The sequence below is a fragment of the Streptomyces sp. NPDC003300 genome, from assembly GCF_040610915.1.
Lineage (GTDB): Bacteria > Actinomycetota > Actinomycetes > Streptomycetales > Streptomycetaceae > Actinacidiphila.
The window spans coordinates 1-53,964 of sequence record NZ_JBEXNE010000040.1 but is presented as its reverse complement, the minus strand read 5'-3'; the positions used below and the strand labels follow the sequence as shown (position 1 = coordinate 53,964).

Sequence of the window (53,964 nt, the reverse complement as noted above, 5' to 3'; positions counted from 1 at the left end):
CTGACCCTGGCCATGCCGCCGAACAGCCCGGCCTCGATGCCGAGTACGGGATCGCCCAGCAGCGGCTCGGTGTGCCGGACGCTGATTGCGGCGGCGCGGCGCCCGGCCCGGGGGCTGCGAGGGCTGCGGCCGGTGCTCGATCTCCGGCAGGTCGCGGCTGACCGGGTGCTCCGCGGTCAGCATGAAGGACTTCTCGTAGTGCAGGACCTCGATCGGCTCGCCCTCCGCGAGGGTGTACGTGGCCTTGCTCCTGGTGACCTCGACGTGCAGCCGGCGCCCGCGGAAGGCCAGCCGGAAGGCGATCCGGCTGAGCGCGTCGGGCAGCCGGGGCGCGAAGCGGATCGGGTCGCCGTCGAAGAGCCGCATCCCGCCGAGCCCCGACACCAGCGCCGTCCACGTACCGGCGAGCGCCGCGATGTGCAGGCCGTCACGCGAGTTGTTCTCCAGGTCGCCGAGGTCGATCAGCGCCGACTCGCCGAGGTAGTCGTAGGCCAGTTGGAGATGGCCGACCTCGGCGGCGATGATCGACTGGCAGTACGCCGACAGCGAGGAGTCGCGGACGGTCAGCGGCTCGTAGTACGCGAAGTTCCGTACCTTCTGGGCGTGTTCGAAGGCGTCGCCGCGCAGGAACATCGCCAGCACCAGGTCGGCCTGCTTGACCACCTGCTTGCGGTACAGGTCGAAGTAGGCGTAGTTGAGCAGCAGCGGATAGTGCGCCGGATCGGTCTCGGCGAAGTTCCACACCTGGTGGCGGGTGAAGCCCTTGGACTGCTCGTGGACCCCCAGCTCCTCGTTGTACGGCAGGGACATCGCCGCCGCGGCGTCCCGCCAGGCCGCGGTCTCCTCGTCGGTGACGCCCAACTCGGCGGCCCGCCGCGGATGGCGCTCGGCGGCGTCCGCCGCCGCGACGAGATTCGCCTGCGCCATCAGGTTGGTGTACGCGTTGTCGTCGCTGATCGCGCTGTACTCGTCGGGCCCGGTCACGCCGTCGATGTGGAAGGCCCCCGCGTGGTCGTGATGACCCAGGGACCGCCACAACCTGGCGGTTTCCGCGAGGAGTTCGAGGCCGATGTTCTCCTCGAAGTCCCGGTCGCCGGTGGTCGTCACATAGCGCACCACCGCGTCGGCGATGTCGGCGTTGATGTGGAAGGCCGCCGTGCCCGCGGGCCAGTACCCCGACGCCTCGGCGCCGTTGATCGTCCGCCACGGGAACGCGGCACCGGCCAAGCCCAGTTGATGGGCGCGCTCCTGAGCCGCAGGCAGCGTGTTGTGGCGCCAGCGCAGCACCTCCGAGGTCGCGCGCGGCGCGGTGAAGGTCAGCACCGGCAGCACGGCCGTCTCGGCGTCCCAGAAGGTGTGACCGTCGTAGCCGGAGCCGGTCAAGCCCTTGGCGGGGATCGCCCGTTCCTCGGCCCGCGCACCGGCCTGCAGGACGTGGAAGAGCCCGAAGCGCACCGCCTGCTGGATCTCGGTGTCGCCGTCGACCTCCACGTCCGCCCGGTCCCAGAAGTCGTCCAGGTAGGCGCGCTGCTGCTCCAGCAGGCCGTCCCACCCGGTGTCGCGGGCGCCGACCAGCGCCGCGTCCGCCTGGTCGCGCAGCGCGGGCAGCGACCGGGTCGCCGACCAGCCGTACGCGACGAATTTCTCCAGCCGCAGCCGCTGCCCGGACTCCAGTACGGAGGTGATGGTGAGCCTGCTGACGTCGTCGTCGGACTCCGAGGAGACCTTCGTGGTCGCCTCGGGGCCGTCCACGCGGTGATCGGCGGCGGCGGCCAGCCGCAGTCCGCTGCGGGCCGTGGAGTGCACCAGCCGCAGCCGGGTGCCGGACGCGAAGTTCTCCTCCGGCACCAGCGGGTTCTCCAGCGCGGCGGCCCGCCGCGGGTCGCCCTCGCTGCGCGGCACCTCCTCGTTGGCCACCAGTTCCGATTGCACGACCACCCGCAGGCTGCCGTCCAGCGGCTCCACCTCGTACGCGACGGCGGCCACCGCGCGCTGCGTGAAGGACACCATGCGCGTCGAACGCACCCGCACCGCGCGGCCCGCGGGGGAGACCCACTCGCACACCCGGCGCAACACCCCGGCCCGCAGGTCCAGTTCACGCTCGTGCGAACGGATCGTGCCGTACCGCAGGTCGAACGGCTCGTCGTCCACCAGCAGCCGGATGATCTTGCCGTTGGTGACGTTGATGACGGTCTGCCCGGACTCCGGGTCGCCGTAGGCCGCTTCGGCGTACGGCAGCGGGTGCGTCTCGTGCAGCCCGTTGAGGTATGAGCCGGGCAGGCCGTTCGGCTCGCCCTCGTCGAGGTTGCCGCGCCAGCCGATGTGCCCGTTGGAGACGGCGAAGACGGACTCGCTCTGCGGCAGCACGTCCAGATTCAGTTCGGACTCGCGCAGGCTCCAGGGGGCGACCTCATAGGCGGGGTCGGTGATCACGCGGTCACTCCGATCAGGTCGGCGAGGTCCTTCACGACGGTGTCGGCGCCGTGCTCGCGCAGCGCGTCGGTCTGTCCGACCCGGTCCACGCCGACGACGAAGCCGAAGTGCCCGGAGCGGCCCGCGTCCATGCCGACCAGCGCGTCCTCGAAGACCGCCGCGCGGGCGGCGTCGAAGCCCAGCTCCTCGGCCGCGGCCAGGAAGGTGTCCGGGTGCGGCTTGCCCGGCAGATGCCGCTCCTTGGCGACAACACCGTCCACCCGTACGTCCAGCAGGTGCTCGATGCCCGCGGAGACCAGCACGTCACGGCAGTTCGCGCTGGACGACACCACCGCCGTGCGCAGGCCCGCCGCCCGTACCGCCTCCAGATAGCGCACCGAGCCGGGGTAGGGGCGTACGCCCTCGGTGCGGATCTTCTCCAGCACGACGTCGTTCTTGCGGTTGCCGAGGCCGTTGACGGTCTGCCGGTCCGGTGGGTCGCCGTCCTCGCCCTCGGGCAGTTCGATGCCGCGGGCCTGGAGGAAGGTGCGCACGCCGTCGGCGCGCGGACGTCCGTCCACGTACGCGTCGTAGTCCGCCTTCGCGTCGAAGGGGCGGAAACCCTCGCCGTCCCTGTCCCGCAGGAAGTCGTCGAAGGTCTCCTTCCACGCGGCCGCGTGCACCAGCGCGGTCGGCGTCAGCACGCCGTCCAGGTCGAAGAGGCACGCTCGTACGCCATGGGGCAGTCCGATCTCCGTCATGCCGCACAGGTTCCCACTGATAGCCGACACCATGCCGACCAGGGGGTGAAGACCCCCCGTGTCGCCGAACGCCGGGCGGGCGGGAGGCGCGAGGTCCGCGACCCCGCCCGCGTCGCGCGTGTCGTGCGCCGGGTCCGGGTGCCGCCCGGCGTGTCGTGCGCCGGGTCAGCCGGACACGGGGAGCCTGCGGACCTTCACGGCGTTGTCGGTACGCGTGGTCGGGCGCCCGTCGGGGTCGTTCTGGATCCGCTCGTGCTCCGCGCAGAGCAGCACCTCCCACGCGCCGTCCGGCAGTTCGAGGCAGGCCAGCACCTCCTGCGGCGAGGGCAGATGCACCTCGGGGTGCGGGTTCTTCTCCCAGGCGGGGAAGCCCGAGTGGCCGACGACGAGCAGGACGCCGCCGGGCGCGACGGCCGCCGCCGCTGTCCGCAGGATCTCCTCGCGCGGCATCTCGCCCAGGGTGTGCAGGAATTGGGCCGAGACGAGGTCGAACGCGCCCTCGGGGAAGGACACGCCGAGGTCGTGCCGCTGCCAGTCGATCCGGTCGCCGACGCCCGCCTCCTCGGCGTGCCGCGCCGCGCGGTCGAGCGCGACCCCCGAGATGTCGGTGGCGGTGACCCGCCAGCCCTGCCGGGCGAGCCAGATCGCGTCGCCGCCCTCGCCGGAGCCCAGGTCGAGCGCCCTGCCGGGTGGCAGCCCGGCCACCTCGCGGACCAGGACCGTATTGGGATCGCCGCTCCAGATCCGCTCGCTCCCGGAGTAGCGGGCGTTCCAGAACTCCTCGCCCTGGAGTTCCTCGGTCGCCGGAGTGTTGTCGGTCATCGGCCTGTCCTTGCCCTTCGCGAGTTTTGTGATCTTCGTGGAGCGCGCCCTCACGGGCGTGTCGCCCTCGTCCGCACGGTGGCGTCGGCGCGCCGTTCCCGTACGGGTCGGTGCCGTCCTCGTACCGCTGGGAGCCGTCCTCGTACCGCTCGGTGCCGTCCTCGTACCGCTGGGAGCCGCGCACCCTACGCGATCGGCGCGGCGCCCGCCGAAGCGCGGCGCGCGGCCACCGCGGCCAGCGTCTCCTGCTCGGTCAGATCCGCGTTGATCGCCGCGGCGGCCCTGACACCCGCCGTGGCGCCGCCGATGAGGATCTCGACAGGTGAGGCCACATTGCCCGCGACCCAGACGCCCGGCACAGCGGTGGCGCCGGTCGGATCGGCCTCGACCCGGGTGCCGATCGGCACCCCGCCGATCTCCTGCCCGACCGTGGTCAGACCGAGGTCCGCCAGCAGATCCGTCCTGGCGTCCAGGCGGGTGGACACCACCAGCGCCTGGCAGGGGATCACCCGGCCACCGGCCAGAGTCATGCCGGTGAGCCGGTCGTCGGTCACCTCCACGGCGGCCACCTCGCCCTCGACCACGGCGATCCCGCGGGCGGCCAGCCGCTCGTACTGCTCGTCGTCCGGCTCGGGCGCGGTGTGCACGAAGAGGGTGACGTCCTGGCTCCACTGCCGCCACATCAGCGCCTGGTGCACCGCCAGCGGGCCGGTGCCCAGCACGCCGATCGCCTGGCCGCGCACCTCCCAGCCGTGGCAGTACGGGCAGTGCAGCACCTCGCGCCCCCACCGCCCGGCCAGCCCCCGCACCTCGGGCAGCCCGTCCACCAGGCCGGTCGCCAGCAGCAGCCGCTCGGCGCGCACCGCTGAGCCGTCGTCCAGCCCGACACGGAAACCGCCGCCGTCGAGCCGCGCGGCCGAGACGGCCCGGCCCTCGGCGGTCTCACCGCCGTAGCGGGCCACCTCCTCCCGGCCGGTGGCCAGCAGCTCCGCGGGCGTCGCGCCCTCGCGGCCCAGATAGTTGTGGATGCCGTCGGCGGGCGCGTTGCGCGGCTCGCCCGCGTCGATCACCAGCACCGAGCGGCGCGCCCGGCCCAGCGTCAGGGCCGCGCTCAGCCCGGCCGCCCCGCCGCCGACCACCACGACGTCGAAGCGCCGCTCTCCGGCCGCCTCCGTACGCGCCGCCGCCTGCCCGTTTCCGTTCCCGCTCACCTTGTCGGTCATGGTGACCACCTCCGAGCACGGAGCATCGGACACCTGACGTGCGGGCGGCAAACATTGTTGCCGGAACAGCAATATTGATCCGGGTCGGCCGGGGTACCCGTGGACAAGGGGACCACGACGCGAGGAGACGGCATGGAGTACACCCGGCTGGGCACGACGGGCCTGAAGGTGTCACGGATCGCCCTGGGGATGATGAGCTACGGCGACCCGGCCAACCGGGCGTGGATGCTCGACGAGGAAGCGTCCGAGCCTCTGGTGCGGCGGGCCGTCGAGGGCGGTGTGACGTTCTTCGACACCGCCGACATGTACTCGCTCGGCCGCAGCGAGGAGATCACCGGACGGCTGCTGAGCAAGCTCTTCGCCCACCGCGACGACTACGTGCTCGCCACCAAGGTCTGCCTGCCGATGGGACCGGGCCCCAACGACGGAGGACTGTCCCGCAAGCACATCCTGGCGGGCATCGACGCCTCACTGCGCCGGCTCGGCACCGACCACGTGGACCTCTACCAGATCCACCGCTGGGACTACGAGACCCCCATCGAGGAGACGATGGAGGCGCTCGCCGACGTCGTCCGCTCGGGCAAGGCCCGCTACATCGGCGCGTCCAGCATGTTCGCGTACCAGTTCGCCACCGCCCAGTACACGGCGAAGGCGGCGGGACACCCGCGCTTCGTGTCGATGCAGAACCACTACAACCTCGTCTACCGCGAGGAGGAGCGGGAGATGATCCCGCTCTGCCGGGAGCAGGGCGTCGGCGCCATCCCCTGGAGCCCGCTGGCCCGCGGCCTGCTCGCCGGATCACGCGGCAGGGACGGCGAGCGCAGGACCGTACGCTCCGGCAGCGACGCCTACGCCGACGAGCTGTACACCGAGGCCGACTTCGACGTGGTCGACGCCGTCCGCGCCGTCGCGGACGAACGCGGCGTGCCCATGGCCCGGATCGCGCTCGCCTGGCTGCTCAGCCGACCGGCCGTGACCGCCCCCATCGTCGGCGCCACCAAGCTCGCCCACGTGGACGACGCCGTCGGCGCGGTCGAGGTGACCCTCACCGACGACGAGATCGCCCGTCTCGAAGCGCCCTACGTCCCGCACCCGATCCGCGGCCACCGGTGACATCCGTCGGCCGTGCGCGGGCCCCGGCCACGGGACCGCACGCGGTCCCGAAGCGGGCCGGTGCCTGAGGTCAGCGCGCGGTCTCGGAGCAGGCCGGGGCCTGAGGTCAGCGCGCGGTCTCCGGCTGCGACGGCTCGGGGGAGACCCGCGCGGCCGGGGCGGGGCGACCGCCGGAGCGGCGGAAGAAGAAGTACAGCGTGGGCACGAGGTAGACGCCCCAGGCGCAGACCTGGAGCACCGTCGGGTCCGGCTGGAAGTTGAAGACGCCCTTGAGCAGGGTGCCGTACCAGCTGTCCGGCGGGATCGTGGAGCTGATGTCGAAGGCCAGGCTGTTCAGGCCGCCGATCCAGCCCGCCTCCTGGAGGTCGTGCAGACCGTACGCGAGCACACCGGCCGCGACCACGACCAGCATGGCACCGGTCCAGGTGAAGAACTTCGCCAGATTGATCCGCACCGCGCCCCGGTAGAACAGCCAGCCCAGGATCACGGCGGTGACCAGACCGAGCATCGCGCCGATCAGCGGACGGACGCCGTCGTCGCTCGACTGCACGGCCGTCCACACGAACAGCGCTGTCTCCAGGCCCTCGCGGCCGACGGACAGGAAGGCCGTGACGACCAGCGCGGTCGTGCCCATCGCGAGCGCGGCGTCCAGCTTGCCGTGCAGCTCGGCCTTCAGATGCCGCGCCGTGCGGCGCATCCAGAACACCATCCAGGTGACCAGCGCGACCGCGATGATGGACAGCGAACCGCCCAGCGCCTCCTGTGCCTTGAAGGTCAGCTCCGACGAACCGAACTGGAGCAGCGCGCCGAAGCCGAAGCTCAGCAGCACGGCGGCGCCGATGCCGGTCCAGACCGGCGGCAGGCTCTCGCGCCGCTCCGACTTGACCAGGTAGGCGATCAGGATGCAGACGATCAGGCTGGCTTCCAGGCCCTCTCGCAGGCCGATCAGATAGTTGGCGAACACGGCGGTACTCCAGGGGCCGGGACGGGTGGGACGCTGGTCGGGGGGAGGGGCGGGGTCAGCCGAGCAGGGACTGCCCCCACCATTCGCCGGATTTCCGGACGCCGGGCGGGCAGGCGAAGTGTGCGGAACCGACGTGCTGGATGTACTCGTTGAGCGCGTCGCTCGCGGCGAGCCGCCGCTGCAACGGGACGAACGCCTTACGGGTGTCGCGCTGGTACGCGAGGAAGAACAGACCCGCGTCCAGCCGCCCCAGACCGTCCGAGCCGTCGGTGAAGGAGAAGCCGCGGCGCAGGATCATCTGCCCGGCGTTGCTGTCCGGATGGGCCAGGCGTACATGCGCGTCCTTCGGCATCAGCCCGAGGTCGGGCGTGTCGCGCTCGCGCTGCTTGCCGTACGGCGCGCCCTCGCCCTTGGTGCGGCCGAACACGTCCTCCTGCGCCTGGAGGCCCTCGCGGTCCCAGGTCTCGATGTGCATACGGATCCGGCGCGCGACCAGGTACGAGCCGCCGGTCATCCAGTCGGGACCGTCCCCCGGCCCCGCCCACACATGGCCGTCCAGCGTCGATGTGTCGGTGCCCGACACATTGTGCGTGCCGTCCTTGAAGCCCATCAGATTGCGCGGCGTCTGCGCGTCCGGCGTCGTCGAGGACGTCTTGCCGAAGCCGAGCTGCGACCAGCGCACCGACACCTTGCCCATGCCGATCCTGGCGAGATTGCGGATCGCGTGCACCGCGACCTGCGGATCGTCCGCGCACGCCTGGACGCACAGGTCGCCGCCGCTGCGGGCCGGGTCGAGATTGTCGCCGGGGAAGTGCGGCAGGTCGATCAGCGCCGCAGGGCGCCGGGCACGCAGACCGAACCGGTCGGTGCGCGTGCCGTCCTCGGCGACCTGCTCGAACAGACTCGGGCCGAAGCCGACCGTGAGGGTCAGCCGGGAGGCGGGCAGGCCCAGCGCCTCACCGGTGTCGTCCGGCGGCGCCTCGGCCGGCCCGTCCACCGCGCCCGTGCCGACCTCGCGTCCCGCCGTCATCGCGGCGGCGGCGCTCGTCCACTCCTTGAGCAGCGCGGCCAGTTCCGCCTTGTCGTCGGTGAGGACGTCGAACGCCGCGAAGTGCAGCCGGTCCTGGACAGGGGTGGCGATGCCCGCCTGGTGCTCACCGTAGAAGGGGACGGAGCCGTCGGAGGACGCGGAGCCGCCGTTCGTACCGCTGGTCACCGCCGCCGCGACCGAGCCGCCGCCCGCCGCGCCGAGGGCGAGCCCGGCACCGGCCCAGCCCATGACCGCGCGGCGGCTGAGCGCCCGGTGGGTACGGTCGTCCGCGGATGTGTCGGTGCTCGTGCTCGTGTCGGTATCCGTGCTCGTGTCCGCGGTCGTGCCCTGTGGGGCGGTCGAGGCGGGCTCGGCGCCCTCGGGGTCTGCGGGGGTGGACTCGGTGCCGCCGGTACCGGCTGCTTCGTCCATGAACGGTGGCCCTTCTATCGGTTCTGCGTCGTGCGTACCGCAGCCGTGACCCTCCCTGTGCGGGAGTGCCACGGCTCGGTGAGCTGCGGTTTCGGCGCCCGGGCAGCCGGGCGCCGAGGGCTACTTGGCGGGTGCGACAGCCGCGGCGAGCTTGGACAGCGGCTCGGCGAGCGAGTTGACCGCGTCGGAGAACGCCTTGCGCTCCTTCTCGGTGACCTTGTCGTACGAGACGAAGCCGTCGCCCTGCCGGTACTTGTCCAGCAGCGTCTGGATGTCGGCGAATTCGGTGTCCAGGGTCTTGGACAGCGCCGGGTCCTTCTCGGCGGCGACCGGCTTCAGCAGCTCGTACGCCTTGCGGGCGCCCGCCACGTTCGCGTCGAAGTCCGACAGGTCGGTGTGGCTGTAGCGGTCCTCCTCACCGGTGACCTTGCCGGTGGCGACCTCGTCCAGCAGCTCCTTGGCGCCGTTGGCCATGCTGGTCGGCGTGATGTCGGCGGTGCCGACCCGCTTCTGCCAGTCCTTGAGGTCGGCCACCAGCGCGTCGGCGAGGGTGCTGTCCTCGGGGGTCAGCTTGCCGTCGGCCCACAGCGCCTTCTCCAGCCGGTGCCAGCCGGTCCACTTCTGGCCGTCCTCCAGACCGTCCTCGCGGGTGTCGGTCTTCGGGTCGATGTCACCGAAGCTCTCGGCGACCGGCTCGGTGCGCTCCCAGCCGACCCGCGACGGGGCGAAGGCGGCCTTGGCCGCGGCCACGTCACCGGCCTTGATCGCGTCGGCGAACTTCTGCACCAGCGGGATCGTCAGGTCGGCCTGCTCCTGCGCGTACTTGCGGTACGAGGCGACGGCCTCGTCGAGCCGCGGGTCACCGGGCTTGGGCGCGTTGGCGCCGGTCACGGTGATCTTCTGCCGGATGCCGTCGCCTTTCATGCCCGGCTTGCAGGCCACCTCGTACGTGCCCGCCTTGATCTGCGCGGTGATGGTGGCGCTGGTGCCGGGGCCGATGTTCTCCCGCTCGGTGACGATGCGGTCGCCCGGCGCGTAGACGTAGACCTCGGTGACCTTGGAGCCCTTGTTGTGCACGTCCAGGCTGACGGAACCGGCGGGGAACTCCGTGCGCGAGACCTTGCAGGAGCTGTCGGCCGCGTCCACCCGTATCGCGCCGTCGGACGAGGCGTCGTTCTTCTTCGCGCAGCCGGTGACGGCGGCCGTGCCGAGGACGACCAGGGAGAGCAGGGCGACAGCGGAGGCTCTGGGCACGGCAGGCATGGGTCAACAACTCCACGGGCGGGAAAGGGGCGAAGACGACGACGGGTGCGCAGGCAGGTAAAAACACACGGTTTGCCTTAGGCAAGGCAAACCTTAGTGAAAAGCCTGTGACGTGTCCATGTGATCAGCGTCGCTCCCCGACAGGCCGACAGGCCGACAGGCCGACAGGCCGGCGGACCGACTGACCGACTGACCGACCGGCGGGCCGACCTGGCCGACGGGCCGGCCGACCGATCCGGGCCCGGTCCTCCACGGCTCAGGCCCGGTATTCGGTCAGGTCGATCGCGTGCACCCGCACCGGGCGGCCGGACACCGGGTGGGTCGTCGTGCGGTCCGGGACCATGCCGAGCTTGCGCATCACGTTCTCGGAGGCGTCGTTGCCGAGCTGTGCGATGCTGATCACGCGGTCGAGGCCGCGGTCCTGGAGGGCGAACTCCAAGGTGGCGTGAGCGGCCTCCGACGCGTAACCCTGCCCCCAGAACTGGCGGCCGAGCCGCCAGCCGATCTCCACCGCGGGCAGTACCTCGGGCAGGAACGTGGGCACGGACAGCCCCGTGAACCCGGCCAGTTCGCCCGAGGCGAGGAGTTCGACGGCGAAGAGGCCGAAGCCCTCGTCGTCCCACTCCTCCTCCCACCGCTCGATGGACTCCGCGGTCTGCTCCAGGTCGCGGGGCAGCCCGTCGCCGATGTAGCGCATGACCTCCGGGTCGGCGTTGATCTCGGCCATCGGCGCGATGTCGTCCTCGCGCCAGCGGCGCAGGACCAGGCGGGGCGTGCGGATCTCGGTCATGGCCCCATCCTGTCGAAGTCCGCGGCCGGGTCACAATCGGCTTCCCCGGCGGACACGGCCGCGGCGCCCGCAGGGCTCAGGGCACCACCTGGATCTTCCGGCCCTTGCCGGCCTTGAACCGCTCGAGCGCCGACGCGTAGTCGACCAGCGGCAGCCGGTCGCTGATGAAGACCTCCGGGTCGAGCACCCCGCCCGCGAACAGCTCGGCGGCCCGCTCGTAGCTGTGCAGGACGGCCATCGAGCCGGTGATCGTGATCTCCTGGTTGTAGATGCGGTACGGCTCGATCGTCGCGCGCGCGGCGTAGTCGGCCACGCCGAACTGGAGGAAGGTGCCGCCCTTGCCGACCCGGTCCAGCGCGTCCTGGATGGCCTGCGCGTTGCCGGTCGCGTCGATCACGACGTCCCAGCCGCGCGGGCGGGCGATCTCGTCCGCGTTGGTCGCCACCTGCGAGCAGCCCAGCGCCGTGGCCGTGGTCAGCCGCTCCTCGTTGATGTCGACGACGTCGACGGTCGCGGCGCCGGTCCGCTTGGCCAGCTCCAGCATCATCAGGCCCATGGTGCCGGAGCCGTAGATCAGTACGTGGCTGGCCAGTTGGCTGCGCAGGATGTCGTAGCCGCGTACGGCGCAGGACAGCGGTTCGATGAGCGCCGCGTCCACCGTCCGTATGTGCTCGGGGAGTTTGACGCAGTTGGCGACCGGGGCGACGGCGAATTCGGCGGCGCCGCCGGGGACGGTCACGCCGATCGCGGCCCACCGCTCGCACAGATTGCTCCGCCCGATCCGGCAGTAGTGGCACTCGTGGCAGTACAGCGACGGGTCGACCGCCACCTGGTCGCCCACGGCCAGCTCGCGGACCTCGGAGCCCACGGCGACGATCTCACCGGCGAATTCGTGCCCCGGCACGATCGGCAGGGTCGGGGCGAACTCGCCCTGGAGGATGTGCAGATCGGTGCCGCACAGACCGCAGGCCGCGACCTGGACCACGACGTCCCGGGGGCCGGGCGCCGGGTCGTCGACGGTCTCGATGCCGACGACACCGGGGGAGCTGATGACGGCTGCTTTCACTTGACGGCTCCAAGAGAGAGGCCCTGGACGAGCTTGTCCTGGGCGGCGAATCCGGCGGCCAGTACCGGCAGGGATATACAGACGGCGGCGGCGCACACCTTGGCGAGGAACAGGCCCTGGCTGGTGACGAATCCGGTGAGGAACACCGGCGCGGTACCGGCCACCACACCGGTCAGCACCCGCGCGAAGAGCAGTTCGTTCCAACTGAAGATGAACGAGATCAGCGCGGTCGCGGCGATCCCCGGGGTGACGACCGGGGCGATGATCCGTACCAGGATGGTCGGCAGGCCCGCGCCGTCGATCGAGGCGGCCTCCAGGATCTCCACCGGGACCTCGGCGAGGAACGAGCGCATCATCCACACCGCGATCGGCAGATTCATCGAGGTGTAGAGCAGGATCAGCAGCCAGATGTTGTCCAGCAGACCGGCGTTCTTCGCGATCAGATAGACCGGCAGCAGGCCCGCGACGGCGGGCAGCATCTTGGTCGACAGGAAGAAGAACATCACGTCGGTCCACTTGCGCACCGGCTTGATCGACAGCGCGTAGGCCGCGGGGAAGGACAGCACCAGTACGAGGGCGGTGGAAACCGCCGCCGCTGTCAGGGAGTTGACCAGCGGCGGCCACGGGCTGACGCCGGTGCCGGAGCCGAAGAACTCCCGGTAGCCGTGGAGCGTCAGCGACGCCCCGAGCTTCGGCGGGTTGGTCGCCGCGTCCTGCTCGCTGTGGAAGGAGGTGAGCACCATCCACGCGAAGGGCAGGAAGAAGACGATCCCGCACAGCCAGGCCAGCAGGCCGAGCAGTGAGCGGTTGCGCCGCTCCTTGCGGGCGGCGGGCGCCGTACGGCGGCGGGCGGTGGTCACGGAGACGGTAGTCATCACCGGGTCTCCTCTCGGAACAGCGACGAGACGGTGCGCAGCGCGAAGGTGGCCACGATGATCGACAGGATGACCACGATGACGCCCGCGGCGGACGCCTGCCCGTAGTCGTGCGCCTGGTAGAAGGTCGTGTAGACGGTGTAGGGGAGGTTGGCGGTGCCGAGACCGCCGGAGGTGATGGTGAACACGGCGTCGAAGTTCTGCACCACGTACACCGACCCGAGCAGGGCCGCCAGTTCGAGATAGCGGCGCAGGTACGGGAAGGTCAGATAGCGGAAGATCTGCCAGGTGCCCGCGCCGTCCACCCGCGCCGCCTCGGCGATGTCCATCGGCCGGCTCTGGAGCCCGGCGAGCAGGATCAGCATCATGAACGGCGTCCACTGCCACACCAGCGACGCCTCGACGGCCAGCAGCGGGTGGGTGGACAGCCAGTCCGGCTGCGGCGCGTTGTCGCTGCCGAACAGCTTCCACAGCCAGTTGAGCGAGCCGTTGATCAGGCCGTACGACGCGTTGTACAGCGCGTGCTTCCACAGCAGCGCGGACGCCACCGGTACCACCAGGAACGGCGTGATGAGCATGGTGCGCACGATGCCCCGGCCGAGGAACTTCCGGTCGAGCAGCAGCGCGAGGCCGAGGCCGAGCAGCAGGCTGACCAGGACCACGGAGACGGTCAGCACGACCGTGGTGGTCAGGGCGTGGCGCAGTTGCGGGTCGGTGAACTCTTCCTTGTAGTTCTGGAGGCCGGCGAAACCGCGGTCACCGGGGTCGAGGGCGTTCCACCGCATGAACGAGATCACCAGGGTGCCGACGAACGGCAGTTGGGTGACCACGATCATGAAGACCAGGGCCGGCAGCAGCGGAGCCCGCCGGACCCAGGCGCCGGGGGACCGGCGCGCGGCGGGCGGCGCAGGCTCTTGCTCGGTCTGCGGCGCGCGGATGCGTCTGGTGAGGGATGGGGTGCTCATGGTGTCAGTCGTCTCTCTCCGCTTCACGCCCCGGGCCCGCCGCCCGGCCCCGTCGTGCGGGGGGCCGGGGGCGGCCGGGACCGTCGGGTGGGGCGGTGGCGGTCAGTTGCCCGCGTACTTGTCGGCGACCTTCTCTGCGAGCTTCTGGCTCGCGGACAAGGCGCTCTTCACGCTGGTCTGGCCCGCGATGGCGGAGCTGATCTGCTGCGAGACCTGGGTGCCCAGATCGGTGAACTCGGGGATGCCGACGAACTGGATGCCGGGCGCGGGCCGCGGCTGGATGCCCGGGTTCGTCGGGTTGGCCGCCTCGAGCGCGGTCTCGGTGGCCTTGGCGAACGCCGAGGCGGAGGCGACGTAGTCCGGATTCTGGTACGTGGAGGTGCGCTTGCCGGCCGGGACCCGCGACCAGCCCAGTTGCTTGCCGACCAGTTCCTCGTAGCCCTTGCCCGACGCCCACGAGATGAACTTCCAGGCGTCGTCCTGGTGCTTGCTGGCCTTCTGCAGGCCCCAGGCCCAGGTGTAGAGCCAGCCGGAGCTCTTGGTCTGGTCGACCGGAGCGGGCGCGTAGCCGAGCTTGCCCGCGACCGGTGAGTCCTTGGCCTCCAGCGAACCGGCCGCCGACGTCGCGTCGTACCACATGGCGACCTTGCCCTGCTCCAGGTCGTTGAGGCACTCGGTGAACCCGGCCTGCGGGGCTCCGGCCTCACCGTGGGCGCGCACCAGGTCCACGTAGAACTGCGTCGCCTTGGTGAAGGCGGGGCTGTTGACCTGGGCCTTCCAGTCCTTGTCGAACCAGGTGCCGCCCATGGTGTTGACCACGGTCGTCAGCGGGGCGATGACCTCGCCCCAGCCGGGCTGGCCGCGCAGGCAGATGCCCTTCATGCCGGACCGCGCGCCGTCGACCTTCGCGGCGAGGTCCGCGACCTGCGCCCAGGTCGGGTTGGCGGGCATCGTCAGGTTCTTCGCCGCGAAGACGTCCTTGCGGTACATCAGGAACGACGACTCGCCGTAGAAGGGCTCGGCGTAGATGTCGTTCTTGTACGTCAGCGACTGCTGGAGCGCGGGCAGGATGTCGCTCTGCGCGAAGGCCGTGTCGGACTTGGTGTGCGCGGTGAGCGGGGCGAGCCAGCCGTTCTTGGCGTAGATCGGCGTCTCGTAGTTGCTGATGGTCGCGACGTCGTACTGGCCGGCCTGGCTGGAGAAGTCCTGGGTGATCTTGTCCCGGACGTCGTTCTCGGGCAGCACCGTGAAATTGACCTTGATACCGGTGGACTTGGTGAAGTTGGCGGCGGTGAGCTTTTGAAGGTCCTCCATCTGCGGGTTGTTGACCATCAGTACGTTGATGGAGTGACCGCCGGAGCTTCCGCCGGAGCCGCCGGCGCCGGAACAGGCCGCGAGCAGGGTGCCGCAGACGGCGAGGGCGAGCGGGGGCAGAAGGCGGGGAAGACTTCTCGTTCTCGGTGTCATGATTCGTCCCTTTCATGACCGGGGATGAGGGTGGGTGGAGCGGAGTCGTGGTGCGGGAGGGCAGGGGGTAGCCCGGATCGGCGTACTGGGGAGATGCGGAAGGCGGGGGGGAGCGCCGGGACTGCGGGGGGGCCTGCGGGGATCTCGGAGATCGCGGGGGAGGTGGGGGGAGGGGAAAGGGGGAGCGGCGCGGGGCGGGCCCGCGGGTCAGACTCTGAAGACGCGGGGTCCCAGAAGTGCGTAGCGGTGCGCCTCGGCGCTGGACAGACCGGTGTCGGTGACGATCGCCTCGAAGTCGCCGACCTGGGCGAAGCGGCAGAAGCTGCTCGCGCCGAATTTGCTGTGGTGGCCCATGAAGATCCGGCGCCGGGAGACCTCCAGCGCCTTGGCCTTGACGTCGGCGACCACGGGATCCGGTGTGGTCAGGCCGAGTTCGCGGGAGATGCCGTTCGACCCGACGAAGGCCAGGTCGATGACGAAGCCCGCGAGCATGTCGCAGGCCCAGGAGCCGACGGTGGCCAGCGTCCGGGCCCGGACACGGCCACCGAGCAGCAGCACAGTGGTGTTGGCGGAGTCCGCGACGGCCGCCGCGGTGGTCAACGACGCGGTGACCACCGTCAGCGGCCGGTCGCTGGGCAGCAGCGCGGCGAGCAGTTGAGGGGTGTAGCCCTCGTCCACGAAGACGGTCTCGGCCTCGCCGAGCAGCTTGACCGCCTCGGCCGCGATCCGTCGCTTGTCGGCGACATGCAGCGTCACCCGCTGGGCGAGGTCGGTCTCGAACCCCGCGCCCTCGACGGGATAGGCGCCGCCGTACGTCCTGCGGACCAGACCGCGGCTCTCCAGTACGCCCAGATCGCGGCGGATGGTCTCCGGCGCCACCTTGAGATCGGCGGCCATCACGGTGACCTCGACCTGACCCTGGTGGCGCGCGAGCGCGAGGATCCGATGTTGGCGTTCTTGTGCTCTCACGGTCACCACCTGTCTCTTCGCCGGTCCGGGCAAGGCGTGCCCGGTTTTGCCCGTGGAAGAGTTATACCAACGCCACTTTGACAGGGACCGGCCCAGAACGGACAACAAACTGCCCGGTGTTGCCCGGACCGGTCGGCAAGAGTGCCAGTTCAGAGGGTGTGTTGGCGATCAGGTGGTGTGGTGGTTGGCCATACGGCCCGTGGAAGTGCCCGTTTCGGACGACGGGCAGGCAACGGGCGGCCCGCGGGGCACGCGGCGTGCGCCGGACGTGCGAGCGGCGGGCGGCCGACAGGTGGACCGCGGGCGGGCGGCGGCGCCCGGGACGGATCAGACGAGCGTGAGGACGCGCGGGCCCTGCTCGGTGATCGCGACGGTGTGCTCGATGTGCGCGGCGCGGCTCCCGTCGACCGTGCGCAGCGTCCAGCCGTCCGGGTCCGTACGGTATTCGTCGCGCCCGCCGGACATCAGCATCGGCTCGATCGCGAGGACGAGCCCGTGGCGGAGCGGGAAGCCGCGCCCCGGCCGCCCGCGGTTGGGCACGTGCGGATCCTCGTGCATCTGGCGGCCGATGCCGTGGCCGCCGAAGTCGGTGGGCATGCCGCAGCGCGCCGTGCGCGCCACCGCGCCGACCGCGTGCGAGATGTCGCCGAGGCGGTGGCCGACGACGGCCGCCGCGATGCCCGCGTCCAGGGCGCGCTGGGTGGCGGCGATCAGCTCCACGTCCTCCGGCCGGGGCGTGCCCACGATGAAGCTGACCGCGGCGTCGCCCGCCCAGCCGTCGAGCACCGCGCCGCAGTCGATGCTCACCAGGTCGCCGTCGCGCAGCCGGTAGTCGGTGGGGATGCCGTGCACGAGCGCGTCGTTCACCGACGCGCAGATCACCGCGGGGAAGGGGGAGGGGGCGAAGGACGGCTGGTAGCCGAGGAAGGGGGACGTGGCGCCCGCCTTGTCCAGGACGGCGTGGGCCGCCGCGTCCAGGTCCCGAAGCGATACGCCGACGGCCGCCGCCTCCCGTGCGGCGGCGAGCGCCTGCGCCACGACGCGCCCCGCCTCGCGCATCGCGTCGAGCGCCGCGTCGGTCTTGATCTCCACCATGTGCTGTGACTCCTCGTCGTGCGGGCGGCCGGACTCCTTCCGGCCGCGGCCTCGCCCAATACTTATACCGGTATTAGTATCACGGGCATGGTGAGAACACCCCTGACCCCCGAGGAGCGCGCCCGCGGCGAACGCTTCGGCGCACTGCTCCGCGACGCCCGCGGCGACCGCAGCATGGTGGACGTGGCGGCGGCGGCCGGGGTCTCCGCGGAGACCCTGCGCAAGATCGAGACCGGCCGGGCCCCGACCCCGGCCTTCTTCACCGTGGTCGCCCTGGCGGCGGCGCTCGGCCTGTCCCTGGACGTGCTGGCCACGGCCTGCGCCCCGGAGGAGATCGGGGAGGCGGTGCGGGCACTGTCGGCGTGAGGGCGCGGGAGGTGCTGTGGGCGGGCGGTACGACGGGAGCCGGCCGGTCGTACGGCCTCAGGTACGGCGGGCGCGCCGCTCGCCGTGCCGAGCGGACACGCCCGGCGCCGTGGGGACCCGGCCGGACCGTGGCGCGACGGCCGTCAGGCCGGGGCCTCGGTGGGATCGGCCGGCGCCGTGGCCGCCGCTTGCGCCGCGTGCGCGAGCAGTTCGTCCACGGACCACTGGTCGTACGCGTGCTCGCCGTACTTCGCCGCGACGATCCGGCCGTCCGGGGCGATCAGGAAGTCGGCGGGCAGACCGAGGCTGCCGCCGGTCGGCACTACCGGGGCCATACGGTTGCGGCGCCGGACCGCGCCCCACATCGAGCTGCCGACCGCGCGCGCGATGGCCGGCCAGACCCGCGGATCGGCCACCGCGCGGATCGAGGTCTCGACCCCGAACTCGCGGTAGAGCGTCTTGTCCGGGTCGCCCACCACGGCGAACGGCAACTCGGCCTCGTACTTGAGCAGTTCCTCGTCGGGGGCGTGGAAGACCACGACCTCGTGGATTCCGGCGGCCCTGATCTCGTCGGCCCGCCGGACGAAGGAGCGCAGGTGCAGATTGCAGACCGGGCATCCCGCGAACCGCCGGAATTGCAGGTGCACCGGATATCCGGCCTCGGGAACGGCGACGGTCTCCCCGGTCATCGTGGTCAGGACGTGTGACGGGGCTAAATCCCCCGCGGTGAAGGTCGTTTCGGTCTTCCGCACCGGCTTGGCTCCTGTCGGTAAAGCGTCGAGAGGCATCGGGAGGCGTCGGGAGGCGTCGGGAGGCGTCGATTCGGCGGAGGCGCCGCGAAGGTACGGCAGCGCTGTCGCGGACGGGCGCGATGAGTGGCGACGCTGCCGCTGTCGAGAATAGTCGGCCGAGCGGCGGCGCGTCCGGCCGAACGCTGGGGCCGATTGTCAGCCGAGATATTTGACGATGCCTGACACTATCTGAATCATCCCCTCCGACCTTTCGTGCCCGATACGGACGTTCAACGCGCCTTTCCTGGGCGCCATTCGGGAGAATTCCGGAGGAACCGTCAATCAGGTCTAGACCCTTGACGCACCATTGGATTCAGCAGTTGAATCGACGCGTGCCCGATACCGCTTGTGCACGGAAGATCGGCGTGAAGGCGCGTGTCAAGGGACTGTGCGCGCCGGACCCCACCGCAAGTCAGCGTAATTCGAGCGGAATTCACCGGGCTGGCCGCGCGCGCCCCGCGCGGCCCACCACGGAACACTGAGTTCATCTGTTGAACAGGCCAACAGCATGAACCCCCACACTCAGTCCACCGATACGCCCGGCGGTCCCGCCGCGCGTCGCCGTTCGGAGTCATCCATGGCAGTGTCACGTCGCAAGTTCGTGAGCGTCACCGCGGCCGGTACGTCCGCCGCCGCCCTCGGCGCCCTGGGCCTGGCCGCGAGAGCCTCGGCGTCCGCCGTCTCCCCGTCCGCGTCGGCCGCCCCCGCCGCGAGCGGGCCGGGAGACGTGGTCGGGAAGGTCACGGTCGGCTATCAGGGCTGGTTCGCCTGCATCGGCGACGGCGCCCCGATCAACGCCTGGTGGCACTGGAGCCCCAACTCCAGCCAGCCCCCGTCGCCGTCCAACACCGGCATCGTCGCCTGGCCCGACATGCGCGACTACACCAAGACGTACCAGACCGCCTACGCGAATCTCGGCAACGGCCAGCCCGCCACGCTCTTCTCGTCCTACGACCAGCAGACCGTGGACACCCACTTCCAGTGGATGCAGCAGAACAACATCGACACCGCCGCGCTCCAGCGCTTCAACCCCGTCGGCGGCGAAGGTCCGACACGCGACGCGATGGCCACCAAGGTGCGCAGCGCGGCGGAGTCGCACAGCCGGAAGTTCTACATCATGTACGACGTCACCGACTGGACCAACATGCAGTCGGAGATCAAGACCGACTGGACCAACAAGATGAAGGCCCACACGGCCTCGTCCGCCTACGCGACGCAGAACGGCAAGCCGGTCGTCTGCATCTGGGGCTTCGGCTTCAACGACGACAAACGCCCGTGGGCGCCCGCGCCCTGCCTGGACGTCGTCAACTGGTTCAAGTCCCAGGGCTGTTACGTCATCGGCGGCGTACCCACCTGGTGGCGGACCGGCGACCGCGACTCCCGCGCCGGATTCAGCGACGTCTACCACGCGTTCAACATGATCTCGCCGTGGATGGTCGGCCGGATCGGCAACGTCTCGGACGCCGACAACTTCTACAACGTGGCGACCGTCCCCGACCTCGCCGAATGCGCCGCCCACGGCATCGACTACCAGCCGTGCGTCCTGCCCGGCGCCGTCACACTCCGCCAGCGCGCGCACGGCGACTTCATGTGGCGGCAGTTCTACAACATGTGCCGGGCCGGGGTGCAGGGCATCTACATCTCGATGTTCGACGAGTACAACGAGGGCAACCAGATCGCCAAGACCGCCGAGTCCCAGGCTTTCGTGCCGACCAACTCCGGGTTCCTGGCGCTGGACGAGGACGGCACGGCCTGCTCGTCGGACTACTACCTGCGGCTGACCGGCGACGGCGGCAAGATGCTCAAGGGCCAGATCGCCCTCACCGCGACCCGCCCCACCCAGCCGACGACCACCACACCGGGCGGCGGCACCGGTACCGTGATCAGCCTGCGCGCCCGCGTGAACAACGACTACGTGACCGCCGAGAACGCCGGAGCCGCGGCCCTCATCGCCAACAGGACCGCCATCGGCGCCTGGGAGCAGTTCGACATGACCGACGCGGGCGGCGGCAACATCGCGCTGCGCGCCCACGCCAACAACCGCTACGTCAGCGCGGGTTCCGGCAATCTCATCGCCGACTCCACCACCGTCGGCGCCGCCCAGACCTTCACCCTCGTCCACAACTCCGACGGCAGCGTCAGCCTCCGCGCCCAGGCCACCAACCAGTACGTGACCGCCGAGAACGCGGGCGCCGCGCCGCTGGTCGCCAACCGGGCCGCCATCGGCGCCTGGGAGAAATTCGACCTGATCACCGGCTAGGCCCTAGCGGCAGCGGCTCGCGCACCTGGCGCCTTTCTGCCCGGCACCGCCTTCCCCGGGCAGGGAGGCGCCCCGCCATGTCCGGGCCCAGGCGGCCCGCGCGGGCGGACGGTCCGATTCCGCCCGCCGCGGCGGCGGAGTCCGGCCGACCCGTCGGGAAACCCTCCCGGCGTGGCGCGCGAAACAGGGTGGCCGATCGCCGGAGCAGGTGATCTGATGGACGTCGGGGACTGCCGACGCGGGGGCGCGGCGGCACCGAAGAGCCGGTCGAGGACAGGGGCGGGTCGATGTCGCAGGGGGATCCTGCCGGAGCGGTGCCGGAGTTGGAACCGCGGTCGGGCGCGGGGACCGACGAAGAGCACAAGAGCCAGTTGCTCGTACGGGAAGCGCTCTCGGTCATCGGCGCGGTCGTCCAGACGCTGATGGGACTCGTCGCCGACCTCCAGGCGTGGTGCGCGGTCCTGGAGCGCCGGGCGAATGAGGCGGTCGGCATCGACGCCCCGCCGCGGCGCAGGGAACTGGCCGACCACCAGGACCGGTTGGTCGCCGCGGAGTCCCTGCTGGCCAGAGCCCGCAGGGAACGAGAGGCGGCGGAGGAGCTGGCCGTCGGCGTCCGGCGGTCGGCCGTGGAGCAGGGCCGGGCCCGTACGCGACCTGGCCCGTCCCGCACCCCGGTCGTGGACGACGGTCCCGGCTCCGGGGCCGACGAGGGTTCCCGGGTGGGCGCCGCGATCGCCCGGCTGCGGGAATTCGACCTCGCGCTGGAGAGCGCCGACGAACAGCTCGAGGCGTACGACGCCCGGGCGGCCGCCGTACGCGTACTCGTGGAGCCCGGCCCCGAACCGGGTCCGGCCGACGACACCGCCGACGCCGTGACCGGATCGGCCGCGACGCCGAAGACGGCGGACGGCCACGCGGACGGCTACTCGAAGGACGACCGGGAGGCGGACGAGGCGGACCCGCCGGAGGACCGGAAGCCGCCGGCCCCGGTCTGGACGACCTGGTGCACCGTCCTGACCGGCTGCGGCCTGCTGCTCGCGGCCATACTGGCCGGCACCAGCTTCACCTACGCGCGCTGGGAGCACCCGGGCGCCGAGGCCGTGACCTGGTACGCGATCGGTGACCTGCTCGCCCTGTGCGTCGTCGTCTTCGTCGGCCTGATGGTGCTCGGCACCCTCGTGGAGCGCTACGAGCTGTCCACCCTGGGGGAGACCTCACTCGTCCTGGCGATCCTGCTGGTGGTGCCCGTGCTCGGGGTGGGGATGTGGCACCCCGAGGCGTTCGGCCATATGGGCATGTGGGGACGGTCGTTGGCGCGCTCGCTGGTGTGAGGCGCAGGCGAGCGCGTCGCGGGCCGCCGTGACGGTCAGTCGGTGCCGAGCGCTGAACGCAGCACGGTGACCGCCTGGTTGATCGCACCCTCCGCGGCCTGCGTGCCGCGCAGCGCGTTGAGCATCACGAAGTCGTGGATGATCGCGGGGTAGCGGGTCGCGGTGACGGCGACACCCGCCTGCCGGAGCTTGTCGGCGTACGCCTCGCCCTCGTCGCGCAGCACATCGGCCTCACCGGTGACGACCAGCGCGGGCGGCAGCCCGGTGAGCTGTTCCGTGGTGGCGCGCAGCGGGGACGCGGTGATCTCGGCGCGCTGCGCGGGGTCCTTCGTGTACTGGTCCCAGAACCACTGCATGCCGTCGCGGCGCAAGAAGTAACCGGTCGCGAACCGGTGGTACGAATCGGTGTCGAAGCTCGCGTCGGTGACCGGGTAGAACAGCACCTGCTGGACGAGCGGCACATCACCGCGCTCCTTGGCCATCAAGGTCAGCGCGGCGGCCATGTTGCCGCCGACCGAGTCCCCGGCGACCGCGATGCGGCTCGCGTCCAGACCCTTGGCCGCGCCGTCGGTGACGACCCAGCGGGCGACGGCGTAGTTCTGCTCGATCGCGACCGGGTAGCGGGCCTCGGGGGACAGGTCGTACTCGGGGAAGACCACCGCCGCGCCGACACCGTCCGCCAGTTCGCGCACCAGCCGGTCGTGGGTGTGGGCGTTGCCGAACACCCAGCCCGCGCCGTGGATGTAGAGGATCACCGGCAGCGCTCCGACGGCGCCCTTGGGACGGACGACGCGCACCCGTACGGACTCGGTCGGACCGTCCTCGACGGTCACCCACTCCTCGTCCACCTCGGGCGCGTCGATCTCGCCGGACTGCACCTCGTCGACCGCCTTGCGGCCCGCCACGGGGCCGAGGTCGAACAGATACGGCGGGTTGGCCGTGGCGGCGGCGAATTCCGCGGCGGCCGGTTCCAGGACGGGTGCTGCGGGAGTGGACTCGGACATGACGGGGGCTCCTCGTGGGACGGAAGGGGAGGGACGGACGGTGTGGGCGTCGGCTCCGGGTGCGCTCCGGGCCGGCGTGTCGTGGTGGATCGTGCTCGGCCGTGCCCTGTCGTGCTCGGCAAGGCGAGCCGGCCACACCCCAGAAGACTAGGACACGATTAGCTCGTGTACAAGCTAATCGTGCGCGTTGAAATTGCCTCATGGTGAAGCTAGGCTGATCGGTCGACCCCGTCACCCGTCCCCGAGGAGGGCCGCCCCGCATGGACAGCACGGAAGCCGCCGACGCCGAGCCCGCGTTCACCCTGCTCCTGGACGACCAGCTCTGCTTCGCGCTGTACGCGGCCTCCCGTGCGGTCACCAGCCGCTACCGTCCGCTGCTGGACGAGCTCGGCCTCACCTATCCGCAGTACCTGGTGCTGCTGGTGCTCTGGCAGCACGGCGACGTCCCGATCAAGGACGTCGGCGCCGCCCTGCAACTCGACTACGGCACCCTCACCCCGCTGATCAAGCGGCTGGAGGCGGCCGGTCTGGTCCGCCGCGAGCGCAGCGCCGAGGACGAGCGCACCGTCCGCGTCATCCTCACCGAGCGGGGCGACGCGCTGCGCGACCGGGCCCGCGACGTACCCCCCGCGATAGGCGCGGCGATGGGCCTGTCGCCCCGGGAGACCGAGGCCGCCATGACTCTGTTGCGCCGTCTCGCGGACAACGTCTCGGCCGACCTCGCCCGCCGGTCGTAGACTTCGCGCCCGCACTCGGAAGGCTCCGAAACATTCGGTATTTCATCCCCTTGGGGATGATCTCGCGGGTGGGCGGTTTTGTGGGTCAACCAATTCCTCCGGCTATTGATGCGCGTCTGCCTGCGGAAACGACTGGTGCCGTACGCCTGACTGGTGGCGAAGCTTTCGTAGTCGGTGCCGAAAGTGTTGACACGTGACGTGCTCCGCTCAACACTGTCGCGGCAGACGGTCCTCACGAGACGAGGAGGAAGCACGCACATGAACGACGCACCCGCACCCGCACCCGACATGAGCCGCAGACGGCGCCCGTTAGGGCTGCTCAGCCGTTTCCGGCTGCTCATCAGCGGCGCCTGCGCGATAGCGCTGGTCGGCGTGGCCGCGCTCATCCTGCCCGGCACCGCCAACGCCGACACGATCATCACGTCGAACCAGACCGGCACCAACAACGGCTACTACTACTCGTTCTGGACCGACGGCGGCGGATCCGTCTCCATGACCCTGGGCTCCGGCGGCAACTACAGCACCTCGTGGAGCAATGCCGGCAACTTCGTCGCAGGCAAGGGCTGGGCCACCGGCGGACGCCGGAGCGTCGCCTACTCGGGCAGCTTCAACCCCTCGGGCAACGCCTACCTGTCGCTGTACGGATGGACGACGAATCCGCTGGTCGAGTACTACGTCGTCGACAACTACGGCACCTACCGGCCGACCGGCACGTACAAGGGCACGGTCACCAGCGACGGCGGCACGTACGACATCTACGAGACGACACGGGTTAACGCCCCGTCGATCGAGGGCACCCGGACCTTCAACCAGTACTGGAGCGTCCGGCAGTCGAAGCGGACCGGCGGCACCATCACCACGGGCAACCACTTCGACGCGTGGGCCAGCCATGGGATGAGCCTCGGCAGCTTCAACTACATGATCCTCGCCACCGAGGGCTACCAGAGCAGCGGCAACTCCAACATCACGCTGGGAAGCACCGGCGGCACCAACGGAGGGTCGACCACGGGTGGTTCGACCACCGGCGGGTCCACCGCCGGGGGCTCCACCGGAGGCGGGGGCAGTTGCACGGCCGCGCTGTCCGCCGGTGAGCAGTGGAGCGACCGCTACAACCTCAACGTCTCGGTCTCGGGCTCCAGTTCGTGGACGGTGACGATGAACGTTCCCGCGCCGGAGAAGATCATCGCGACGTGGAACATCAACGCCACGTATCCCAGTGCCCAGGTCTTGACCGCCAAGCCGAACGGCAGCGGCAACAACTGGGGTGTGACGATCCAGACCAACGGCGCCTGGACGTGGCCGACGGTCTCGTGCAGTCCGAGCTGACGCCGTACGCCGGTACGCGCGTTGCCCGTACGCCCGTATCCCCGGACCGCGTTGCCCGGTATCGCGTTTCCCGGCACCGCTTGTACCGGTACCGCGTGGCCCCGTCATCCCCCCACGGAGTTCGCAACGCCACCACAAGGAGGCCCCCCACATGCGAACCAGACCGCACATGTCATTACGTTCCCTGATCACGGGACTTGCCGTCGCCGCCACGGCGGTGGCGAGCGTCGTCACCTTCACCGTCGACGCCACCCCGTCGCACGCCGCCACCTGCAACGGGTACGTCGGACTCACCTTCGACGACGGTCCGTCCAACGACCACACCCCGAGCGTCCTCAACGCCCTTCGGCAGAACGGCCTGCGGGCCACGATGTTCAACGAGGGACAGTTCGCCGCGTCCTATCCGTCCCAGGTCCAGGCCGAGATCAACGCGGGGATGTGGGTCGGCAACCACAGCTACACCCACCCCCACCTGATCCAGGAGAGCCAGGCCCAGATCGACTCGGAGGTCTCCAGGACCCAGCAGGCCATCGCGGCGGCGGGCGGCGGCACACCGAAACTGTTCCGTCCGCCGTACGGCGAGACCAACGCGACCTTGCAGTCGGTCGAGGCCAAGTACGGTCTGACCCAGATCATCTGGGACGTCGACTCGCAGGACTGGAACGGCGCGAGCACCGACGCGATCGTGCAGGCCAACGCCCGGCTCACCAACGGCCAGATCATCCTCATGCACGAGTGGCCCGCGAACACGCTCGCCGCGATCCCGCGGATCGCGCAGGGCCTGGCGAGCCGCGGCCTGTGCGCGGGCATGATCTCGCCGCAGACCGGCCGCGCCGTCGCCCCCGACAGCGGCGGTACGAGCGGCGGCGGGACCGGCGGCACGACCGGAGGCACCACCGGGGGCGGTGGCGGGGGCAGTTGCACCGCGACCCTCTCCGCCGGTCAGCAGTGGAGCGACCGGTACAACCTGAACGTGGCGGTGTCCGGGTCGAGTTCGTGGACGGTGACGATGAACGTTCCCGCGCCGGAGAAGATCATCGCGACGTGGAACATCAACGCCACGTATCCCAGTGCCCAGGTCTTGACCGCCAAGCCGAACGGCAGCGGCAACAACTGGGGTGTGACGATCCAGACCAACGGCGCCTGGACGTGGCCGACGGTGTCGTGCAGTCCGAGCTGACCTGAGCCAGCCCGCGACGAGCGGCGCCGGACCGCGCTGAAGCGCGGGCTCACGCGACCGGGGCGCGGCGGCCGACGGCCGTCGCGCCACCGGCGTTGTCAGTGGTGTGGTGCACGATCGGGGACGTCGGACATTCCACACTGGACGCGGGGCTGATCCAGGGCAGAAGGGGAGGGCGTCGCCATGACGATCACCAACCAGCAGGTCAAGGAACGGGCGTTCCTCGAGGTGCTGTACGAGGACGAGTATTTTCCCGACCACGTCCTCGACAAGGGGAAGGCCATCCTGCTGGACCTGTGCGAGCGGATCGAGGCGGAGCGGCCCGCGGACCTGAAGGCGCTGTACGCGCTGACGGCGGTCGCGACGGAGCGGTTCAACGCTCTGGAGGCGGAGTTCGACGCCGCGGGCAGCGAGATCGAGACCGTCGCACGGGAGGAGATAGGCGGGGACATTTGGTTTGTGGCGACGGCCTACGGCTTCGAGGACGCGGACGTCGAGGAACTGATCGCCGCCCGCGAGTGGTGACGGCCCGAGTGGCACCGCCGCCCGCCGCCCGGTGACACCCGCCGATAACCGGTGGCACCCGCCGACGACCGGTGACGGCCGCGGGCCGCGCGGCTCAGGCCGCCGCGCCGCCGTCCACCCGCAGGACGGTGCCCGTCACGTAGGACGCGCGGTCGCTGAGCAGCCAGGCGGCGGCCTCCGCGATCTCGGCGGGGTCGGCGGCCCGGCGCAGCGGGGTGTGCGCCGTGATCCGGTCGAGCAGACCGGGGGACTCCGCCGCCCAGGCGTGGATCATCTCGGTCAGTGTGCCGCCGGGAGCGATGGCGTTGACGCGGATGCCCTCGGGACCGTACGTGACGGCGGCCGACTCGGTGAGGCTGTTGACCGCCCGCTTCATCGCGCCGTAGGCGGGCAGTTCGGGGTTGCCCCGCAGGCTGCCGACGCTGGAGTTGTTGACGATTGCGCCGGTCCCCGCGGTGGCCCGGATCGCGGCGACCTCGGCGGCCATCGCGAGCCACGGACCCCGGAGGTTCACGGCGTAGAGGCGGTCGAAGTCGGCTTCCGGTACCTGGTCCAGCGGGCCGGGTGACGCGTTCGTGGCGCCGTTGTTGAAGGCGACGTCGAGGCGGCCGAACCGCTCCACCGTACGGTCGACCGCCGCGCGTACGCTCGCCGCGTCGGCCAGGTCGCACACCACGTGGTCGGCGGTGCCGCCCGCCGCCCCGACCTGCTCGGTCACGGCCTTGAGCTGCGCCTCGGTACGGGCCGCGAGCATGACGCGGGCGCCCTCGCGGGCGAAGAGCAGGGCCGCGGCGGCGCCGATGCCGCGACCCGCGCCGGTGATGAGGGCGACCTTGTCCGCCAGCAGCCCGGTGGCGGCGCCGGTCGCGGTGGTGTCGGTGGTGGGTGTGTCGACGTTGGGTGTGGTGTTCATGGCATCGAGCGTGCGCCGGACTGCCGGGCGCAGCCAGGCACCGGCTGTACCTGGCTGCGCCCGGCGGCACACGAGCACACTGGAGAGGTGGACAGACGAGAACTGGCCGACTTCCTGCGCAGCAGACGCGAGCGGATCACCCCTGCCGAGGTGGGGCTGCCCGCCGGGACCCGGCGCCGCACGCCGGGGCTGCGCCGCGAGGAGGCGGCCCAGCTCGCCTTCATCTCGACCGAGTACTACACGCGGCTCGAACAGGCCCGCGGCCCTCGCCCGTCCCGCGAGGTCCTGGCGGGGCTGGCCCGTGCGCTGCGGCTGACGGACGTCGAGCGCGACCATCTCCACCACCTCGCGGGCGCCCCGCCGGGACCGCCCGCAGGACCCTCGCGCGAGGTGCGCCAGAGCATCCTCGACCTGCTGGAACGCCTGCCGCAGGCCGCGGCGACCGTGATGTCCGCGATCGGAGAGGTCATCGCCTGGAACGACCTGGCGGCGGCGCTCATGGAGGACTTCTCCACCCTGTCGCGCCGCGACCGCAACTTCGTCCGCCGCGCCTTCCTCGGACCGCACCGGCAGGGCCAGCGGCTGTACGGGGTGTCGGACGTGGACCGTTTCGCGAGCAACGCCGCCCAGCGGCTGCGTACCGTCGCCGCCCGCTACCCCGACGACCCCGAGGTGACGGAGCTGGTGGCCGAGCTGCGGGCCGGGAGCGCGGAATTCCGCGAGCTGTGGGCCTCCCACGACGTGCGCAGCGAGCCCACCCTCCGTAAAACCTTCCAGCACCCGCTGGTCGGGCCGGTCACCGTCAACTGCGACGTCCTGGACATCGCCGACCGGGACCAGCAGGTCGTGATCTACACCGCGACGCCCGGCTCGCCGTCCGAGGAGGCGCTGCGGCTGCTGTCCGTCATCGGCACCCAGCGCATGGACGTGACCGGCTGAAGCCACCGCCCGGCCGGGTGCGGGCCGGCGTGTCAGCCGAGCGGGTGCTCCTCAGCGGCCGATGCGGGGGTGTCACCCGCCGGGAGGTGGGACGCGGCCCACGAGGCGAGGAAGCGCAGGCCCTCGTGGGTACGGCTGCCCGGCTCCGCGGTCCAGACGATGAGCTGCTGGTCGGGGTCGGTACTCGCGGTCAGGGTGTCCCAGTCCAGGCTGAGCTCCCCGGCGACGGGATGGCGCAGGGCCTTGGTGCCCACGCTGAGCGTGGCGACCTGATGGGTGGCCCACCACTGGCGGAACTGCTCGTCCTGCACGGACAGTTCACCGACCAGTTCGACGAGCCCCGGGTCGTCGGGGTACTTGGCGGCCTCCATCCGCAGCTGCGACACGCAGGTGCGCGCCACTTTCTCCCAGTCCGCGTAGAGCGATTTCATCGACGGATCGGTGAAGATGATCCGCACGTAATTCCGGTGCTTTTCCGGGATGGCCGAGAAATCGGTGATGAGTGCCGAGGCGAGCGAATTCCACGCGATGATATCCATGCAACGGCCCATGACAATGGCGGGTGTCGCACCGAGGTCGTCCAGAAGCCGTCGCAATTGCGGTTGGACTTTCTGCCGGGTGCGGCGGCGCGGTCGCACGAGTGTCTTCCCGGCCAGCCCGAAGAGGTAGTCGCGCTGGTCGTCGTCCAGTCGCAGCACCCGGGCCAGGGCGGCCAGCACGGACACCGAGGCATGGATACGGCCCTGCTCCAGGCGGGTGTAGTAGTCGGTGCTGATCGCGGCGAGCTGCGCCACTTCCTCCCGGCGCAGCCCGGGTACCCGCCGGGGTGTACCGGGGTCCGGCAGCCCCACGGTGCGCGGGCCGAGCTCGGCCCGCCGGGCCTTCAGGAACTCGCCCAGCTCATTCATGTGCGCGTCGCCGGTCATGCCAGCCATTGTCGCACCGGCGGCCCGCCGCGTGCGGGGGAGAGTTTCCTCCCCGGATGTTCTCCTCCCGTGACTCGCCGCTCCCTTTTCGTGTTCCCGTGAGATATGTGATCACGGCCGTCGAACGGCCGCGGCGGTGAGACGGCCGATCACCGGGCGCCGAAGGCCCACTCCCCGGCCGACCGGGCCGCGCTGATCAACTCCCGCCTTCACCGCTCTCGCCGTCACCGCTCCCGTTCTCTCCGCTCACGCCCCCCGCTGATCGACTTCGAGCGCCGTGCGACGGCGCGGCCCGCTGACGACGACTGTCGACGTTTGTTTCTGTTTTCTTCGTTCGCCATATTGACCAAGAACTGAACATGACAACACACTGAACGCCATCCCCCCACGGTGAAGGGTTCAGTCATGTTACGAACATGGAGATTTGCCCCGTTGTGGGTCATGGGGCTGCTCATCGCACTGCTGACCGTCGGCGTCGCCCCCGCGAACGCGGCCACCACCACGATCACGGTGGACGGGACACAGGGCGGCCGGACCTTCGACGGCATCGGCGCGATCAGCGGCGGAGGCGGCAACTCCCGGCTGCTGACCGACTACCCGGCCGCGCAACAGGCGCAGATCCTCGACTACCTGTTCAAGCCCGGCTACGGCGCGAACCTGCAACTGCTGAAACTGGAGATCGGCGGCGACGCCAACTCCACCGACGGCTCGGAACCGTCGATCGAACACGTCAAAGGCCAGATCAACTGCGACGCCGGATACGAATTCTGGCTCGCGGAACAGGCCAGGGCCCGCAATCCGAACATCGGTCTCTACGGCCTCGCCTGGGCCGCGCCCGGCTGGATCAACGGCGGCTTCTGGTCCACCGACACGATCAACTACCTGATCTCCTGGCTCGGCTGCGCCAAGCAGCACGGCCTGACGATCAAGTACCTGGGCGGCTGGAACGAGCGCGGGCACGACGTCAACTGGTACGTCCAACTGCGAGCGGCGCTGAACGCCGCCGGATACTCCGGTGTGCAACTCGTCGCCGACGACAGCGGCTGGGGCGTGGCCGACGACATGGCGAACAACGCCGCGTTCAACAACGCCGTCTCGATCATCGGCACGCACTACTCCTGCGCGGGCGGCGACGGCGGCAGCGCCGACACGTGCAGCAGCACCACCGCCGCGCAGAACAACGGCAAGCCGCTGTGGGACAGCGAGAACGGCTCGCAGGACATGAACACCGGAGCACCCGCCCTGATCAGGGCCATCACCCGCGGCTACACCGACGCCAAGATGGTCAGCTACTTCAACTGGCCGCTGCTCGCCGCGATCTACCCCAATCTGCCGTACAACACGGTGGGCCTGGCTACCGCCAACTCGCCCTGGTCGGGGAACTACACCATCGGCGCCAGCACCTGGGCCACCGCCCAGGTCACCCAATTCACCCAGCCCGGCTGGAAGTTCATCGACTCCGCCTCCGGCTACCTCGGCGGCGCCGAGTCAAACGGCACCTACGTGACGATCAAGTCGAACACCACCTCCGACTACTCCACCGTGCTGGAGACCACGACCGCCACCGCCGCGCAGACCGTGAACCTCCACGTCCAGGGCGGCCTGTCCACCGGGACCGTGCACGTCTGGGCCACCCAGGTGAACGCGCCGACCGCGGCCACCTCCTTCGTCCACACGCAGGACATCACCCCTTCGGGCGGCTCGTACTCCCTGACGCTGCAACCCGGTTACGTCTACACGGTCACCACGACCACCGGCCAGGGCAAGGGCACCGCCACCGGCCCGGCGGCGCACGCGCTGCCGCTGCCGTACTCCGACACCTTCGACGCCGTCGCCACCAACACCGAGGCCCGGTATCTCTCCGACATGCAGGGCTCCTTCGAGGCGCGGCCCTGCGCCGGCGGACGGACGGGGCAGTGCGTGCAGCAGGTGACACCGGTCAAGCCGATCGAATGGCAGGAGGACTCCGACGCGTTCACCCTCGTCGGCGACACGACCTGGTCGAATTACACGGCTGGAGTCGACGTCAACCTCCAACAGGCGGGCACCGTGACCCTGTTGGGCCGGGCGGGTACCCAGTCGCGGCCCCAGAGCCACCAGGCCGCCTACCAGTTGCGGCTCTCCAACACCGGAGCCTGGTCGATCGCGAAGAGCACCAGCTCGGGCAACCTCAGCACGCTGACGTCCGGCAGCCACGCCGCGCTCGCGCTCAACACCTGGCACACCGTGTCGATCGGCTTCTCCGGCGACCAGATCACCGCGACCCTCGACGGCGCCACCCTGGGCACCGTCAACGACGGCTCGTACGCCAGCGGCCAGGTCGGTTTCGGTGTCGTCGGCTACCAGACCGACCAGTTCGACAACCTCGCGATCACCCCGAAGGCCGCGGGCAACGTCAGCGGCTTCCTCAAGGACCGGCACTCCGGGATCTGCGCCGACGTGCCCGCCCGCGGTCAGGCCAACGGCACCGTGGTCACCCTGTGGGACTGCAACGGGGACACCAACCAGACCTGGACCGCCACCCCCGCCAAGCAGCTCATGGTCTACGGCACCAAATGCCTGGAGGCGGCGGGCGGCGGCACCGCGGACGGCACGGCCGTCGACATCTCCGACTGCACCGGCGCAACAGGTCAGCAGTGGAACGTCAACGCGGACGGCAGCGTCGTCAACGTCGGCTCGGGCAAGTGCCTCGACGTGACCGGCGCCGGCACCGCGAACAGCACCCCGCTCGAACTGTGGACCTGCAACAACGGGGCCAACCAGAAGTGGGACCGCGGCGCCGTCGCGGCCTCCCTCACCGGCCAGGACTCCGGCCGCTGCGTGGACGTGCCCGCCGCGAGCCAGGCCGACGGCACGAAACCCGCGCTGTGGGACTGCAACCGCGGCAATCAGCAGACCTGGACGTCCACCGCCACCAACCAGTTGACCGTCTACGACACCAAGTGCCTGGGCGCCATCGGCCACGCCACCGCGGACGGCACCGGCCTGGAGATCAACGCGTGCGACGGCAGCGCCGCCCAGCAGTGGCGGGTCCGCTCCGACGGCACGGTCGTCAACGTGGCTTCCGGCACCTGCCTGGACGCCGTCGGTACGGGTACGGCCAACAGCACGCCGTTGGACATCTGGACCTGCAACAACGGCGGCAACCAGAAGTGGGCGCGCAACTGAGCGATGCCGGAGGCCGGTTCTCGCAGGTCCGCCGCGCGTGAGGCCGTCCCCGCGTCCGACACCCGGACGCCGGGACGGCCCCTTTTCGCCCCTGTTCGAGTGCCGTAGAGATCAACTGGACATGCCCACAAGGCGACTTGGCGTGAGTTTTGCCGATCGTTTGATTCCGCCTGCACCTACGCGCCGCGCTTGTCAGCACACTGTCAAGCACCACTGGTGCCACGCACCCCTCAGGGGCCACACACCCCTCCGGTCGCGCCGGTGACACCTGTACCGCGAGACCCGCGAGAAGGAGCAGCATGTCGGCAACAACGCGCATCACCGCCGTATCCGCCGTGGCCGCAGCAGTCCTGTCCGCCCTCGCGACCGCGCCCTCCGCGGTCGCCTCGGCCGACTCATCGGTCCGCCTCACCCCCATGGGCAGCCACCGCCTGATCGGCCCGAACAGCCGCATCGTGCACAGCACCAGTTCCAACTGGGCCGGTTACGCGGCCACCGGCTCCACCTTCACCAGCGTCTCCGCGAGCTGGGTCCAGCCGTCGGTCACCTGCACCGGCGCCACCACGTACTCCTCGTTCTGGATAGGTCTCGACGGCGACGGCAGCAACTCCGTGGAGCAGACCGGCACCGAGGCGGACTGCTCCGGCGGTCGCGCCGTGTACTCCTCGTGGTACGAGATGTACCCGGCCTATCCCGTGAACTACTCCAACGCGGTGAGCCCCGGCGACCACTTCACCTCGACGGTCTCCACCAACGGCAGCGGCTCGTTCACGCTCACCCTCAGCGACACCACCAAGAACTGGACGAAGACCACCAAGAAGACGCTCCAGGGCGCCTCCCTGGCCTCCGCGGAGATCATCGCCGAGGCGCCGTCCAGCTCCACCGGCGTCCTGCCGCTCGCGCACTTCAGCACCGCGTCCTTCACCAACGCCACCGCCAACGGCCAGGCGATCGGCACCTACGGCCCCGACAAGATCAACATGGCCTCCGGCAGCACCACCAAGGCGACCACCTCCGCGCTCTCCGGCGGCAACGCCTTCAGCGTCACCTGGAACCACAGCTAGGGCCTCCGGACGCCCACCGCGCAGGTGACCGCGCCGTACGGATTCCGGCACCGCGCACGGCTCCTCCGTCCGGATGACCTACCCACGTCAGCCGTACCGCGAGGTGCCCGACACGCCGCACGCCGGCGGGCCGGGCACCTCGCGGGTGGGATGGCGGGCGGCGGAACGGGCAGACGTAACCCTCATGACCACCTATGTTGTGACCGTCCCCGGCACCTTCCTCGACGCGCCGACCGCCGAGGCCCGCTCGACGCTCGTCCGGGCCCTGCGCCCCGTCGACCCGCAGAGCACGGACTTCGGCGAGGACGAGGAGCTGGACATCCTGACGATGTACGGCGACTCCAGCGCCTTCAGCGTGCGCGTCGCGGTCGACGCCGACAATCCGCCCGCCGCCGAGGGGGCCGCGCGCGACCTCGTCAACGACGCGCTCGGCGTCGCGGGCTTCACCGAGGAGACCGCCCGGCTCGGCGACCCCGTCATCACCGGCATCGACGCGGAGTGAACGGGCCCGCGGGCGCGGCGGGCCGGTCCCCGACGACGGTCCGCCGCCGCTGTCCGCGCGCCCGCGGAACTGAGTACGGGAACCCACGCGCCCGCCACCGCCCGGCGGGCATGATCGTGGGCATGACCCGAGCCCGACTCCGCAGAGTCGCCGTTGTCCTCCCGCCGTCGCTGACCGCCGTGGCGGCGCTCGCGCTGACCGGCTGCGGCACGCGGACCGTGGACAGCGCGGGGGCCGAAGCGCCGTCCGGGCGGCCCACCGCGGCCGTCACCTCCGCCTCGGCCTCGTCGCCCTCGGCTACGCCCCCGAGTCGGTCAGCGTCTCGGCCTACGGCTCCACCCATGCGGGCTTCGTCGTCGACCACACCCCGATCTGCCTCAAGGGCGCGCTGAACAGGGCCGTCACCGAGGTCGACGCCTTCGCCGGTTACGCCGACGGCACCGGCTGCCAACAGCCGAAGGGCGGTCACTGAGCGGCGACGGGCCTTCGCGGACCGTCCGCCGCCATGTCGCGGCGGCGATAAATCCGGTGCGGTGCGACGTTCCAGCGCGCTAGCCTCCGCCGCATGACCTGGCTGCCCGCTGACTTCGTCCACCCCGTCCGCGTCCCCCTGCCCGGCGGCCACCATCTGCGCCCGATCGCCGGATCCGACACCGCGCTCGACTACCCCGCGGTGATGGGCTCGCGCGACCGCCTCTGGTCGATCTTCGGCCCGGCCTGGGGCTGGCCGCCCGCCGACATGACGTACGAGGCCGATCTCGCCGATCTCGAACGGCACGCGACCGAGATCGCCGCGCACCAGTCCTTCAACTACGCGCTCTTCGACGACGCGAACACCGCGCTGCTCGGCTGTGTCTACATCGACCCGCCGGAGAAGGCGGGCGCCGACGCCGAGATCTCGTGGTGGGTGGTGGACGACCGGGTGGGCACCGACCTGGAGCGGGCGCTGGACGCCCTGGTGCCGCGCTGGATCGCGGAGGACTGGCCCTTCGAGCGCCCGCGCCACATCGGCCGCGACCTGTCGTGGAAGGAGTGGCTCGCCCTGCCGGATTACTCGCCCGAGCCGTAGCCCCGCCTCACCCCTGCCGGGGCGCCTCCTCGGGCCGGGGCCGTACGACCGTCCGCGGGCTGGCATGATCTCTGGCATGGCAGAACGCATCATCGCCGCGTGTGACGGGGCATCGAAGGGGAATCCGGGACCGGCCGCGTGGGCCTGGGTGATCGCCGACGGTACGGGGGAGCCCGACCGCTGGGAGGCGGGCCCGCTGGGCACGGCCACCAACAACGTCGCGGAACTCACCGCCCTGCTCCGGCTGTTGGAGACCGTCGACCCCGCCGTGCCGATGGAGATCCGGATGGACTCCCAGTACGCGATGAAGGCGGTCACCACCTGGCTGCCCGGCTGGAAGCGCAAGGGCTGGAAGACCGCCGCGGGCAAGCCCGTCGCCAACCAGGAACTCGTCGCGGGCATCGACGCGCTGCTCACCGGCCGTGACGTCGAGTTCACGTACGTCGCCGCCCACCAGGTCGACGGCGACCGGCTCAACGACTACGCCGACCGCGCCGCCAGCAACACCGCCATCACCCAGCAAGCCTCGGGCACCCGCTACGACTCCCCGCCGCCGCCCCGCAACCCCGACACCCCCCGCACCTCGTCCGCCCCCAAGCGCAAGCCCTCCGGAGGCGGAAGCGGCAACGGCGGCGGGACCGGGACAGCGAGCGGTGCCACCGGCACCACGTCCTCGCGCACCCTCAACGCCAAATTCCCCGGCCGCTGCCGCTGCGGCCGCTCCTACGCCGCGGGCGAGCCGATCGCCAAGAACCCCGACGGCTGGGGCCACCCGGAGTGCCGCGACCAGGGCGGAACGCGGTAGCGCCGGATCAGGCGTACGAGGCGCCGTCCGCCGCCTCCCGCGGGTGGCGGACGAAGCCGGGGCTGAGGACGCGGTCGTCGTAGGTGCGGTGGAAGACCGGGGTGGTGGCGCCGGACATGGGCGGGACGATCCAGGCCCAGTCGGCCTGGACCTCGCGGCCCTTGCGCCGCTCGCGGTCGAGGTGCTGGAGGAAACGTTCCGCCTCGGTGTGGTGGTCGGCCAGGGTGACTCCGGCGCGGTCGAAGGAGTGCAGGACGGCGCGGTTGAGCTCGACCAGGGCGCGGTCCTTCCACAGGGAGCGGACGCTGCCGGTGTCGATGCCGAGACTGTCCGCGACGCGCGGCAGGAGGTCGTAGCGGTCGACGTCGGCCAGATTGCGGGCGCCGATCTCCGTCCCCATGTACCAGCCGTTGAAGGGCGCCGCCCCGTAGCAGACGCCGCCGATCTCCAGGCACATGTCGGAGACGGCGGGGACCGCGTGCCAGCGCAGTCCCCACTGGGCGCTCCAGGGGCGCTCGGGGTGGTCGAGCGGCACGTGCAGGACGGCGTCGGAGGGCAGGTCGAACAGCCGGGGCTTGTCGTTGACGCCCTCGACGATCAGCGGGAGCACGTCGAAGGCGGTACGCGGGCCGCCGGACCAGCCCAGCCGCGCCGCGAGACCGGTGATGTCCGCGGTGCGCGGATCACCGGTGACCGTGCCGTCGGCCGCCCGGTATCCGGCGTAGCGGATGAGCTGCTCGTTCCTGATCCGCGGGCCGCGCCGCTCGGGGGTGTCAGGGGCGAAGACCGAGATCAGCGGCCTGATCCGGCCGCCGTTGGTGGCGATCCGCAGATGCGTCGCGCACTCCTCGGCGATCTCCTCCGCCTCCGTGACGTGCCGCAGGTCGCGCACCTGCAAGGACCGCCAATAGAGCCGCCCGATACAGCGGTTGCTGTTGCGCCACGCGACCCGCGCGCCGAACGCCAGCTCCGCCGAGGTGTGTTGATACGTGCCTGTGTCGCCGATCTCCGCGCGCACCGCCGTGAGCCTGCTGTCCAGGTCGCCCGCGGCGGGCTCCTCGCCGTGATAGAGCCGCAGGAACTCCTCGGCCTTGCGCCCGAGTTCACGCGCCGCCCTGAGCTTCGCACGCCGCGCCATCACATCGACGGGGGCCGCCGGTGGCAGCGGCTCGCGCCCCGCGTCGTCCTGCCCTGCCGTGTCGCGCTGCCGGAGTCCCGGTCTGTTCAGGATTCTGAGTATCACAGGCACCTCGGATCGACGAAGGGCTGACCTCGATCGACGGTCCCGGAATTCACTCCCCGGTGTGACACGACCGTCGGCAGTGATCACAGTTGGCCGGACTCCGTCCGAACCGCGTCGCCTTCTGCCCGCCGACACGTCCGGGTCCGACCGCCGCCGGACCGTACGGCGCCGGTCGCGTGCGCACTACGCTGGCAGACCGGTCGGGACGGGCCCGGCCCGAGAGGAGTTCCGTTGCCGCTCACCACCGAGGACCGCGTCGCCGTCACCGAGCTGATCCACCTGCACGGCCACCTCTTCGACGGCGGTGAACTCGACCGGCTGGACGAGTTGTTCACCGCCGACGTGGTCTACGACGTGAGCGACTACGGCGGTGGAGCGCTCGTCGGCATCGCGGCCGTCCGGGAGGCGGCGCTCACGCTCGGCGACCGCAATCCCGTCGCCCACCACGTCACCAACGTCGTCATCACCGAGCTGCCCGACGGCGCCGTCCGCGTCCGGTCCAAGGGCTTCGGCGTCAACACCGACGGCACGTGCGGGAGTCTGACGTACGACGACCGGGTGACGCGCGGCGCGGACGGCTGGCGGATCAGCCACCGTACGCTGCTGGCCCGGCGGATCCCGCTGAACGGCGTCGGCCGGGAGCCGGGACCCAGGGCCTGAGCCGACGCCCCTTCACCTCGGCGTCAGTCGAGGCGACGGACCGGCGCGCCCGCCAGATACGCCCGGATGTCCTCGACCGCCTGCCCGTAGTACGTACGGTAGTTGGCCTCGGTGACATAGCCGAGGTGCGGCGTGGCCAGCAACCGGGGCGTGGAACGCACGGGGTCGTCGGCCGGAAGCGGCTCGATGTCGAAGACGTCCAGGCCCGCTCCGGCGATCCGGCCCTCGCGCAGGGCGGCGAGCAGCGCCGCTTGGTCGACGATCGCCGAGCGCGAGGTGTTCACCAGATACGCGGTCGGCTTCAGCAGCGCCAGTTCCGCCGCGCCGATCAGGCCGCGACTGCGCTCGCCCAGGGCGAGGTGGACGGAGACGAAGTCGCTGGTGGCCAGCAGTTCCTCCTTGTTGGCCAGGCGCGCCGCACCGACCTCGGCCGCCCGCTCGTCGGTCAGATTCCCGCTCCAGGCCACCACGTCCATGCCGAAGGCGAGCCCGACGGCCGCCACCCGCCCGCCGATCCTGCCGAGCCCGAGCAGACCGAGCCGCGCGCCGTGCAGGTCGGCGCCGACCGTCGTCTGCCAGGGGCCGCCCGCGGCGAGGTTGGCGCTCTCCGGCACGATGCCCCGTGCCAGTCCCAGCAGCAGCGCCCACGTCAGCTCGACCGGCGGGGTGCCGGCGCTCTCCGTACCGCACACGGTCACGCCGTGCTCCCGCGCGGCGGCGTAGTCGATCACCGAATTACGCATCCCGGAGGCGATCAGCAGCTTCAGCCGGGGGAGCGCGGCCAGTACCGAGGCGGGGAAGGGCACGCGCTCGCGCAGGGTCACGGCGATGTCGAAGTCGGCCAGGGCCGCGACGAGTTCGGCCTCGTCCGCGACGTGACCGGGGAAGCCGACGACCTCGACCTCGTGGGCCAGCGAGGACCAGTCGGCGAGCGTCGTGGCGACGCCCTGGTAGTCGTCCAGCACGGCGCAGCGCAGTCGCATCTCGGTCTTCTCTCCGTCAGGGTGCGGGGGTCGAGGGCTTGGACGGTGTCCCGGCGCTACTCGGGCACGCGGCGTGCCAGCAGCCCGCTGGCCAGGACTTCCAGCGTCTCGCGGACCGTCGCGGCGAAGTCCAGCCGCAGCGCCTCGAGCGCCGGGTCGGCGTCATAGGCGGCCAGCATCGCCGCCGACGGGTGGGCGTGCGTCCACACGGCGCCCGTGACCATCACGGCCGCGCCCGCGTACCGCAGCGCGTCGCCCTCGCCCAGTTCCGGCACGTGCCGCCGCACGAGCTCGGCCAGCGCGTACACGTTCCGGACGGCGGTGCGCTTGTAGTCGGCGGCGACCTCGGGCGAGACATTGCGCTCCAGCACGGCGGCCTGGGCGCCGGTCAGGTCGCAGAACACCGGGCGGACCGCCAACGACCCGGCGAGGACGGCCGCCACCTGGTCGCCGCGATGCCGGGGCGGCGCGCCGGGGTCGACCTCGTCGTCCAGTTCGGGTCCGAGGTGCGCCAGCCACTCCCGGAAGGCGACGTCGAGCAGTTCGAGCAGCACGGCCTCGCGGGACTCGAAGTAGCGCAGCACATTCGACTTCGCCAGGCCGACGCGGCGGCTCAGCTCGTTGAGGCTGACCTCGGCCACCGGCATCTCGGCGAGCATCGCGGACGCGGTGTCCAGGATCGCCTGGCGGCGCTGGGCGCGCTGCTCCTCGCTGCGGGCGCGCTGGAAAGTCGTGGGCATGCCCACATTCTACGGACCTGCGGTCTGTTGTTATCGGACTGCCGGTCTGATAGCGTGGAACATAACAGACCACCGGTCCTTTATTGAGGTGTTCCGGCACGGACGCCGAAGGAGTCACCATGTATGTCGTCCCCGACCTGACCGGCCGGAAGGCCGTCGTGACCGGCGCCAACAGCGGCACGGGCAAGGAGGCCGCCCGCCGCCTCGCCGCCGCGGGAGCGCAGGTGATCATGGCCGTACGCACCCCGGAGAAGGGGGAGCGGGCCCGCGCCGAGATCCTGGAGCGGCACCCGGACGCCCGCCTGGAAGTGCGCCGCGTCGACCTCGCCGACCTGGCGTCGGTCCGCGCGTTCGCCGACGGCGTGCTCGCCGACCCCACCCCGCTCGACCTGCTGGTCAACAACGCGGGCGTGATGGCCCCGCCGACCCGGATGACCACCGCCGACGGCTTCGAGCTGCAATTCGGCAGCAATTTCCTCGGCCCGTTCGCCCTGACCGTCCGGCTGCTGCCCGCCCTGCTCGCCGCCACCGCGCCGCGCGTGGCGACCATGAGCAGCGGCACGGCCGCCTACGGGCGGATCGGCTTCGACGACCTCCAGTGGGAGCGGCGCCGCTACCGCCCGAATCTCTCGTACGCCCAGTCCAAGCTCGCCGACCTCATCCTCACCCGGCAGTTGGCCGCCCTCGCCGCCGACCGCGGCTGGAATCTGCTGAGCACCGCCGCCCACCCCGGCTACACCACCACCAACCTGCAAACCGCGGGCGCGAGTTTGGGCGGCGAGCCGTCACGGCTGCACAGGCTCGGAAGGCGGCTGGACTTCCTGCCCCGCCAAGGGGTCGAGCAGGGCACGGAACCGCTGCTGTTCGCCGCGGCCGATCCCGGAGCCGTCGCGGGCGGCTACTACGGCCCGGGCCGACGCCTCGGCCTGGTCGGCCCGACCACGACCGCGCGCATCACCCGCAGAGCGCTCGACGCCACGACCAACGCCCGGCTGTGGGCGGCGGCCGAGCGCCTGACCGGTGTCACCGTGCCCGAGACCGCGCCGACCGGGACGACCGGGCCAGGGACGACCATCCGCGAGACGACCGCGCCCGCGACCCCGCCCGGACCCTGAGGTCCGCGCCGCCTCAGCCCGCCGCCAGCAGCGCGCTGAGCGCACTGGCCTGGGTGCGCCAGTCGCGCACATTGGGATGGTCCGTGCTGCCCTGGCCCGACCAGCGCTCGCCGAGACGGTTGAGCGAATCGCGGTCCGCCGACCAGATCGAGTTGCCCTGGGTGGTGGCGAAGCCGCGATAGGCGCCGCCGGTCGCGCCGTTGAGGTCCTGGAGGTAGCGCATGAAGACGCCCTTGAACTGCTTGGCGTTGTCGTCGCAGGTCGCGTTCAGCGCGTCGCACTGCTCGGTGAGCAGCCCCGAGGTGACCAGCGACGGTGCCGCGACCGCGGCGTCGGCCAGTTGGCGCGCCTTCGCCAGCGCCGTACCGTCACCCGTGGCCCGCCAGATCTCCACCGCGGCCCCGATCACCAGGCCCTGGTTGTAACTCCACACCGTCTGGCCGTTGTTGGCGCAGCCGCCGGTCAGCCCGTCGTTGACCAGCCCGGACGCGTTGATCAGACCGCTGTTCCTGAACCAGTTCCAGGACGTGGTCGCCCGGCCCAGCCAGGTCGTGTCCCCGCTGATCCGGTTGTGCAGCTCCGCGGTCAACCGCACGTACAGCCCGTTGGTCACCGCGTTCTTGTACGTCCGTTCGCGGTCCCACCACACCCCGCCGCCGCAGGTGCTGGTGTCCCACAGGCCGTTGACGTACGTGGCGATCGTGACGGCCTCGTTGAGATACGTGACGTTGCCGGTCAGGTCGTAGGCGTCGATCCAGGCCAGGGCCCACCACTCGGCGTCGTCGGTGGCCCGGCTGATGAAGTCGCCGTCGATCGGGTCGGAACTGCGGGCCCCGGCGGGGAAGGCGGCCTTGTTCACTTGGAAGGTGCGCGCCACCACCCACAGATAGCGGGTGTCGCCGGTCTGCCGCATGTAGTCGATCACTGTGCTGAGCGCCACCGCGGAATTCCACCAACTCGACGGCCAGTAGGCGGTGTTCGGGTCGTAGGAGTACATGAGGGCGTCGGCCGCCGCCGCGCTGCGGACCGTCGTCGGCCGCGCCCACGCGGTGCAGCTCCCGTTCTGGCCCTCGACGGCCCGGCCGCAGGCGCGCACCACGCCGCCGTAGAGCTTGCCGAGCGGATCGGAGGTGTTGAACTCCGCCGTCCTGGTGCCCGACGCGCCGGACGGCACCGATGTCCGCCCCTTCGACGATCCGTCGGGCCAGCTCGCGCCGCCGTCCCACGAGCGGTCGAGCCAGATCTCGTCGCCCGCGGCGCCGCCGGAGACCGTGCCCCAGGCCATCCCCGAGTTGTCCATGTGCAGCGCGATGGTCCGCCCGCTGAGCGTCGCGTCCGCCACCGGCCGGGTGTCACCGGTGCCCGTGGACACATCGGCGCCGTCGCAGCGCGCGGCACACACGCTCAGCCGCGCCCAGCCCGTACAGCCGACGCCCTGCGCGTCACCGCACGCCCGCAGTACGGCGCGCCGGTGGTGGGTGGGGTCGTAGAGGTTGTACATCAGGGTGCGCGTGCCGGTCCAGGTCGACGGGATCGAGGCCCTGCCCAGCAGCCCGTCCCAGGTCGTCCCGCCGTCCCATGAGCGGTCCAGCCACACCGAGTCGTCGAGCTGTCCCGCGTCGATGGACGCCCAGGCCATGCCGTCGGCGTCCGAGACGTGCAGCGAGACCCGGCGGCCGTTGAGGGTCTTGTCCGGCACCGGGAAGGTCTCCTGCCCTGCCAGTGACGGGTCGCGGGTGTCGCAGTAGACCGCGCACACGGTCGTGGCGTCGTTCGGCGCGGCGAGCGCGACCGGCGACACCGTAAGCGACGGCTCCGCGGACGGCGGCTCCGTGGACGGCGGCTCCGTGGGCACAGGCCCCGTGGACGACCGTCCCGTGTGCGACGACCCCGCAGCCGCGGAGGACGACGAGCCGCCCGCAGGCGAGGCCGACGCGATGCCCGGCTGCGCGGCCAGGACGAGCAAGGCGAGGAGAAGAACGCGCCACAACCACCGTCTGCTCACACGACACCCCTGTCCGGGACCGGGCGGAACGGGTCACGCCGCGCTCGACCGCGCGGCACGGCAACTCCGGTCGAAGCGCGGGCACTTCACCGTTTCTCACGTTGCATTTCCACATTGAGACAGCGTTGTCATGCACAGTCAACCCCTTGGGTCACCCGCGTCCCACGGCAACCGTCCGCCGCGGCCACCGTGGCCCGTTCGGCCCATTAACGGCTGCGCCTCACCCGGACAGTCGACAGAGTGCTCGAAAGGACCGTCATGGCCCTGACCGCACCGGGGATTTCGGACGGCAGGGCGCGTCGGACCACGGGAGCGATCGCACGAGAGCGTGACCGCGCCACGGAGCGGTCGGAAGACAGAGAACTCGGGATGAGGAGCACGCCGGTATGGATCTCGCCGCCACCGTCGACAGTCTGATGGAACAGCTCACCGCCGACCTGGTGCGGCTCGCCGAGATTCCCTCGATCGCCTTCCCTGGCTACCCCGCCACGGAGGTGAACCGGGCGCACGACCTGCTGGTCGAGCTCCTGAGGGACGCCGGGGTCGAGCACATCGAGCGGATCGACCTGCCCGACACCTCACCGGTCATCTACGCCGAGATCCCGCCGCCGACCCCCGACGCGCCGACCGTACTGCTCTACGGGCACTACGACGTCCAGCCGTCCGGCGACGAGTCGGCCTGGCAGTCGCCGCCCTTCGAGCCCACGCCCATCGAGGGCGGCCTGCGGGCCCGCGGCATCGCCGACGACAAGTCGAACGTCATGGCCCACCTCGGCGTCCTGCGCGCGTACGGCGGCCGGCCGCCGACCGGCGTCAAGATCGTGCTGGAGGGTCAGGAGGAGTACGGCAGCGCCTTCGACGACTACCCGCCGACCGACCCCGAGCGCTTCGCCTGCGACGCCATGGTCATCGCCGACATGGGCAATCTGCGGCCCGGCACCCCCACCCTGACCACCGGTCTGCGCGGAGTCGCCGAGGTCGTCGTGGAGGTGCGGACGCTCGCCGAGGCCCGGCACAGCGGCGAATTCGGCGGCGCCGCGCCCGACGCGCTGCTGGCCCTCATCCAGGCGCTCGCCTCGCTGCACGACGCGGCCGGTGACGTCACGGTCGAAGGGCTGCGCCGCGAGCCGTGGGACGGGGCCTCGTACACCGAGGAGGAGTTCCGCGCGCTGGCGACCGTGCCCGACGGCACACCGCTGATCGGCACCGGCAGCCTCGGCGAGCGGCTGTGGAGCGGCCCTGCCGTCACCGTGATCGGCATGGACACCCCCACCGTGGACGGCGCCGCGTCGGCCGTGGTGCCGTACGCGCGCGCCAAGCTCAATCTGCGCGTGCACCCCTTGCAGGACCCGAAGGAGGCCACCGACGCGCTGGTCAGGCACCTGCGCGAGCACCGGCCCTTCGACATCGAGCTGACCGTGACCCCCAGCGACGCGGGCCCCGGCTTCGAACCGGCCACCGACGGCCCCGCCTACCGCGCCGCCCGCACCGCGCTGCGCGAGGGCTGGGGCGAGGAGGCCCAGCTCGCCGCCAGCGGCGGCTCCATCCCGCTGGTCAACGGCCTGGCCAAGGCCGTACCCCAGGCGGAGGTGCTGCTCTTCGGAGCCCAGGACAGCATGTGCAATCTGCACGCCCCCAATGAGCGGGTGCTCTTCTCCGAGCTGCGCGGCGCCGTCATCGCGGAGGCGGCCTTCCTCCGGGAGTACGCGGCGGACTTCCGCGCGGCGGGCGGGGCGCGGTGAGCGGCGATACGGCGCCCGGCGCCGACGCGGCCGATGCCAACGGATCCACCGCCTACCGGGACACCGGGACGGCGGGGACCGCGGACGGGGACTCCGCCGGCGGCTCCGGCACCGGCACCACGGGAGACGGCGACCCGGGCCGACAGCCGCCCAAGAAGCACAAATTCACCTTCCCCAGCGCCCTGACCATCCTCGCCCTGGTCACCCTCGCGGTGTGGGCGCTGGCGTTCCTGATCCCGTCGGGCGAGTACAAGCGGAAGGACACGGGCGCGCCCATCCAGGGCACGTACCACCGTGTCTCGTCCGGACTGAGCTTCGTCGACCACCTCAAGGACCTGTTCCTCTCGCCGGTCAACGGCCTGTACGGCATCCAGAACGCCAAGACCGGCTTCGTCGCGCCCGACAACTCCGGTGACCTGTACGGCAGCGCGGGCGTCTTCCTGTTCGTGCTCGCAATCGGCGCGTTCATCACCGTGGTCTTCGCCACCGGCGCCCTGGACCGCGGCATCGCCCGCCTCGCGCACGCCCTGCGCGACCGCGGCGCGCTGCTCATCGCGGGCATCATGGTGACCTTCTCCGTGCTCGGCACGGTCGAGGGCTTCGCCGAGGAGACCCTGGGCTTCTACGGCCTGATCGTGCCCCTGATGCTGGCGCTGGGCTACGACCGCATGGTCGCCACCGGCGCGATCATCCTCGGCGCGGGCGTCGGCGTGCTGTGTTCCACGGTCAACCCGTTCGCGACCGGCGTCGCCTCGTCGGCCGCCGACATCTCGCTCGGCGACGGCATCGTGCTGCGCTTCGTGATGTGGATCGTGCTGACGACCGTGACGGTCGCCTACGTCGTCCGCTACGGCAAGCGCGTGCAGAAGAACCCCGACCGCTCCCTCGTCGGCTTCCTGCCCGGCGACCGGGAGCAGGGCGTCGACCGCGACCAGGAGCCGCCCGAGCTGACCGGCCTGCACAAGGCCGTACTGATGGCCGTCGGCCTGGTCTTCGCCTTCATGATCTTCTCGGTGGTGCCCTGGTCGAGCGCGCTGACCGGCAAGGCCGACGCGACCCCGTACGCCTGGGAACTGGACTGGTCCTTCGCCGAACTGGCCGCGCTGTTCCTGGTCGCCGCGGTGATCATCGGCCTGGTCGGCCGCATGGGGGAGCAGAAGCTCAGCGCCACGATCATCCAGGGCGCGGCGGACTTCATCTCTCCCGCGCTGGTCATCGTGCTGGCCCGCGGCGTCACCGTGATCATGAACAACTCCAAGGTCACCGACACCGTGCTGCACTCCATCGAGGGCGTCGTCTCCGGCACGTCCAACTCGGTGTTCGGCATCATCGTCTTCCTGGTCAACCTGCCGCTGGCCTTCCTCATCCCGTCCACCTCGGGGCACGCCACCCTCGCCATGCCGATCCTGGCCCCACTGGCCGACTTCGCCGGGGTCTCGCGCTCGGTCGTCGTCACCGCCTGGCAGTCGGCCAGCGGCTGGATGAACCTCTGGGTGCCGACCACCGCCGTCACCATCGGTGGTGTGGCCCTAGCCAAGGTCCGCTACGACCAGTACCTGCGCTTCATCTGGCCGCTGCTGGCCATCCTCTTCGTCATGATCTGCGGCTTCGTCGCCGTCGGCGCGGTCGTCACCTGACGCTGGCGGGACGCCGTTTTGCCGGAACGGCAACGGAATTGGCCTGCGCTCCGGCCGGGCCCGCACACTCGCGGCAACGGCTCACGGCGTACCGGGTCTCCCGGCCCGTGCACGACGTACGCCGCAGGTCAGACCGCCGCGAGCGCGGCCCGAAGCTCCGGGAGGAAGCAATGGCGCAGCCCACCCGTCCACAGCCGACCCGTCCGCACTCCGCGGCCACCGAGGACCCCGCGGCCGACGCGCGGCACCGGCTGGTCGACGTGCCCGGCGGCCGCATCCATCTGGTCGAGCAGGGCGCGGGACCGCTGGTCCTGCTCGTGCACGGCTTCCCCGAGTCCTGGTACTCCTGGCGCCACCAGCTCCCGGCCCTCGCCGCGGCGGGCTACCGCGCCGTCGCCGTCGACGTGCGCGGCTACGGCCGCTCGTCGAAGCCCGCGGAGCCCGAGGCGTACCGCATGCTCCAGCTCGTCGCCGACAACGTGGCGGTCGTCCGCGCCCTCGGCGAGCGGACCGCGACGGTCGTCGGCCACGACTGGGGCTCGCCCGTCGCCGCCAACTCGGCGCTGCTGCGGCCGGACGTCTTCACCGCCGTCGGCCTGCTCAGCGTGCCCTACGCGCCGCGCGGCGGCCCCCGGCCCACCGAGGCGTTCGGCGCCATCGGCGGCGACGAGGAGTTCTACGTCAGCTACTTCCAGGAGCCGGGTCGGGCCGAGGCGGAGATCGAACAGGACGTGCGCGGCTGGCTCGCGGGCTTCTACGCGGCGCTGTCGGCCGACACGATGCCGGCGGCGGGGGAGAGCGACCCGCACTTCGTACCGCCCGCCGCCAAGCTCTCCGACCGCTTCCCCACCGGGCGGCTGCCCGGCTGGCTGACCGAGCGGGACCTGGACTTCTACGCGGGCGAGTTCGAGCGGACCGGACTGACCGGGGCGCTCAACCGCTACCGCAACGTCGACCGCGACTGGGCGGACCTCGCGCCCTGGGACGGCGCTCCGATCCGGCAGCCCTCGCTGTTCATCGGCGGCGACCTCGACGCCTCCACCACATGGATGGCCGGCGCCATCGACGCGTATCCGAGCACACTGCCCGGACTGGTCTCCTCGCACATCCTCAAGGGCTGCGGGCACTGGATCCAGCAGGAGCGCGCCGAGGAGGTCAGCGGCCTGCTGACCGACTGGCTGGCCGCGCTGCCCGCACCGCGCGAGGATTGAGGGGTACGCCGCACGGCCGCGGTGGGATGTCCACCGTTTCCGCCGCCGCACCACGGGCAGGCGACCGTCCGTGATGCCACCACCGGCATCGCGAATCCGCCGACCGACCAGGAAGAGGACAAGATGTCCGACCGCATGACGGACGACGGCATGGGGGACGACGTCTACCAGCCGGACGGGAGCGAGATCCAGGAGGACGCGGGCCCGCTGGAGCCCGAGGACACCCTGGTCGACCGGGGCGTCGAGGACGTCCTGGACGAGGGGTACTCGCCGCCCGAGCGGCCCCTGGCCGTCGAACAGAACGGCACCACGGCCGAGGAGCAGCACGAAGGCGACTCGCTGGACCAGCGGCTGGCCAGGGAGCGCCCCGACACCCCGCAGTTCCCCGACGGGGACGGCCTCGGCGATGCCGCCGACACCGACGGGGAACTGCTCGACCCCGAGGCGGGCGACCTGCGCGCGGGCCGGCTGACCAGCCCGGAGCAGTGGGTGGACAGCCCGGTCCAGGACGGTGTGGCCGACGACGTCGGCATCGACGGCGGCGCCGCCTCCGCGGAGGAGGCCGCCGTGCACCTCCTGGACGACCCGGAGGCCCTGCCGGGCGACGACGCCTGACATCCCCCGGCGCCCGAACCCGGACTCCTGACCCCCGGCGCCTCCACCCTGCGACAGCCGAACCCCCTCGACAGCCGAACCCCCTCGACAGCCGAACCCCCTCGACACCCGAACCCTCGCGACACCCCGAGCCCGACGCGGCTCGCGACAGCGACCTCCGGCCACCGCCGGAGGTCGCTGTCGTACGGTCCGCGACCGGTCCACGCGGGCCTTCTGCGACCGTTCACTTCACGAACCCATGGCCTGAGATCAACGGGGTATGAGTGGGAGGACGTCGGATCGTCGCTCACGCAGGGTCGAGAGGGTCAGTGAATGCAGCAGTGGAACGGTCGTCCCTATCCGCTCGGAGCCACGTACGACGGCTCGGGCACCAACTTCGCCCTGTTCTCCGAGGTGGCGGAGAAGGTCGAGCTGTGCCTCGTCGATGACGCGGGACGGGAACAGCGCCTCACGCTGACCGAAGTGGACGGATTCGTCCGGCACGCGTATCTGCCGGGCGTCGGCCCCGGCCAGCGTTACGGCTACCGCGTGCACGGCCCGTACCGGCCGGACGAGGGGCATCGCTGCAATCCGGCGAAGTTGCTGCTCGACCCCTACGCCACGGCAGTGGAAGGCCAGGTCGACGGTGACGAGTCGGCGTTCGGCCACCGCTTCCACGCGCCCGAAGAGCAGAACACGATGGACAGCCTCGGCCACGCCATGCTGTCGGTGGTGACCGATCCGTCCTTCGACTGGGGGGACGACCGCGCGCCGGGTCACTCGTACCACGAGTCGGTGATCTACGAGGCGCACGTGAAGGGTCTGACGATGACCCACCCGGGCCTGCCGGAGCGAATACGCGGCACCTACGCGGGAGTCGGGCACCCGGCGGTCATCGAGCACCTGAAGGAACTGGGCGTGACGGCGATCGAGCTGATGCCGGTGCACCAGTTCGCGCAGGACGGCCATCTGCGCGACCGGGGCCTGTCGAACTACTGGGGCTACAACACCATCGGCTTCTTCGCGCCGCACAACGCGTACGCGTCGAGCGGGGTACGCGGCCAACAGGTCACGGAATTCAAGGAGATGGTGAAGGCCCTGCACAAGGCGGGCATCGAGGTGATCCTCGACGTGGTCTACAACCACACCGCCGAAGGCAACCACATGGGGCCGACGCTCTCCTTCCGCGGCATCGACAACGCCTCGTACTACCGGCTGGTGGACGACGACCCGCGGCACTACTTCGACACCACCGGCACCGGCAACAGCCTGCTCATGCGGCATCCGCACGTCCTCCAGCTCATCATGGACTCGCTGCGGTACTGGGTCACCGAGATGCACGTGGACGGCTTCCGTTTCGACCTCGCGGCCACGCTGGCCCGGCAGTTCCACGAGGTGGACCGGCTCTCGTCCTTCTTCGACCTCGTGCAGCAGGACCCGGTGGTCAGCCGCGTCAAACTGATCGCCGAGCCGTGGGACCTGGGCGAGGGCGGCTACCAGGTGGGCAACTTCCCGTCCCTGTGGAGCGAGTGGAACGGCGAATACCGCGACACCGTCAGGGACTTCTGGCGCGGCGAGGACGGCACACTGCCCGCCCTCGCCTCCCGGCTCACCGGCTCCTCCGACCTCTACGAGGACGACAACCGCCGCCCGCGCGCCGGGATCAACTTCATCACCTGCCACGACGGCTTCACGCTGCGCGACCTGGTCTCGTACAACGACAAGCACAATGAGGCCAACGGCGAGGACGGCAACGACGGCGAGAGCCACAACCGTTCGTGGAACTGCGGAGCCGAGGGCGAGACCGACGACCCCGGAGTGCTCGCGCTGCGCGCCAGACAGCAGCGCAATCTGCTGACGACGCTGCTGGTCTCGCAGGGTGTGCCGATGATCGCACACGGCGACGAGATGGGCCGCACTCAGCGCGGCAACAACAACGTCTACTGCCAGGACAACGAAACCGCCTGGGTGAACTGGACGTTGGACGTCGAGCAGCGCGAACTGTTCGACTTCACGCGCCGGTTGATCAAGCTGCGCGCCGAGCACCCGGTGCTGCGCCGCCGCCGGTTCTTCCGCGGCGACACCGGGGGATCGGCCGTCGCGGACGCCGTGTGGTTCCGGCCGGACGGCGGTGAGATGTGCGAGGAGAACTGGCACCGCGGCGACGCGCGCGCCGTCGCCCTGCTGCTGAACGGCGACGCCATCACCGAGTCCGACCCGAAGGGCGGCCGGATCTCCGACACGTCCTTCCTGATCCTGCTGAACAGCCACTACGAACCGCTCGACTTCGTGATCCCCGAACGCGAGTACGGCGGCCTGTGGCAGGTCGCCGTGGACACCGCGGCCGAGGCCGACGGCACCGACGAGTCCGAAGTGAAGGCCGGCGGCCGGATCCGGGTCCAGGACCGGGGCATGATCGTGCTGATCGCCGTGCAGCGGCCCACGGGCGGTCGCCTGCGGCGCGCCATCAAGGCGTCCCGCATGCCGAGACGGCGAGGAGCGCGCACCTGACACCGAGGCGGCAGTGACCGTCGATTTCACTCTTCGGTCAACTTGTTGCGTAAAAAACATTGAAGTTTACGTCGTTCTTCTGATGGGATACCCCTTGCTCCGGCGCGCCCTGACACGCGCCGGAGCACACCGACGTTCGGCCGCGGTCTCGTACGGTGAGGGGGCGGGCCGCGAGTACGCGGATGGCGCGGGCCCGCGTGATCGTGGCTACCTCACGGAGGACGACATGAGCGGCAGCGCACGGCCGGGTCCCGGCAACGGCCTCACCGACGTCGAGGGAGTACGCGTCGGTCACGCCCAGCGGACCGGCGACGGCTGGCTCACCGGGACGACGGTGGTGCTGGCCCCCGAGGGCGGCGCGGTCACCGCGGTCGACGTACGCGGCGGCGGTCCCGGCACCCGCGAGACCGACGCCCTCGACCCGCGCAATCTCGTGCCGTACATCGACGCCGTGGTGCTCACCGGAGGCAGCGCCTTCGGGCTCGACGCGGCGGGCGGCGTGGTCGGCTGGCTGGAGGAGCGGGGCCGGGGCTTCCGGGTCGGCGGTCCCGGCCAGGTGGTGCCGGTGGTGCCCGCCGCCGCGCTGTTCGACCTCGGCCGCGGCGGCTCGTGGACGGCGCGACCGGGAGCGGAGACGGGCCTTGCGGCGGTACGCGCCGCGGCGGCGGCCCCGGAGGGCGCGCCGGTGCCGCAGGGCTGCGTCGGCGCGGGTACGGGCGCGGTGGCCGGCGGTCTCAAGGGCGGGGTGGGGACGGCCAGCACGGTCCTGGAGTCCGGCGTGACGGTGGCCGCGCTCGCGGTGCTCAACGCGGCCGGTTCCGTGGTCGACCCGGACACGGGCGCGCTCTGGGGCGCGAGGCCGGGCCCCGCCGCCGCGGAATTCGCCCCGTACGGCCCGCCCGTCGCGGCCGACGCCCTGGAGCGGGCCCGACGCCGTACGGCCGCCGCTGCCGCCGCGAACGCCGAGCGGCGGACCCACCCGCTCAACACCACGCTGGCCGTGGTCGCGACGGACGCCGTCCTCACCCGCGCCCAGGCGCGGAAGCTGGCGGGCACCGCGCACGACGGACTCGCCCGCGCCGTCCGCCCCGCCCACTCCCTGTCCGACGGCGACACCGTCTTCGCCATGGCGACCGGCCGCCTCCCCCTCGTCCCGCCGGGGACGGCCGACGCCGCCGACCCCGCCTTCGGCGTGCACATCGAGGCGGGCGCGATGAACGCCGTCCTCGAGGCGGGCGCCGACGCGCTCACCCGGGCCCTCCTGCACGCCGTCCTCGCCGCCGAGACGGTGGACGGACCGGGCGGCCTCTTCCTCTCGTACCGGGACGCGTACTACGGCGCCTGACGGCTTCGGTACGGCTTCGGTACGGCGCGGGGGAGCGGTGGGGCTCCCGCCGCGCCGTACCGCGTACTCCGGCTTGCCGTCCCGGCGGGCTCAGACGCCGTACGGGACCCCCGCGCGCGTCCTGGTCCTGCGACGGGCCGGACGGACCGCGCGCACCGCGTCCTGGTGCACCCGCTCGATGAGCGCGCCGTAGGCGGTCACCATGCGGGTCTGGCTGAAGCGCTCGCGGCTGCGGGCGAGCGCCGGGGCGAAGTCGGCGGCCAGCGCCGCCGCCCGCGACCAGGCCGCGGCGATCGGCTCGGCCTCCGCCGGGGTGAGGAAGCCGTGCCCGGCGACCAGCTCCGCGCAGTCCCCGACATCGGTGGCCACCGGCACCGCGCCGCACATCATGCCCTCGATCAGGCACAGCGGCGCCGCCTCACCCGACGACGACGTCAGCGAGACCACGTCCGCGGCGGCGTACACCGTCTCCATGTCGTGCCGCACGCCCAGCAGCGACAGCCGCCGCAGCAGGCCGGGAGCGTCACCGAAGGCGGCCGTGATGTCCGCGGTCAGCTCCGGGTTCTCCGCGGTCATCCCGGCGCCGCACATCAGGACGTGCGCGCCGGGGTCCCGCCCGAGATGGATCCTGGCCGCCCGCAGGAACAGCGGCACGTTCTTCATCTCCGCGTAGCGGGCCGCGAAGACCGTGACGGGCGCGTCCGCCGCGATACCGAGCGAGGACCGCGTCGCGGCCCTGCGGACCGCGTCGGGCCGGAACCGCAGCAGATCGACGCCGTTGGGGATGACGTGCATCAGCTCGGCAGGGATGCCCGCGGCCACGTACGCGGCCCTGGTCGACTCCGCGCAGCAGACGCAGGCCCGCACCCGGCCCGCCGCCGCCGCGGCGCGCAGCGCGTCCAGCGCGGGGCCCTGATTCTCCGGATCGGACCTGTGCAGGCACACCACCACCGGCCGGTACGGCAGCCCGGCCTGATTGAGCAGCGCGAGCGGCTGTTCCTTGAGCGAGAGGAGTACGTCGGCCGCCGCCGTCGCCCTGGCGGTGGCCGCGAGCTCCGACCGGCTGAACACGCCGCCGCCGCTCTCGTGCCCGCCCTTGCGGCTGCCCGCCTCGGCGTCCTCCCGGCCTTCGCCGCCGAAACGGTCGCGCAGGGCCGACACCGGTACACCCGCCGCCGTGAGCGCCCGGTAGCAGGCGTCCTCGGACATCGGCTGCCTGGTCGCCTCGCGGTGCATCTCACCCTCGATGCTCAGCACCACGTGCCGCTGCGCGCCGCCGCTGAGACCGCGCACGACGTCGCTGTGCAGAATCCTCGCACCGCCGGAAAAGAAGCCCTCGTAGATCGACAGCACACGCAGTTCATTCATGACGCGCACCCATCGCAGGTCCCGCTCTGCGGGAAATCGACAAACCTGGTTGACCAGCGGATTAGCCGCGATGGGACCACCTAAAACTTGCGCGCGTGTGAATTCCAGATTTCACCGAGTGACGCTTTCTGTAACGTGCGGTGCGGATATGGAAATATGCACACCGAGGGGCGCCCGGCGGCCGGGCGACAACCGTGCCGTATTCCACGCGGCCGGACCGGGCGGCGTGCCCCGACTCCGGTGCCCCCGCCCGGTGTTGACCGCCGCGCGGTGCGCACTCGTGTGTGTGACCCGCGGGTCACAGGGCAGACGGCCCCTATGGGAATCATCAGTTGGGTCATCCTCGGTCTGCTCGCCGGGGCCGTCGCGAAGATTCTGCTGCCCGGTCGCGATCCGGGCGGCCTGATCGGAACCATCCTGATCGGCGTCGCAGGGGCGTTCGTCGGCGGCTGGCTGTCCGCCAAAATCCTCGACAAGCCGGTACAGCACCACTTCTTCGACGCCGCCACCTGGGGCGCGGCGATCGGCGGGGCGCTCGTGCTGCTCATCCTCTACCGCATCTTCTTCGGCGACTCGCGGGACGCGAGGCGCTGACCACCGGTCACCCGGGCGCACGGCCGGAGGGCGGCACCCCCGCGATGGGGGTGCCGCCCTCCG

The 53,964-nt window shown here is 71.3% G+C and carries 46 protein-coding genes; 23 read left to right on the top strand and 23 right to left on the bottom strand.

All coding sequences use genetic code 11. The features are described 5' to 3' along the window. The 4 genes from ABZX65_RS34235 to ABZX65_RS34220 form a co-directional block, all read right to left on the bottom strand. On the bottom strand, positions 1–2,433 hold a 2,433-nt coding region (locus ABZX65_RS34235), incomplete at its 3' end, for a glycosyl hydrolase family 65 protein (RefSeq protein WP_355349246.1). Beyond that, the gene (locus tag ABZX65_RS34230; protein WP_355349243.1) at positions 2,430–3,173 is read right to left on the bottom strand and encodes a beta-phosphoglucomutase family hydrolase; all 744 of its coding nucleotides are present in this window, start codon (positions 3,171–3,173) and stop codon (positions 2,430–2,432) included. The genes ABZX65_RS34235 and ABZX65_RS34230, both read right to left, overlap by 4 nt. Positions 3,174–3,338: 165 nt before the next feature. Beyond that, positions 3,339–3,995: a class I SAM-dependent methyltransferase gene (locus tag ABZX65_RS34225; protein ID WP_355349241.1), complete on the bottom strand. Its 657-nt coding sequence runs from the start codon at positions 3,993–3,995 to the stop codon at positions 3,339–3,341. A 185-nt stretch (positions 3,996–4,180) separates the two neighbouring features. Next, positions 4,181–5,218, bottom strand: a complete 1,038-nt coding sequence (locus ABZX65_RS34220) for an NAD(P)/FAD-dependent oxidoreductase (RefSeq protein ID WP_355349238.1) — start codon at positions 5,216–5,218, stop codon at positions 4,181–4,183. 132 nt (positions 5,219–5,350) lie between these two features. On the opposite strand from ABZX65_RS34220, the gene ABZX65_RS34215 reads away from it, so the two are divergent. Further along, the gene (locus tag ABZX65_RS34215; protein ID WP_355349235.1) at positions 5,351–6,331 is read left to right on the top strand and encodes an aldo/keto reductase; all 981 of its coding nucleotides are present in this window, start codon (positions 5,351–5,353) and stop codon (positions 6,329–6,331) included. Positions 6,332–6,437: 106 nt separating this feature from the next. Here the strand turns inward: ABZX65_RS34215 and efeU are convergent, their stop codons facing one another. From efeU to map, 10 genes are all read right to left on the bottom strand, one after another. Beyond that, complete coding sequence (gene efeU, locus ABZX65_RS34210) at positions 6,438–7,295, bottom strand: iron uptake transporter permease EfeU (RefSeq protein WP_355349232.1); 858 nt, start codon at positions 7,293–7,295, stop codon at positions 6,438–6,440. Between the two features lie 55 nt (positions 7,296–7,350). Next, positions 7,351–8,757 carry an iron uptake transporter deferrochelatase/peroxidase subunit gene (efeB, locus tag ABZX65_RS34205; RefSeq protein ID WP_355349230.1) on the bottom strand — a complete coding sequence of 469 codons (1,407 nt, stop codon included), beginning with the start codon at positions 8,755–8,757 and terminating at the stop codon, positions 7,351–7,353. Between the two features lie 120 nt (positions 8,758–8,877). Continuing rightward, positions 8,878–10,020: an iron uptake system protein EfeO gene (efeO, locus tag ABZX65_RS34200; protein ID WP_355349227.1), complete on the bottom strand. Its 1,143-nt coding sequence runs from the start codon at positions 10,018–10,020 to the stop codon at positions 8,878–8,880. A 256-nt stretch (positions 10,021–10,276) separates the two neighbouring features. Then, positions 10,277–10,810 carry a GNAT family N-acetyltransferase gene (locus tag ABZX65_RS34195; RefSeq protein ID WP_355349224.1) on the bottom strand — a complete coding sequence of 178 codons (534 nt, stop codon included), beginning with the start codon at positions 10,808–10,810 and terminating at the stop codon, positions 10,277–10,279. A 76-nt stretch (positions 10,811–10,886) separates the two neighbouring features. Then, positions 10,887–11,876 carry a zinc-dependent alcohol dehydrogenase family protein gene (locus ABZX65_RS34190; RefSeq protein ID WP_188284600.1) on the bottom strand — a complete coding sequence of 330 codons (990 nt, stop codon included), beginning with the start codon at positions 11,874–11,876 and terminating at the stop codon, positions 10,887–10,889. Further along, positions 11,873–12,751, bottom strand: a complete 879-nt coding sequence (locus ABZX65_RS34185; RefSeq protein WP_355349220.1) for a carbohydrate ABC transporter permease — start codon at positions 12,749–12,751, stop codon at positions 11,873–11,875. Before ABZX65_RS34185 ends, ABZX65_RS34190 begins: the two co-directional genes overlap by 4 nt. Next, positions 12,751–13,716: a sugar ABC transporter permease gene (locus ABZX65_RS34180; RefSeq protein ID WP_355349217.1), complete on the bottom strand. Its 966-nt coding sequence runs from the start codon at positions 13,714–13,716 to the stop codon at positions 12,751–12,753. Before ABZX65_RS34180 ends, ABZX65_RS34185 begins: the two co-directional genes overlap by 1 nt. Positions 13,717–13,818: 102 nt before the next feature. Further along, positions 13,819–15,183 carry a sugar ABC transporter substrate-binding protein gene (locus ABZX65_RS34175; RefSeq protein ID WP_355349214.1) on the bottom strand — a complete coding sequence of 455 codons (1,365 nt, stop codon included), beginning with the start codon at positions 15,181–15,183 and terminating at the stop codon, positions 13,819–13,821. Positions 15,184–15,390: 207 nt separating this feature from the next. After that, entirely contained in the window at positions 15,391–16,152 is a 762-nt protein-coding gene (locus ABZX65_RS34170; protein ID WP_188284604.1) for a DeoR/GlpR family DNA-binding transcription regulator, read from the bottom strand. 327 nt (positions 16,153–16,479) lie between these two features. Next, a complete protein-coding gene (gene map, locus ABZX65_RS34165; protein WP_355349210.1) occupies positions 16,480–17,247 on the bottom strand; it encodes a type I methionyl aminopeptidase in 768 nt (255 codons plus the stop codon). A gap of 87 nt (positions 17,248–17,334) precedes the next feature. Here map and ABZX65_RS34160 point away from each other — a divergent pair, with 87 nt between their 5' ends. Continuing rightward, a complete protein-coding gene (locus tag ABZX65_RS34160; protein WP_355349207.1) occupies positions 17,335–17,613 on the top strand; it encodes a helix-turn-helix transcriptional regulator in 279 nt (92 codons plus the stop codon). A 143-nt stretch (positions 17,614–17,756) separates the two neighbouring features. Here ABZX65_RS34160 and ABZX65_RS34155 read toward each other — a convergent pair whose 3' ends face one another. Further along, complete coding sequence (locus ABZX65_RS34155) at positions 17,757–18,401, bottom strand: peroxiredoxin-like family protein (RefSeq protein WP_355349204.1); 645 nt, start codon at positions 18,399–18,401, stop codon at positions 17,757–17,759. 580 nt (positions 18,402–18,981) lie between these two features. On the opposite strand from ABZX65_RS34155, the gene ABZX65_RS34150 reads away from it, so the two are divergent. Both ABZX65_RS34150 and ABZX65_RS34145 read left to right on the top strand, forming a co-directional pair. Further along, positions 18,982–20,664: a xylosidase gene (locus tag ABZX65_RS34150; protein WP_355349201.1), complete on the top strand. Its 1,683-nt coding sequence runs from the start codon at positions 18,982–18,984 to the stop codon at positions 20,662–20,664. 287 nt (positions 20,665–20,951) lie between these two features. Next, positions 20,952–21,995: a hypothetical protein gene (locus tag ABZX65_RS34145; RefSeq protein ID WP_355349198.1), complete on the top strand. Its 1,044-nt coding sequence runs from the start codon at positions 20,952–20,954 to the stop codon at positions 21,993–21,995. 35 nt (positions 21,996–22,030) lie between these two features. Here ABZX65_RS34145 and ABZX65_RS34140 read toward each other — a convergent pair whose 3' ends face one another. Beyond that, a complete protein-coding gene (locus ABZX65_RS34140; RefSeq protein WP_355349195.1) occupies positions 22,031–22,999 on the bottom strand; it encodes an alpha/beta hydrolase in 969 nt (322 codons plus the stop codon). Between the two features lie 260 nt (positions 23,000–23,259). Here ABZX65_RS34140 and ABZX65_RS34135 point away from each other — a divergent pair, with 260 nt between their 5' ends. The 4 genes from ABZX65_RS34135 to ABZX65_RS34120 all read left to right on the top strand — a co-directional run bounded on the left by ABZX65_RS34135 (position 23,260) and on the right by ABZX65_RS34120 (position 26,767). Further along, positions 23,260–23,736, top strand: coding sequence for a MarR family transcriptional regulator (locus tag ABZX65_RS34135; RefSeq protein ID WP_355349192.1), 477 nt, complete (start codon positions 23,260–23,262; stop codon positions 23,734–23,736). A 288-nt stretch (positions 23,737–24,024) separates the two neighbouring features. Continuing rightward, the gene (locus ABZX65_RS34130; protein ID WP_355349255.1) at positions 24,025–25,062 is read left to right on the top strand and encodes a glycoside hydrolase family 11 protein; all 1,038 of its coding nucleotides are present in this window, start codon (positions 24,025–24,027) and stop codon (positions 25,060–25,062) included. A gap of 169 nt (positions 25,063–25,231) precedes the next feature. Then, positions 25,232–26,242 carry a polysaccharide deacetylase family protein gene (locus tag ABZX65_RS34125; protein WP_355349189.1) on the top strand — a complete coding sequence of 337 codons (1,011 nt, stop codon included), beginning with the start codon at positions 25,232–25,234 and terminating at the stop codon, positions 26,240–26,242. Positions 26,243–26,425: 183 nt separating this feature from the next. Continuing rightward, positions 26,426–26,767 (top strand): DUF5713 family protein, encoded by a 342-nt coding sequence (locus ABZX65_RS34120; protein ID WP_355349186.1) that lies wholly within the window; start codon positions 26,426–26,428, stop codon positions 26,765–26,767. Positions 26,768–26,861: 94 nt separating this feature from the next. On the opposite strand, the gene ABZX65_RS34115 is transcribed toward ABZX65_RS34120, so the two are convergent. Further along, entirely contained in the window at positions 26,862–27,680 is an 819-nt protein-coding gene (locus ABZX65_RS34115; RefSeq protein WP_355349183.1) for a glucose 1-dehydrogenase, read from the bottom strand. Between the two features lie 87 nt (positions 27,681–27,767). Between ABZX65_RS34115 and ABZX65_RS34110 the strand changes: the two genes are divergently transcribed. After that, positions 27,768–28,619: a helix-turn-helix transcriptional regulator gene (locus ABZX65_RS34110; protein ID WP_355349180.1), complete on the top strand. Its 852-nt coding sequence runs from the start codon at positions 27,768–27,770 to the stop codon at positions 28,617–28,619. A gap of 32 nt (positions 28,620–28,651) precedes the next feature. Here the strand turns inward: ABZX65_RS34110 and ABZX65_RS34105 are convergent, their stop codons facing one another. Continuing rightward, positions 28,652–29,545 carry a helix-turn-helix transcriptional regulator gene (locus ABZX65_RS34105; protein ID WP_355349177.1) on the bottom strand — a complete coding sequence of 298 codons (894 nt, stop codon included), beginning with the start codon at positions 29,543–29,545 and terminating at the stop codon, positions 28,652–28,654. A 441-nt stretch (positions 29,546–29,986) separates the two neighbouring features. Between ABZX65_RS34105 and ABZX65_RS34100 the strand changes: the two genes are divergently transcribed. The 5 genes from ABZX65_RS34100 to ABZX65_RS34080 all read left to right on the top strand — a co-directional run bounded on the left by ABZX65_RS34100 (position 29,987) and on the right by ABZX65_RS34080 (position 36,153). Further along, positions 29,987–32,713, top strand: a complete 2,727-nt coding sequence (locus ABZX65_RS34100; protein WP_355349174.1) for a ricin-type beta-trefoil lectin domain protein — start codon at positions 29,987–29,989, stop codon at positions 32,711–32,713. 299 nt (positions 32,714–33,012) lie between these two features. Continuing rightward, on the top strand, positions 33,013–33,777 hold the full coding sequence (locus ABZX65_RS34095; protein WP_355349171.1) for a G1 family glutamic endopeptidase: 765 nt from the start codon (positions 33,013–33,015) through the stop codon (positions 33,775–33,777). Between the two features lie 184 nt (positions 33,778–33,961). Further along, complete coding sequence (locus ABZX65_RS34090; RefSeq protein WP_355349168.1) at positions 33,962–34,279, top strand: hypothetical protein; 318 nt, start codon at positions 33,962–33,964, stop codon at positions 34,277–34,279. Positions 34,280–34,844: 565 nt separating this feature from the next. Beyond that, positions 34,845–35,348 carry an N-acetyltransferase gene (locus tag ABZX65_RS34085; RefSeq protein ID WP_355349165.1) on the top strand — a complete coding sequence of 168 codons (504 nt, stop codon included), beginning with the start codon at positions 34,845–34,847 and terminating at the stop codon, positions 35,346–35,348. A 64-nt stretch (positions 35,349–35,412) separates the two neighbouring features. Continuing rightward, positions 35,413–36,153, top strand: coding sequence for a ribonuclease H (locus ABZX65_RS34080; protein WP_355349162.1), 741 nt, complete (start codon positions 35,413–35,415; stop codon positions 36,151–36,153). 7 nt (positions 36,154–36,160) lie between these two features. Here ABZX65_RS34080 and ABZX65_RS34075 read toward each other — a convergent pair whose 3' ends face one another. Continuing rightward, a complete protein-coding gene (locus ABZX65_RS34075) occupies positions 36,161–37,291 on the bottom strand; it encodes a nitric oxide synthase oxygenase (protein WP_355349252.1) in 1,131 nt (376 codons plus the stop codon). A 336-nt stretch (positions 37,292–37,627) separates the two neighbouring features. Here ABZX65_RS34075 and ABZX65_RS34070 point away from each other — a divergent pair, with 336 nt between their 5' ends. Further along, positions 37,628–38,056, top strand: coding sequence for a nuclear transport factor 2 family protein (locus ABZX65_RS34070; protein WP_355349159.1), 429 nt, complete (start codon positions 37,628–37,630; stop codon positions 38,054–38,056). A gap of 23 nt (positions 38,057–38,079) precedes the next feature. Here ABZX65_RS34070 and ABZX65_RS34065 read toward each other — a convergent pair whose 3' ends face one another. Further along, positions 38,080–39,039 (bottom strand): D-2-hydroxyacid dehydrogenase family protein, encoded by a 960-nt coding sequence (locus tag ABZX65_RS34065; RefSeq protein ID WP_355349156.1) that lies wholly within the window; start codon positions 39,037–39,039, stop codon positions 38,080–38,082. Positions 39,040–39,095: 56 nt separating this feature from the next. After that, complete coding sequence (locus ABZX65_RS34060; RefSeq protein ID WP_355349153.1) at positions 39,096–39,779, bottom strand: TetR family transcriptional regulator; 684 nt, start codon at positions 39,777–39,779, stop codon at positions 39,096–39,098. 119 nt (positions 39,780–39,898) lie between these two features. On the opposite strand from ABZX65_RS34060, the gene ABZX65_RS34055 reads away from it, so the two are divergent. Continuing rightward, a complete protein-coding gene (locus tag ABZX65_RS34055; protein ID WP_355349150.1) occupies positions 39,899–40,894 on the top strand; it encodes an SDR family oxidoreductase in 996 nt (331 codons plus the stop codon). 13 nt (positions 40,895–40,907) lie between these two features. On the opposite strand, the gene ABZX65_RS34050 is transcribed toward ABZX65_RS34055, so the two are convergent. Beyond that, positions 40,908–42,899, bottom strand: coding sequence for a glycoside hydrolase family 76 protein (locus ABZX65_RS34050; protein WP_355349147.1), 1,992 nt, complete (start codon positions 42,897–42,899; stop codon positions 40,908–40,910). Between the two features lie 386 nt (positions 42,900–43,285). Here ABZX65_RS34050 and ABZX65_RS34045 point away from each other — a divergent pair, with 386 nt between their 5' ends. From ABZX65_RS34045 to ABZX65_RS34020, 6 genes are all read left to right on the top strand, one after another. Next, on the top strand, positions 43,286–44,641 hold the full coding sequence (locus ABZX65_RS34045; protein ID WP_355349144.1) for a M20/M25/M40 family metallo-hydrolase: 1,356 nt from the start codon (positions 43,286–43,288) through the stop codon (positions 44,639–44,641). A 182-nt stretch (positions 44,642–44,823) separates the two neighbouring features. After that, entirely contained in the window at positions 44,824–46,278 is a 1,455-nt protein-coding gene (locus tag ABZX65_RS34040) for a YfcC family protein (protein ID WP_355349249.1), read from the top strand. 170 nt (positions 46,279–46,448) lie between these two features. Further along, entirely contained in the window at positions 46,449–47,489 is a 1,041-nt protein-coding gene (locus tag ABZX65_RS34035; protein ID WP_355349141.1) for an alpha/beta hydrolase, read from the top strand. Between the two features lie 123 nt (positions 47,490–47,612). Further along, positions 47,613–48,104, top strand: coding sequence for a DUF5709 domain-containing protein (locus ABZX65_RS34030; protein WP_355349138.1), 492 nt, complete (start codon positions 47,613–47,615; stop codon positions 48,102–48,104). A 312-nt stretch (positions 48,105–48,416) separates the two neighbouring features. Beyond that, positions 48,417–50,594, top strand: coding sequence for a glycogen debranching protein GlgX (gene glgX, locus ABZX65_RS34025; protein WP_355349135.1), 2,178 nt, complete (start codon positions 48,417–48,419; stop codon positions 50,592–50,594). Between the two features lie 226 nt (positions 50,595–50,820). Then, positions 50,821–51,939 (top strand): P1 family peptidase, encoded by a 1,119-nt coding sequence (locus ABZX65_RS34020; protein WP_355349132.1) that lies wholly within the window; start codon positions 50,821–50,823, stop codon positions 51,937–51,939. A gap of 90 nt (positions 51,940–52,029) precedes the next feature. On the opposite strand, the gene ABZX65_RS34015 is transcribed toward ABZX65_RS34020, so the two are convergent. Further along, positions 52,030–53,307, bottom strand: coding sequence for a glycosyltransferase (locus ABZX65_RS34015; protein ID WP_355349129.1), 1,278 nt, complete (start codon positions 53,305–53,307; stop codon positions 52,030–52,032). Between the two features lie 318 nt (positions 53,308–53,625). On the opposite strand from ABZX65_RS34015, the gene ABZX65_RS34010 reads away from it, so the two are divergent. Then, positions 53,626–53,901 (top strand): GlsB/YeaQ/YmgE family stress response membrane protein, encoded by a 276-nt coding sequence (locus tag ABZX65_RS34010; RefSeq protein WP_355349126.1) that lies wholly within the window; start codon positions 53,626–53,628, stop codon positions 53,899–53,901. The last annotated feature ends 63 nt before the right edge of the window (positions 53,902–53,964 follow it).

Excerpts from the sequence above, each read along its gene's own strand:
- ABZX65_RS34085 (WP_355349165.1), top strand. The coding sequence starts at position 34,845 with ATGACCTGGCTGCCCGCTGACTTCGTCCACCCCGTCCGCGTCCCCCTG.
- glgX (WP_355349135.1), top strand. The coding sequence starts at position 48,417 with ATGCAGCAGTGGAACGGTCGTCCCTATCCGCTCGGAGCCACGTACGAC.
- ABZX65_RS34125 (WP_355349189.1), top strand. The coding sequence starts at position 25,232 with ATGTCATTACGTTCCCTGATCACGGGACTTGCCGTCGCCGCCACGGCG.
- ABZX65_RS34055 (WP_355349150.1), top strand. The coding sequence starts at position 39,899 with ATGTATGTCGTCCCCGACCTGACCGGCCGGAAGGCCGTCGTGACCGGC.
- ABZX65_RS34095 (WP_355349171.1), top strand. The coding sequence starts at position 33,013 with ATGTCGGCAACAACGCGCATCACCGCCGTATCCGCCGTGGCCGCAGCA.
- ABZX65_RS34175 (WP_355349214.1), bottom strand. The coding sequence starts at position 15,183 with ATGACACCGAGAACGAGAAGTCTTCCCCGCCTTCTGCCCCCGCTCGCC.
- ABZX65_RS34020 (WP_355349132.1), top strand. The coding sequence starts at position 50,821 with ATGAGCGGCAGCGCACGGCCGGGTCCCGGCAACGGCCTCACCGACGTC.
- ABZX65_RS34145 (WP_355349198.1), top strand. The coding sequence starts at position 20,952 with ATGTCGCAGGGGGATCCTGCCGGAGCGGTGCCGGAGTTGGAACCGCGG.
- ABZX65_RS34215 (WP_355349235.1), top strand. The coding sequence starts at position 5,351 with ATGGAGTACACCCGGCTGGGCACGACGGGCCTGAAGGTGTCACGGATC.
- ABZX65_RS34045 (WP_355349144.1), top strand. The coding sequence starts at position 43,286 with ATGGATCTCGCCGCCACCGTCGACAGTCTGATGGAACAGCTCACCGCC.
- efeO (WP_355349227.1), bottom strand. The coding sequence starts at position 10,020 with ATGCCTGCCGTGCCCAGAGCCTCCGCTGTCGCCCTGCTCTCCCTGGTC.
- ABZX65_RS34065 (WP_355349156.1), bottom strand. The coding sequence starts at position 39,039 with ATGCGACTGCGCTGCGCCGTGCTGGACGACTACCAGGGCGTCGCCACG.
- efeB (WP_355349230.1), bottom strand. The coding sequence starts at position 8,757 with ATGGACGAAGCAGCCGGTACCGGCGGCACCGAGTCCACCCCCGCAGAC.
- ABZX65_RS34180 (WP_355349217.1), bottom strand. The coding sequence starts at position 13,716 with ATGAGCACCCCATCCCTCACCAGACGCATCCGCGCGCCGCAGACCGAG.
- ABZX65_RS34105 (WP_355349177.1), bottom strand. The coding sequence starts at position 29,545 with ATGACCGGCGACGCGCACATGAATGAGCTGGGCGAGTTCCTGAAGGCC.
- ABZX65_RS34080 (WP_355349162.1), top strand. The coding sequence starts at position 35,413 with ATGATCTCTGGCATGGCAGAACGCATCATCGCCGCGTGTGACGGGGCA.
- ABZX65_RS34220 (WP_355349238.1), bottom strand. The coding sequence starts at position 5,218 with ATGACCGACAAGGTGAGCGGGAACGGAAACGGGCAGGCGGCGGCGCGT.
- ABZX65_RS34195 (WP_355349224.1), bottom strand. The coding sequence starts at position 10,810 with ATGACCGAGATCCGCACGCCCCGCCTGGTCCTGCGCCGCTGGCGCGAG.
- ABZX65_RS34115 (WP_355349183.1), bottom strand. The coding sequence starts at position 27,680 with ATGAACACCACACCCAACGTCGACACACCCACCACCGACACCACCGCG.
- ABZX65_RS34150 (WP_355349201.1), top strand. The coding sequence starts at position 18,982 with ATGGCAGTGTCACGTCGCAAGTTCGTGAGCGTCACCGCGGCCGGTACG.
- ABZX65_RS34155 (WP_355349204.1), bottom strand. The coding sequence starts at position 18,401 with ATGCCTCTCGACGCTTTACCGACAGGAGCCAAGCCGGTGCGGAAGACC.
- ABZX65_RS34090 (WP_355349168.1), top strand. The coding sequence starts at position 33,962 with ATGACCACCTATGTTGTGACCGTCCCCGGCACCTTCCTCGACGCGCCG.
- ABZX65_RS34130 (WP_355349255.1), top strand. The coding sequence starts at position 24,025 with ATGAGCCGCAGACGGCGCCCGTTAGGGCTGCTCAGCCGTTTCCGGCTG.
- ABZX65_RS34030 (WP_355349138.1), top strand. The coding sequence starts at position 47,613 with ATGTCCGACCGCATGACGGACGACGGCATGGGGGACGACGTCTACCAG.
- ABZX65_RS34185 (WP_355349220.1), bottom strand. The coding sequence starts at position 12,751 with ATGACTACCGTCTCCGTGACCACCGCCCGCCGCCGTACGGCGCCCGCC.
- ABZX65_RS34035 (WP_355349141.1), top strand. The coding sequence starts at position 46,449 with ATGGCGCAGCCCACCCGTCCACAGCCGACCCGTCCGCACTCCGCGGCC.
- ABZX65_RS34060 (WP_355349153.1), bottom strand. The coding sequence starts at position 39,779 with ATGCCCACGACTTTCCAGCGCGCCCGCAGCGAGGAGCAGCGCGCCCAG.
- ABZX65_RS34225 (WP_355349241.1), bottom strand. The coding sequence starts at position 3,995 with ATGACCGACAACACTCCGGCGACCGAGGAACTCCAGGGCGAGGAGTTC.
- ABZX65_RS34230 (WP_355349243.1), bottom strand. The coding sequence starts at position 3,173 with ATGACGGAGATCGGACTGCCCCATGGCGTACGAGCGTGCCTCTTCGAC.
- ABZX65_RS34140 (WP_355349195.1), bottom strand. The coding sequence starts at position 22,999 with ATGTCCGAGTCCACTCCCGCAGCACCCGTCCTGGAACCGGCCGCCGCG.
- ABZX65_RS34010 (WP_355349126.1), top strand. The coding sequence starts at position 53,626 with ATGGGAATCATCAGTTGGGTCATCCTCGGTCTGCTCGCCGGGGCCGTC.
- ABZX65_RS34075 (WP_355349252.1), bottom strand. The coding sequence starts at position 37,291 with ATGGCGCGGCGTGCGAAGCTCAGGGCGGCGCGTGAACTCGGGCGCAAG.
- ABZX65_RS34100 (WP_355349174.1), top strand. The coding sequence starts at position 29,987 with ATGGGGCTGCTCATCGCACTGCTGACCGTCGGCGTCGCCCCCGCGAAC.
- ABZX65_RS34160 (WP_355349207.1), top strand. The coding sequence starts at position 17,335 with ATGGTGAGAACACCCCTGACCCCCGAGGAGCGCGCCCGCGGCGAACGC.
- ABZX65_RS34015 (WP_355349129.1), bottom strand. The coding sequence starts at position 53,307 with ATGAATGAACTGCGTGTGCTGTCGATCTACGAGGGCTTCTTTTCCGGC.
- map (WP_355349210.1), bottom strand. The coding sequence starts at position 17,247 with ATGGTGGAGATCAAGACCGACGCGGCGCTCGACGCGATGCGCGAGGCG.
- ABZX65_RS34135 (WP_355349192.1), top strand. The coding sequence starts at position 23,260 with ATGGACAGCACGGAAGCCGCCGACGCCGAGCCCGCGTTCACCCTGCTC.
- ABZX65_RS34120 (WP_355349186.1), top strand. The coding sequence starts at position 26,426 with ATGACGATCACCAACCAGCAGGTCAAGGAACGGGCGTTCCTCGAGGTG.